Here is a 57,671-nt window from a genome sequence, read left to right on the forward strand (position 1 = left end):
ACATTCCCCTGGATATTTGAGAATAAACTGAGGTGAAAGCGATACCAAGTCATAACCTTGGGCTTTGGCTGTCTGCACCAAACCAGCAACTAAACCAGGATGGGGTACAGTATCAGCATCCATTCCTAAAAACCATTCACTCTCTGGAGAACTCTGCAAAAAGCCATTATGTAAAGCCCAAGGACGACCTACCCAACCAAGGGGTAAAGGATCGTCTGTAAATACACGAAAACGGGGGTCTTGCTGTTGCGCGGCTTTGACTAATTCTGGCGTACCATCTTGCGACCTGCTGTCTACAACGATCGCTTCCCTAACTTCATAACTTTGTTTACTTAAGCCAGTTAATAAAGGGCTAATACGCAAAGCCTCATTAAGTGTTGGCACCACAACGCTGACACTACCCAAAATATCTGGTGTAGGCTGTTGTGGTTGAATCGGCGGATGGCGTGTCGGCCCCTTAAATAATCTTGAAAGAAGAATCGCTGTTGCTGGTATTTGCAGTAATAGTAATAAAAGCGATAGGTTGCTAACTAAAATCAAAGCATCATCTCCTAGGGCATGGGGCATTGGGTATGGGGCATGGGGCATAGGGGAGGCAGTGCGTTGCGGAGGTCTCCTCCGTTGTAGCAACTGCCGTCATAGGGTATAGAGCATATGAGTATTTCTCTCCTCGTCTGCTTTATTCCCTGTTTCCTCACTGTCCTCCAAACACCAAACCCCAATCCCCAAAACTACTTCAAAGCAACTTTGACATTTGCTACTGAAATTTCCTGAGTTGCTGGTTCGATCGCCACAGGTTGTCCATTTGAACCTTGCCACCAAAGTGCTAAAGCTGGAGCTACACCTGTTAACAAGCCAAGCAATACAGGGATAGAGAAGCCAGCAGCCAAACTCATTACAGTCGCAAAGGTGAAATTGCCTAAATAAACTATCAAAGGCAAATTGAGTTGCGATCGCTCTAATTTAATGGGGTTGTTTCTCCAGAGGAATGCTGCCACAGTCATAAATAGTGAACCTGTTCCCAGCCAGCCAGCAAAGTTTTGGTAAGGCATACCAAAGAATGGGCCTGGTTGTTGCCAATACCAGAAGGGGAGAGAGGTTTGGCTCATGGCTGGATCTAAGACAAAATCCCAAGAGGTTAATAATAAAGCACCTAATGCGATCGCACCTATATGACGCAACAAGCTAGGCTTTTTGTCTACTTCTAAGCCAGCACGCGCCAATAGGTAAGAAACACATCCCACATAAAACCACGATAAGGGAATTGTGAAGGGAACTAAACCAGCAATTTTATAGCCCAGTCCACTGAGGTAACTATAGTGCCCAAAAGGAAAGCCAGTGCTGGTTCCCGACAGTTCGCTTCCTAAGGAAATAAACACTGATGGCAGCAAAAATGCCAAAGCGCGACCCAATCCCAACGTCCGGTAGGCATACAAAAAGACAGCCGCTGCGCCCAAAATCATATAAACAACACCGCCTCCAGCCATACTCCACTGCATGGCGGTTTGCCCAACCTCAGTTAGGTTCATAATAATTTCCGCATTCGGCACAACTAGTAGTATGCCTACAAGTCCAAACACCATCGACACGATATGACCAATCAGGCATACGCGCTCAACAATAACAAGTTGTCTCATGATAATTCCTTAACAAGATGTGACACGCGGCTACTCGGCTGCTAACAGTTTACAAATGTTTAAGAAAAAATTTAACTAGTTTGTCTGCAAATTCTCTGTGAACTTGCTGGGATGTTGTGACAACAACATCATCAACAATGGCTGAAAGCCAGAACATACAAGCAATTTTGCAGATTTGGTACCTGCTAACCTTTTATTCAAATCCTGATGATTATATTGTGGACACTACCCAACCTCAAGTTATGGCAATGTTACAAGATGTCAGCCAGAGCATCATCAACGATTGTTAACAGCTAGAAAACATCAGATGATAGAGTTATAGTCTACGGCATGAGATTAACAATCTATACATTTGACTCAAATGTTTCTTGATTGTGGTGTGCGATCGCTCCCAACAACAGACCCATACAGTCCTACTATCAAGGAGCAAGTTCGGGAGCTATATCTGTAAAAACTCCCAAAACCTCATCCTATCAAGTCTTTTGTTATTTCATTTAGTTGAGTAATAATGGTTTAACTTGCTACCAAAAACTTAACCCATGTCGATTTTGCAACGCATACCTTGGGTTTCCCTAACACTATTATTACTAAGTTACAGCACCCTCGGCTGGGTCATATCCGAGACAAAAGCCCCTTTATTTGTCTGGGCAATAACTGTGCTTGCTATCTTGCTGTTTGTAGGAAGCTTAACCGTTCCCTGGACAAATTTGGCACGAGTTTCTAGTACTGTATTTAAATCCAGTACCAGGACTTTTGTATTTTCAGTTTTCGCAGCATTCCTGTTTTTTGTCATGCTTGCTTGGTTTCGGATGTTCCTTGACACTTTGCTAATTATTGCTGCCGCCATCTTAGCGAGAATAGATTTTCAAGCAGCAGGTGTGAAGGAAGGAAAAGCTTTTTGGCTGACATCTCTACTTTCACTGGCGGGTGTCGCTTTAGGTGCAGCAATGCAAATGCTATTTGTGCGTCACGTGTTAATTCGTTAATTTCACAGTTTATTGAGTATAAATTTTTAAGGGTGGGCAATGCCCACCCTTTTTTTAGCTAGCGGTTGCCTCAGCAGCCGCAGCAGGTGCGTAAACACTAACTTTTTTACGGGTTTTACCTTTTCTTTCAAAGGTAACAACGCCATCAATTAAGGCAAACAACGTGTCATCGCTACCAATGCCAACATTGTTACCAGGGTGGAATTTGGTACCGCGCTGGCGCACGAGAATGTTGCCTGCACGAACAACTTGACCACCGTAGCGTTTTACACCAAGACGTTGAGCATTAGAGTCACGACCGTTGCGTGTACTACCTGTTCCTTTCTTATGAGCCATAATTTCCTTTTTTGACCTAACTGTTATTGATTATTCAGCAGCGGTTTCTTCAGCAGAAGTCTCTTCAGCAGCTTTTGCTTCTTCCGCTGCTAGGACTGTACCATTGAGGTTAATAGAATTAATCAACAGTCTAGTGATTTCCTGGCGATGTCCGCGTTTTTTGCGGGTTTTCTTTTTCGGCTTCATTTTGTATACCAGGACTTTACGACCTCTGAGATGTCGTAATACTGTCCCTTCTACAGTCGCCCCTGACACTAGTGGCTGTCCAATGTTGACTTCGCCATCGTGCTGTATGAGTAAAACCTTATCTATTGTAACTTTCTCATCAGGTTGGGCAGTCAGTAACTCGATATCGTAAAAGCGACCAGCCTCAACTTTAAGTTGTTTGCCGCCAGTTTCAATAATTGCGTAAGTCATGAAATTGTCCTTGAGGTTGCCGTACAGGTATCTGGCTAATCTCTGTTGTGGAGATGCGATTTAGCGCTTTTGCCAGCTTTTGTAGGATGTCTACCTGATCCGAGCAGGAATTAGACAGACAATCTAAAATCATATTTGATGAACTGCTATAGAGTCAACACCTTCGACGGATTTTGGATTTTGGATTTTGAATTTTTGATTAAAAGTCTTGTCTGCAAGGACTTTTGACTAATTGCTATGTAGGCGAGTCAAAAAATATCAGATTTTTTGCAAAAATTTTGAGTTAATTGTCGAAATAGAGATTTGTGCTGCTGTAGTTAGATGAGACACAGAACAGCACCGACAAGTCTGAGTAACTGGAGATGTTGCTCAGATTTTCTCTATATATAGCGGCACTTTATTTAATTTTTGAAATTCATGTAGGATGCGTTAGCGATAGCGTAACGCATCTGTAACAATGCTTTGCGTGCGTTACTTTATAGCACCTCTTTTCATTTTTAAATGAATAATAACCTATAAAAATAGAGCATTTTACCTGCCCATTTTATGAAATATTAAATGTATAAAAGATTAATTTAACGATTAGCAAATACTAACAAGAAACAACTACCATTTAATAAAGCTGTAATCACGGCACCAATAATTACACCTTTCATCATTGCTAGGCGCTGTTGTCTTCTGAGCAAAATGCATAAAGGAATGACATATAAAAGCTGCCAAATAAAAAATCCCCAACCGCCAATCAGCCAAATACCTAAATAACTATAATTAGCATAGCCAAATATTTGACCAGCAAGTAAACCTACTCCAAATATGATGCCTACTGCTATCAAATGCAAACCAAATAAAATTAATATTCCTAAAAAAATCTGTAACCCTTCATTCCTTTGAGACATTAACTGAGTCCTATAGATGACACTGGTAAATTAGATTTACGAATTACGATTATTCACTAAATGGTAGCCAGCACTGCCTTCGCGGTAAAACATATTAAATGTATCAAATGGAATAATCCTACCATCTGGATGCACAATGTGAATACAAGAGCGTTTGACAGAACGGACATCAAAGTTAAAAGCATCAAGAAACTGCACAATCATTACCCGAAATACATTGGAGTAGTTAATACCTTCTGGCACAGCAATCATTGGCAAACAACACAAAAGCTGCTTGAGCGATAAAGCCGCAGAATTGGGTGAATGACTTGTTGAAAATAATTCAAATATTTGTTTTTTCAGTTCTTCGTTTTGTTCATAAAGTACGCTATTAGGCATAATTTTTACAAAAACATCTGGATTAATTAACCCAGTTAACGGTATTACTTGACCATTTAGTTTTAATGCATAAGCCATCGCTAAAGAATCAGGATGGCAGGGAACAGGGAGAATATCTTCAGGTTTAAAATAAGGACTCTGTTCTAAAATGGAGCGTCGGACTTCGGTTAAAGTATATCTATCTCGTTTAGGGTCAAATCCTTCTAATCTTCCTGCTGCTTGTATTGGTTGAAATGTCACGCCTCGAATACATTTCTGCTGCAAAGCATACTCAATAATTTTGCCAATCTCACCATCATTCAGACCTTTTTTGAGAGTGACAACCAAAGTTGTAGAAATATTATATTCGTTAAGATGCTCAATTGCTTTTTGCCTAACTGCCCGTAAATCTGCACCGCGTAACTCTTTTAAAGCCTCTAATTCAAAGCTATCAAATTGCAAATATATCTCAATGCCTGGCATATATTGGCTGAGGCGATCGCAAAAAGATTTATCCTTAGCAATCATTACGCCATTGGTATTGATCATTAAATGCTTAATCGGCTTTGTTTTGACAATATCGAGAATTTGAAAAAACTCAGGATGAATCGTAGGTTCTCCACCACTTAACTGCACTATCTGCGGTTCTCCTTCATTGGCGACAACTGCATCAATCATTTTTTCAATTTGCGTTAGACTCCGATGCAGTCTTGGTTGATGGGAGATTTCTGAAAATTCTTCTGCACCAGAATCGGCATAACATATAGGGCAGGAAAGATTACATTTATCTGTAACTTCAATTAATGTTAAACAGCTATGCTGTTCATGATCCGGGCAAAGTCCGCAATCATAAGGACAGCCATATTTTATGGGTGTATTAAACTTTAATGGCATATCTCCAGGTTTAATAAACTCTAGAGATTTTTTATAATATTCAACATCATCCGCGATTAAAACTTCTTCGCGTCCGTGGGTGGGACAATGTTTTACTAAGTAAACACAATCATCCTGAAATATAATTTTTGCTTCTACCTTGACTAAACATTTTGAACAAACGCTATTAGTTAATGCATAAAAGAGATAGTTACGAGTAGGCATGATAAATAAATTTGTAAGTTGTTACCAGGGTAGACGCGATGCTAAACAAGCAAGATTTATGGATTTTATATAGCGTACTGAAGAACTCCTATTATTAAGAGTTTCTAAATTTAAATGTAAATCAGGTTTTAAATTGAAATATCTGAGAGATGGTGTGGCGATAATACACAATAGTTAGTAAACAAGCCACTTGAATTGCACTCAAACCCCAGAAAGGGTGAAAATCAGGTTTAATGAAATCTACCAGAAAACGAAAACTAAAATAAGAAATTAAATAAAATTTAAATAAATCGCCATTTTGATAGTGATAGCGACTACGAAATTGCAAAAATATAATTAGCAAGCCTAAAAATAAGATTTCATACAATTGCGTGGGGTGGCGGAGAATACCATCACCAAAATCTATACTCCAAGGTAATTGTGTGGCGATTCCATAAGTGCGATCGCTCAATCCCGTGAGAAAGCATCCAATTCTACCAATGGCTGTGCCAACAATCAGAGGATACACAAATACATCACCTGTAGACTGATGAATCCCAATAATTTTTTTGGTAAGTTCTACACCAATTAATCCACCTAAAAGTGCACCTACAACTGTTTTACCCTGGAGTAATAGTAATAGAAACTGCTGCTGATTTTGCAAAATAAAATTAATATGTTCCAGCCCTACCAGAAGTTTTGCTCCAATTAAAGCGCCTATCATACCGCCCACAATTACAGAACTGCGCTGGCTAGGTGCGATCGCATCTTTGCGAAGCCGAAATATTAACAACCGAAATGCTATAGCATAAGCTAAAGATTCAAATAAAATATGAGGATGAATTCGCAATGAACCCAACCAAATATAAACAGGGAAAATCATCATAATTTGTAATTATATTTAGCACTTATGCCATAGTTTTTACACTGATAAATATAGCGTTTTTCCATCTCTTGATGTACAAATTTATCTGTATCTATCTGCGGTTAATTTTTGATTGAAAACACTTCTATCTAACAGATTAAATTCTTTGATTCACTTGTAAATGGGGCAAGATGCCCATCTGAGAGTACAACGCCTACTTCAGCAATAACATGATTTCGTCACACCAAGCTAGCCAGCCCATTTCATAGTGAATTCCTTTCAGCAACGTCATGTACTGGAACTTGAAGGTGTTGGACAACTCTTGCGGCTTCTGGAAGTACTGGTTCTGAATTTCTTGATAGATTGCTAATCGCTGCTGATGTTGCCGACGATGCACTTCCAGCTTGGCTACTATCGTTTGCTGAGGTACAAGATACCCAGCATAAAGTTTTAACAGCAATTCATCCTTGAGGGGTGCCATTTCCTCAGATTCAGCAATCCACTCACATAAATGCTGTTTACCTAAAGCCGTCACAGTATAGATACGTTTATCGGGTCGATTTTCTTGCTGTACAGATTCAGCTTGCAGCCATTCCTTTTGTTCTAAGCGGTTCAGTTCTCGATAAATCTGTTGAAAACTGGCACTCCAGAAAAAACCAACCGACCCTTCTACCGAGGGGTTGAAACGCTTGGCAAGGTCATAGCCGCTACTAGGGGCGCTAACTAAGACCGACAGAATGGCATAGGTAAGAGACATGGGTGATGGGTTGACATATTCACTTAGTTGAATATAACTTAGAATAAATATTCAATTAAGTGAATAATATCTTAATTGAATATGTTATCTGCCACAAAGCAACACCATCAACAAGTCTCAAGAGGGTAGTGCCGTGAGTTATTCAATTTACCAAATTAATTTGCCAGAAAGTCCTGAGGCTGTTGTCTTTGTCAACGGCATCATAGCGCGCGATCGCGCTGGGTTTTTCTGGATGTGGAAAAATCTATTTTGGATCGGGAGTTCAACTACCAAAGCTGAAGGCTGCGTGCAGGTAAAAGCAGGAATTTGTGCAGCCAACGAAGTAATTATGGTTAGCTACTGGCGTTCCGCCCATGACTTGAAACAGTTCTTCCGTGGTGAACCCCATCGGCGGATGATGCAGTTTGTCAGCAAAAATCCCAACAGTTTGTGTTTGTATAACGAGACATACCAACCACAGCACAGTGGCAAATACAGCCATGAACCGCAAGCAATGGCAAGGCTGTATCCAAGTTTAGCGAAATGAAAAATAGAAAATGGGATATGGGAAAGAAATTACCAATGCCCAATGCCCCATCCCCAAAGCGGCGGGGCGCACACCTTACGAACCCAAAAGAGAATGGAGTTTCCCGCCGCTTTCAAAAAAAAGAGGTGGTTAAGCCACCTCTATCATCTAACCAGGAAACCCAAACTTTCTAAACTAGAACCTTCGCTAAAATCGGTTCTACACTCTTAGCAATTTCTGGGACGTAAACCTGGGAAACATAGTCAGCAATCATCCTATCGGTGTTAAATAATGGTGCATTGGTTTTAATTGATGTCTTCATCATCTGCACCCAACCCGAGGAAACACCTTGAGCATTTTGGTTATAGTACAAGGGTACAATTTCTTGTTCTAATAGCTGATAAAGCGATTGAGAATCTATGCGATCCTGTAATTCTTGATCGCTAGTGTGAGCATCTTCACCGATAGCCCAACCATTAAGCCCTTTACCATCACTTCCAGCCTTATAGCCTTCGCACCACCAGCCATCAAGGACACTTAAATTTAGTCCACCGTTAAAGCAGACTTTTTGCCCACTGGTACCTGATGCTTCTAGAGGACGACGGGGGTTATTTAGCCATACATCCACACCTTGCACAAGTTTCTGTCCGGTGTAAATGTCGTAATCTTCAATAAAGGCAACACGATTATTCAGCCCAGAATTACGGCACCATTCCATCAATCGTTGGATAATTCGTTTACCTTCTTCATCAGCCGGGTGAGCTTTCCCTGCGAAGATAATTTGAACTGGATGTTGAGCATTACTGAAAATCTTCTTCGCCCGTTCTGCATCTCGTAAAATTAAATCCCCGCGTTTGTACGGGCTAAAGCGACGAGCAAATCCAATCGTTAACACATCGGGATCTAGCAGGGTGTCAGTAGATTGAATAAAGTGGTAATCCTCTCCCCGTTGTTCCCTAGCTTTCCTGATTTTATAACGGGTGTAGGCAATAAGCCTTTCTTTGAGGACACGATGTCGCCACCACAATTCTTCATCAGGAATATCGTCAACTTTCGCCCACATTTCCGGCAACATGGCGCGAGTTTTCCAGTCTTCGCCTAAATACTGATTGTACAAGTCACCTAATAAAGGCGCAGTCCAGGTAGGTGCATGAACACCGTTAGTAATGTAACCAATGGGAACCTTATCTTCTGAATGTTGCGGATAAAGGACAGTCCACATTTTGCGGGAAACTTGACCGTGTAATTCACTTACGCCATTGCAAGCACGAGTCATCCGCAAAGCTAAAACCGTCATTCCGAATGGTTCCCAAGGATCACCCAATCTTCTTGCGCCTAATGCCAAAAATTGTTCGCGGGAAAGTCGCAACTGGGGCCAGTATTGAGCAAAATAGGAGTCAATTAAATCTGGAGAGAAGACATCATGTCCGGCGGGAACGGGGGTATGGGTGGTGAATACACAACGATTCCGCACCGTTGCTTCTATGTCATAGAAAGATTTGCCAGTCTTTTCGATTTCTAAACGGGCAACTTCTAATGTACAGAAAGCAGCGTGTCCTTCGTTGAGGTGATAGACGGAAGGTTGAATACCTAAAGCATTCAAAGCACGGACACCACCAATGCCTAATACTACTTCTTGGGCGATACGGGTTTCTAAGTTACCGCCATAGAGGTGTCCAGTTAGCCAGCGGTCAATGGGATCATTGTCTTCGCGATCGCTATCGAGTAAATATAAAGTTACTCGCCCGACTTGTACCTGCCAAATTTGGACTTTTACTTGCCTTTGACGAACATCTAGGTGAATAATCAACGGTTCCCCATTTTGAGTTTTCACCAACTCAATGGGCATATGTTGGAAAGGGTTATCAATATAATAATCTTCTTGCCAACCTTGACGGTTCAAGCGTTGACGAAAGTAGCCTTGGCGATATAGCAAGCCTATACCCACCATTGGTACACCCAAATCTGAGGATGATTTGAGGTGATCCCCAGCCAGAATTCCTAAGCCACCTGAGTAGACTGGTAAGGATTCATGAATACCAAATTCCGCGCAAAAATAAGCAATGGGATTGTCTTTGCTAAGTTGCGGTGCAACGCCACTTACCCAAGTATCTTTCTGCAGCAGATATTGGTCAAACTCTTTTGCCAAGGCAGAGATTTGCTTCAGATAAAAAGGGTCTTCTGCTAATTGAGTCAGACGTTCATAACTTGCTGACTCTAAAATCGCCACTGGGTTATGCCCACAGCGTTCCCATTCTTGGGGATCGATAGTTTGGAATAGCGCAATGCGATCGCCACTCCAACTCCACCAATAGTTATAAGCCAAATCTGCCAAACGCTTTAACGGAAAAGGTAACTTTTCGCTTAAGCGTAGCGCTGCGGTAACTGCACTACTATTAGCCATAAATTCTCAGTTCTCTGCTATTTTCTCTAGTTCACTTCACATCTGCTTGCGCGTAACTGCTCTTCAGTTCGATTGCAACGGCGACTTCATCGATCAATTCTCCCGGAAGTCGAAGCAGTTACTCAAAAATTAAACACAATTCTAGTGAATAGTTTTTATTGTTTCTACGATTACAAAATTATCTCTGTTTTTGTGATTTTTTTATATCAATTTCAATCACATTTTTTTAAACAAAATATTTGATGCTTAATATTTATTTATAAGCTGCAATAATTCACTACAAAAAATGTTAATTAATTCCGAAAGTCAATATCTGTATATATTCTGTTCTTTACAAAAATAAGTTTGCACAGAGAATAACTGTAATTTCACTGTGATTTATAGCCAACCTAATGGCTTTTCAAGGCGCAATGAATGAACATAATATTCATTTTGTAAAAATACGGAAGGTGAATAGTGGATTTTGATACTGGATTGCAAGCGATCGCACTCAGAACAACATCATTCCCCCTCAGAACAAGAACATTCTCGTTTGGAACAAGAAAGTTCTCACTGGGAACAGAAACGTTCTCATTTGAAATAAGAACATTCTCACTTGAAATAGAAACGTTCTTGTTTGGAACAGGAAACTTTGAGTTCAGAACACGGAACTTGGAGATTAAAGCTTGATTGATGAGGCTGAGAACTTGAATTTTACTTTTCTGAGGCGAGGCGATCGCATATTTACTTATATACAGTGATTCTATTTAGCTGTTATTGGTTGATAGTAGAGAAGATAATGAATGACTTTGCAGCCATACACATAATTTTATATTTGCTGGATGTTTTGGGGTTAATTTAGATTCATCTCTTTGAATTTCTTCTATAGTGCCACCAAACCTTGATTTTTCCTTCATTAGGTCTTCAAACATTCCCAGTGGTAATAGTACTACACTTTCAACCTCTACATCATCTTCACTGAATACAATAGTCTCAAATCTAAACCTATAGCCAGACCATCTGATAGTAGGTAGTCTATCTACTGCACTTTTTAAATTTTCCAGGATGCAATCATACTTTGGATCAGGAGTTTTCTTTCTGCCTTCTATCCACCAATAAACATTGTGCCTAACAAAATGCTTCCCATTTTCGTTAGCGCACACCTCTATTTCCACATCATCCACAAATAAAAATTGACGAGTCATTACTCTAGCTTCACCTTCAGCCATTGGTTCTAATTCCTCCCAAGGTTCAACTTCTACTACACTTTCATTATTAGTATTGCTCTGATATTTTTTATCAACTAGTTCTATGGGAATAGGGTCATCCTCTAAAGCTTCTAAACCGGAAGCTTCTTCCTTAAACTCTGGTGTATTTTCTAGAAGTATTTCTAGTTGCTCACTACTAAAAGCCATAAGTTCAACCCCTGCAATAGTGCGACGAGTCGAATTATCCATAAAGTGAACTAAACTCTGAAATGGCGCTACATCTATTCGTATACCGTTGTAATCAGTCTGCCAATAGCCAAATTTTCCTAACCGCTTAGGGTCTGTATGGTACTCTTTCCACTTCAGTGTGCTAGCTTTTTTATTAATATTTTTCAGCGCAGATCTGATAGTTCCTGATAAACCACGCCTATCGTAAACAGGATAAACCAAATATATTGTTGGTGGTTCTTCATCAGCAATTGGATCGAATCCAAATATCATAGTGTTACAGTTAGCCAATTGCTGGAGACTCTGCTGTAATGCTGTCTCGGCTGGAGTTATTCTTCTAATTGGTGCTACAACTTTCGACCAATTCAATGGCGGCTTATATAAATTGATTAGCTCATTTTCGATAGTTGGAAGAGCATTGATCTGATTACTGCAATTTACCCAACTAATATTAATACGGTCTTTGCGATTAAATCTTTTTAGCTGTTTAAATCTATGATGTTCTCGCCACCGCGCAGCTAAGTTGATTGTTCTGCCAATATAAATAATCTGACCTTTGCTATCAGAAACAAAGTAGATAGCTGCACAATTTGGTAACTTGTCTTTATCTAATAAATAAACCGATGGTAGTTCAGATAGTTTGATATTTTCTAATAACATCTCATGACTTAAGAAAAAATGAGCAATTGAAATTTATCAAACAATTAGCCCTTTAAACTATAGATATAATCACTCCATATTTGCCGATAAAAGAGTGACATAATCTCATTGTCTGGAGGCTACATTTATAGATTTCCCTCAAATTATCTCAAAGTAACATTTTCAAATTATTTTAAAAAGTAAACTGGGAATAGGTGAAAAATTGCGCTTTTGTGAAACATCCAAAAAATTTACCCCTCTCCGCCGCCGGAGAGGGGTTAGGGATGAGATATCACACTTCTCACTGCTGACACTCAGCACTCAACACTGTCTAATAAGCGTCTTGCAACTCGTAGAAATCAGGCGAGATGTAATCCTTCCGCAAAGGCCAACCTACCCAATCTTCAGGCATTAAAATCCGCTTCAGGTTGGGGTGTCCTTCATAGACAATGCCGAACATATCATAAGACTCCCGCTCTTGCCAGTCTGCAGTCTTCCAAATCCAGTAGACTGAAGGCACTGTGGGGTTTTCCCGTGGGAGGAACACTTTCAATCGTACTTCTTCAGGGCGATCGCTATTATCACCTACTTTAATTAAGTGATATACACTCACCAACTCTTGCCCAGGGCCGAGGTCAACACCACCTTGGAACTGGAGACAATTAAACCCGTAAGCATACAAAGCTGTAGCAGTGGGGAGTAAGAAATCTCGTTCCACCTTGAGTATTTCTACTCCGTTTACATCGGGTGCTAAAACTTCATGGTCGAAGCCATTTTCGCTCAACCACTGGGAAACTTTTCCGGCTTTTACCAGAGACTCTTCGGCTGCTGGTACTGGCTTAGATTCTTCATCAGCCACGGTTTGTTTCCTCCTTCTGTTTCTGGGATGTCAATAAAGCAGGTGGAACTGGTAAACCAATCGCTTCCGCCAATTCCTTGGGTGGTGTAAAGCGAGTATCTGACTGCATATACTTACCAGTCAAAATTTCCGCTACAGGCTTCAAGTTGTGAGTTGTGCTGTAATAGCGGTGAGTTTGCTTAATTTGATCCCGTTCTTGGATGGAATCATTGGCTATCTTCTTCCGCAGCTTAATAATTGCGTCAATAATCGCTTCTGGACGCGGCGGACAACCAGGCAAGTACACATCTACAGGAATGAGTTTATCAACTCCACGCACAGCCGTGGGGGAATCAACGCTAAACATCCCGCCTGTAATTGTACAAGCTCCCATTGCAATTACATACTTTGGCTCAGGCATTTGTTCATAAAGACGTACCAATTGAGGTGCCATCTTCATGGTGATTGTGCCAGCCGTAATAATTAAATCGGCTTGGCGGGGGCTGGAACGGGGAATTAGCCCAAAGCGGTCAAAGTCAAACCGAGAGCCAATTAAAGCTGCAAACTCAATAAAGCAGCAAGCCGTACCAAATAGCAACGGCCATAAACTAGAAAGGCGTGCCCAGTTGTAAAGGTCATCAACCGTAGTCAGAATCACGTTTTCTGAAAGGTCTTGAGTGACAGTGGGACGCTCAATTGGGTTGATGATGCGTTCTTTGTCCTGAGTTGGTAAATTAGAATTCAAGACCATTCCAAAGCTCCTTTACGCCATGCGTAAACTAAGGCGATTACAAGAATTGCAATAAAAATTAGCGCTTCAATGAATGCCAATAGCCCTAGACGGTGGAAAGCTACCGCCCAAGGATACAAAAACACAGTCTCCACATCAAAGACGACAAAGACCAGCGCAAACATATAGTAGCGAATGTTGAACTGAATCCAGGCTCCGCCAATGGGTTCCATCCCGGATTCGTATGTGGTGCGCCGTTCCGCACTTTTGCCGCTGGGTCGTAGGAGCTTGGACGCTGAGAGCGCCAGGGCAGGCACTAGGCTACAGATAATGAGAAAGCCTAGAAGGTACTCGTAACCGCTGAGAACAAACACAATGGATATCTACCGCTTATGGTGTAAATAACGCTGTAACTTTCTTTTACATTATATCTTTTAGGCTTTTCTGAAATCTGGGAAACAGAAGCTCTGAAGGTATTTGATTCGTTTTTAGTTGTGATAGAAAAATCTAACAGTTATGTCATAATTTGTAACGTATATTTAATATTTGCCCCTCTGCGAGGCCTAAGCAATGAGCGAACAAAGCGAACCAGCTGTTGAAACTCAAGTATTAGACCGCTATGAGTGTCGCTCCTGCGGTTACATTTATGAACCTGAGAAGGGAGATGACAAATATGAAATTCCCCCTGGAAGACCCTTCGCAGAACTGCCCGTAAATTGGCGCTGTCCTGTATGTAGTGCAAAGAAGCAAGCTTTCACCAACATCGGCCCAGCAGGTCAAGCATCAGGCTTTCGCGAAAATCTTGGTTATGGCTTAGGTGTCAACACCTTGACACCTACCCAAAAAAACCTGCTGATTTTCGGTGCTTTAGCACTAGCTTTCTTATTTTTCCTCAGTCTCTACGGGTTACAATAGATACTATTTGTTGCCCAGTCTCGGTATTTAGCAGCCACCACTCAATTTTGAGGTTGGTAAATCTTTTTCCCAAACCCGTACACAAATTTAGAAACAACTAAGAAATAAAAAATACTGATGCACGCAATTTTGAAAAGTTGGCAACGAATATTTGCCGTATTGATAGTTGTCCTGATGTGTATAGGTTGTAGCAAAGTTCCTTCTACCAGCTATAACCCCTGGGCAGTTATTTCTGTCCCCACAGAAGCAAAGCTGTTTGATATTGCTTTTACAGAAAATCCTCAACATGGCTACATAGTCGGTAGCAATGCCACCATTTTAGAAACCAATGATGGTGGAGATAGTTGGAAACCCTTAAACCTAGCCTTGGATGACACTAGGTATCGCTTTGATGCTGTTAGTTTTGCAGGTAAAGAAGGTTGGATTGCTGGCGAGCCTGGTTTGCTACTGCATACTACAGATGAAGGCCGTTCTTGGTCGCGCATTCCCCTAAGTGAAAAATTACCTGGTAATCCTATTAGTATCAGTGCATTAGGGGCAGATACTGCTGAGATGGCTACGGATGTAGGCGCAATTTATCAAACCAAAGACGGTGGTAAAAACTGGAAAGCTCAAGTAGAAGCAGCTGTGGGTGTGGTACGTAACTTAGAACGTTCTACTGATGGTAAATATGTTGCGGTTTCTGCTAAAGGTAGCTTTTACTCTACTTGGGAACCAGGGCAAAATGCATGGGTACCCCATAACCGCAATAGTTCTCGCCGTGTAGAAAACATGGGCTTTGCTGACAATGGACAAATGTGGATGCTGGCGCGGGGTGGACAAGTGCAATTTAGCGACCCCACCAAACCCGAGGAGTGGCAAGAAGCACAAAATCCCGAATTATCTACGAGTTGGGGTTTACTGGATTTAGCCTATCGCACACCTAATGATATTTGGGTAGGTGGTGGTAGTGGTAATTTACTGCACAGTGCTGATGGTGGTAAAACTTGGGAAAAAGACCGGGATGTTGAAACAGTCGCTGCCAACTTTTACAAAATTGTGTTCTTCCAACCCGACCAAGGATTTATCATTGGCGATCGCGGCGTTTTACTGAAATATAACCCCAACGTGGCCACAACCTCCCCAGCAGAGCCAGCTTAAGGTAACACAAGCCTCTGTAATTATCCAGATTTCTGAGAAGGACGTTGCAAGTTGTAACTCTTTCTAAACTTTGTAGGATAATAAACTCAATAACTGTCTTTGTGAAGGTAGGAAATCAATGTCAGGTACCACTGGAGAACGTCCGTTTTCGGACATTATTACCAGCATTCGTTACTGGGTAATTCACAGCATCACCATCCCAGCATTATTTATTGCTGGTTGGTTATTTGTCAGCACCGGACTGGCTTATGATGTTTTTGGCACACCCCGCCCTAACGAGTACTTCACACAAGTACGCCAAGAAGTACCCATTGTGAATAACCGTTTTGAAGCTAAAAAGCAAGTAGAAACTTATATCGGAAAGTAGTTTGAGATTATGACTAGCGGCAACAACATCAATCAACCAGTTACCTATCCCATCTTTACAGTTAGATGGTTGGCAGTTCACACCCTAGGTGTACCTACTGTCTTCTTCTTGGGCGCGATCGCCGCAATGCAGTTTATTCAACGCTAGGAGCAACTCATGGAAAGAACGCCCAATCCCAATAATCAGCCGGTTGAATTAAACCGGACTTCACTGTACCTGGGACTACTACTGATTTTTGTTCTGGGTATCCTGTTTTCCAGTTACTTCTTTAACTAACTGGCAAAATCTTTGTTAATCATTTGTTTATTCAACTTGTGTTGATTTGTTGTTAAGGGAGGAGAAAAGCTGTGTCAGGAAGTGGGAGAATTCCCCTGTGGGTCGTCGCTACGATCGCAGGATTAGGTGTAATTACAGTTGTAGGCATTTTCTTTTACGGAGCCTATGCCGGAATCGGTTCTTCACTTTAATAGTAGCTGGAGCCGAATAGCATAATAATGTAGATTCTCTAGCAGTTGTTTAGAAATCAACATCATAAAAAAACCGCCCGTCTCATAGAGATAGGCGGTATTAATTATTTGTGATTTGTCATTTGTCCTTGGTCAATAGTTTACCAGTATCGGAGTACTATTGACTAATTGCTGTAGCACAAATTAAGCAATATCTTCGCGTTCAATATAGATAAACAAAAACGCAAATACTGCGATGGGTACACCCCAACCAATAATGGGAACGAACAGAGCAGGCAAGTAAGAAGTACTAGCCAAGATTGAAGGAAAAAGTTCAGTTGTCATAGCTAATTATTCCTGTTGAATTACACTTCAATTCAAGATGAGCTTACTGCAAATTCTGTCCCATTTTTGAAAATCTAAAGATTTTTAACACAGCAGGATTTAGCAAGAATGTCTAAATACCTAAGAGTTCCTCTAGCTGCAAATTCGGCAAATCAGGAGGAATTACAGAGCGTGTTAGGGAGATTTTGTCACTTTCCTGTTGAGTTTCCTGATTAAGTGCGATCGCTTCTACGCGCATTTCTAAGCAGCCAAAAGGTACGTGTAATTGCGTTTTTACTTCCAAGACTCCCGAAGAGTTTGGTAGTAACTCTTTGAGGATATAGGGGCCGTCTATTAACCAACGTGTTTGGCAATCTTTAATCCATAACTTCACCACAACTTCTGGCGGTACCTCAGGTAGTTCTATGCGTACCCGTACAGATGTACCAGCAATTAATTCTCCCTCTGGTAAATACAGTTGCGGAATTGGTAAAGACTCAACAACTGCTACAGCCATCAACGGTAATGGCGATGGTGGTGCTATTAATGGTACTTCCTCTTGTTCTTCTTCTTCTTCAGGAACGCTCGGAACTATCTCTTCTTCCGGCTCAATGTAAGTATCATCTACAATAATTTCTTCTGTAACCCGAACTAGGGGTATCTTCGGATAACGTGGTGGCGGGGGAGGTGGCTCTGGTACTGGTAGCGTTAACTCTACTTCTGATACATTTTCTGCTGTCTCTAGCTCCTGTTGGACAAGCTCCAACTCATCTGCAACTATTCCCATGTCAGCATCTAAGTTGAATGACAAATTGAGTTCAATATCAGTGCTTTCAGGGTTAAAAGCATCACTAATTTGCTCATCGGGTGTTATCTGGTGTGCGACAACATCCATTTCATCATCTTGATCTAGCAGATGGATCGGTTCGGGTAAAGAGAAGCCTTGGCTTTGCAACCACTGTGTAATGAGTGGGGATGAGTAGGGATTTCCCTCTATAACTAATTTGGGACGAGTTGGTGTAGCTGTTTGTGCAACTGCATCATCAATTAATTGCGAATCCGGTGGTGTAGTTGTTTGTGCAGCATCATCAATTAATTCAGGAGGTGGTGGTATAGCAGGTTGTGCAACCGCATCATCAAATTCTGGCAAAGTTGGTGTAGCTACTTCTGCAACTGCATCACTAATTAATTCAGCAGGTGGTGGCGTAGCAGGTTGTGCCACTGTATTATCAAACCCCGGCCGAGTTGGCGTAGATACACCAGCAATATAGGCATCAATTAATTTAGAGCGACGTGGTACAGTTTCTTCAACAACAGGTTGATTTTGAGATTGTGAATAGCTACGTAATAGTTCAGCGTTCAATTCCAGATCAGGTAAATTGACATCTAGCGCTGTTGATGCTTTTGGAGACTGAGAATCTGATGGAACTGCTTCCTCACCACCGGGTAAAGCTGGTAACGGTTTCAAGAATGGAAATGTACCGCTAATCATCGGTAATCGCCGATTTGTAATTACCAGCTCATCCATGTTGATCGCGGCTAACGTATCAACCTTGTCGAGACTTTCTTCTTGTTGCGGCGGCTCTGCTGTCAGTGATTCTGCTACCTTAGCAGGTATAGGAGGTAACGGTGGCATATTCGGCAATTGAATCCCACTATGAGACTCTACAGATTTTTTTGGCGATCGCGTTTTAATTTCTGGGGGAAGAAATTTCGGCACCGACGCACCAAGAGTTAAAGAATCATCTGGTTGGATCGTTTTTACTAAATTCAACAGTGACAAATCAATACCAGGTGATGACTCAGCAGTTGCAGGTGCAGGTATTTCTTCGACAATCTCTGGTTTTTTGGCTGTGAGTTCGGCTTTGATGACCAGTAATTCGCTCACATCTGCTGTAATTGTGAAAGACTGGCTAGCTAATAAAACTACGTCCCCACCCTCATTAACTGCACCATATAAATTCACATCCGCCAAAATTAACTTAGATTCGCAATCAGCAGGAATATCAATTGTGGCTGGGATCTTAAAAGGTACGACTTTGTTAGGCAAAGCTTGCCGTACCTGATGCAAGGTTTCTAAACCAAGAGGTGAGCGTAAATCAATTTCTAATTCTAGAGAATAGAGAGTTTGTTTCTCAGGAATCTCAACTTCTTCATTTTCTGGTTTTAGCTCTAATTGCCCATTAATTGCGAGACTTCCTCCCCAACGAGCAACATAGGTTTCCTGATCGAGCTTCAGCAACAGAGGTGGTAACCCTGGCGTTGCTGGCGGATCTGTCAACATTTCCTCATCGAAAAGCGGCTCAGAGGTAGGTAAGGCAAATTCTATTAAGTTTTGTAAAATCTGCTCTGCCGTTACTCCCTTCACCCAAACTGGGCTGACAGGCTGATCGATAATGGCATCTTCTAAATATTCAATTGGAACTTCGCTTCTGGGAGGGCTAATTTCTATTGTAGTTATTGTGGCTGGGGCAGTATTAACAGTTTCTGGTGGTGCAATGCTAATTTCTGTCTCTTCAGGAACAGCAGGTGCGAGATCATTAACAGGAATATGAGGAGAGTCTGGAGGTGTATCTAATACTGGATTTATCTCATCTGCTTGCTGAGATAAAACCCGCACATAGAGGTTGTATTGCCACGATTGACCGCCGAGAATATCCGACATCAAGTCGCCAGAGCATTGCAGTTCCCAAATTCCGGCTTTGAAGTAGGTATAAGGAATTACCGCCATTAAACCTTCTGCATTAGTGCGACGCGATCGCTTCTGAATTCGCCGCTTGGGCGGGACTTCTTGCGTCGATGAGTGAATGACCCGTACTTCCACATCCGTATTAGGACGGTTAGAACGAGCCAAAACTCTATACCGACCTTCGATAATTTCTACCTTTGGCGATTCCAGGGTATGCCAAGCGCGATCGCCCTGTCTCTGTATCAGAAATTGCCAGTGTTCCATTGTGAGTGATGCCCAGACCGCAGACCAGCTGAGTAATATTTTGCATTACTTGCTTGCAAGTTTACCTCAGCAATTTACAATTGCATAATCTTAGGCCATGTTTTGATAAAGATACTGTTAAAAGGTAACTCTTCACAGTGAAATCATCATCAGTAAAATTTACATTACGGCCAGCAATTAATTGAGACTGTTTTTCCAGTATGACCCTTTAATAATACTCTCTCAGCATATTTAGAGCTAAAACTAATCTGGAAACACTAAAGTATCAGGCTCTTCAAGCTGTCCGTAGTCTCCTAGATTGGAGATAATAATTTCACAGCAGTAATTCTCTATTATCTATGACTCAGTCCATAAGTAAGCTAGTAACCTTTGAGGAATTTGTCGATTGGCTACCTGAAAACTCAGGGTTACGCTACGAATTACATAATGGAAGTATTGTAGAAATGGCACAACCAGTAGGGGAACACGAAGAAGTAAAGGGTTTTATAGCTAGAAAAGTAACAGTTGAGTTTGATCGCTTAGACCTCCCCTATGTTATCCCCAACCAAGCTATAGTCAGACCACCTGAAAAAGATTCTGGTTATTTTCCTGATGTTTTGGTGCTAAACCGTGCCAATTTAGTCAATGAACCATTGTGGAAAAAAGAATCTACTGTGAGTTTAGGCGCATCAATACCTTTGGTAATCGAGGTTGTATCAACCAACTGGCGGGACGATTACTACTTAAAATATGCTGATTATGAGGAGATAGGAATTTCCGAATACTGGATTATAGATTATGCAGCTTTAGGTGGACGCAATTTTATTGGTAACCCCAAAAGACCCACAATCTCTGTCTGTCACTTAGTTGATGGAGAATACCAAATCAGTAAGTTTCAAGATAGCGAGCGGATTATCTGTCAAACATTTCCAGAGTTAAATTTGACTCCAAAGCAAATTTTTCAAGCAAGTTTGCTGTAGCCTTTTCATTCGTCATTAATTCTGAAGCTATACTTTGCTAGCTATAGTTTTTTTATAGCAATTTTCTGCTTTATCTATGGGATAGTTATTTTCAAAAAAACTAATTTAAAAATAAAGACTAGAGACTGGGAACTAGGCAGGAAATAATCTTGCCTAGTCCCTAATCTCTAGTCCATATTTTCTTTTTCATGTGTCCTAATGTACACAGTTACGGAAGACAACTTCTTAGTTGAAATCATCAAACATTATAAAGACTTCGATAGTAAGCCAAAATTTGCTGAACACGGTGCCGACTTGAAGACTTAGGGTTGGAAACCCAAGAAATCCATAAACCTTCAATTTGACTTTGATAATAATCAAACTGTAGAGACGACTGAGGTATCAAACCTACTTCTACCCCTTCAACTTGACGCAAATGAGCCCCTATCTCTCGATAGACAGCTAAAGGCAAACCAGCAAACTCAATTTTTTCCTTCGTCTCCATTGTAATGAAGCTCCGACAGCAACAAGATTGTTAAGATGGCGTTGTCTGCGAACCAGGATTTCCACCGGGATTCGTAGTTGGTGTTGCTGAGTTGGTAGGTGCATCTCCCACCATTCTGGCAACTTCAATTCCATATTGTTCCACAATCACAATAGGATTGGAGCCTTCATTCATTTCAATACGCTTAATTAAAATCCCATTGGCTAGTCGCTGTCCAGCTTGCACATAGCGACTTGATGGCTCATTTGGTACTTTAATAATCGCCTGTAGTTGTTTACCAATTAAAACTACACCCGTTACAAAAACTGACTTTGCTAAATCAGGTTCTGGTGGTTTAGGTAATACAGATACCAGATTTGGGCTAGGAAGTACTGGCGGCAGAACTTTTGGCAAAACAGGAATTAGCTTAGGAATAGCAGCAGTTTTTTGGATTTGTATTTTTCTGGGTTGGATAGTAGCTGCTTTAACTGCACTTCTAGGTGCTGTTGTTACTGGTACTGTTACTGCTGGCGGTTTAGGAATAGGCAGAGGCGGTAAATTAGGAACAGGTCTTCCTTGTCCGTTAGGAAGTATGCTATTACCTCCTTGTGCAATAATTTCCGCAAATGGGTCTGTTCGTCCTTTTGATACCAAAACTAACCGCTCTGTAGCATTAGTAGGTTGAATCAAAGTAGAAGCAGGACTATAAGTTGCGGCGGCAACTTTTGACACCTGTTTTCCAGGGACGAGAGGGTTATTAAAAGTTTGCGTAGCTGGTGGCGATTTGACTGCTGGTTTGGCAACCGGGCTAGGATTAGTAGCTTGTGGTGTTTCTTCTGTGGTACATCCAGCGATCGCCAACGCTAAAATGGCTGCACCTGCGATTGTGAAATTTTTTCTATCCATTAGCCGTTCTCAAAAGCTATAGGAAAATTTGTTTAGGAAAATTAACCAGCCTTAAATTTGTATTAAAGACTAAGTCTGTTCCCGTTATAACCTAATTTTTTACATTTGCCTGGTTATTTTTATACTGTCAGTACAGCATAAATGCGGAGTGAATATTTGCTAGTTACTCGTCTACCACACCCATAAGCTTTTTCAACAAGTCCAGCCCTTTCTTGACTCTCCGGGAAACCGTGACTACACTAATCCCTAAATGTTCTGCAACTTGTTTTTGTGTCAAATCATGTAAAAATACACATTCCAAAACATCACGGGTGCGCTGTTCCAACTGAACCAACGCTTGTTGTAGACGAATTTGATCTTCTTGCGCTAATTGAAAACTGCGATAGTGAGGATCTGGAACTAATTCTCCTAGGCTTGTAGAACCTTCTTCTCCATCTTGTATTGGTACATCCAAGCTCAAAGGCGCACGATTAATCCATGCTAATTTAATTTCCTGCCATTCATTAGGGGAAATTTCTAGTGCAGCTGCTAGTTCAGAGTCAGTAGGTTGGCGATTATATTGTGCACGCAAAGAACGCGAAACTCCTATCGCTTGCTGTTGCAGTGCTAAGTAGCGTCGGGGAATGCGTACAGTTACACCTTTATCTCGGAGGTAATGTTGAATTTCACCGCGAATATAAGGAACAGTAAAGGAACTAAAAGCATGTCCTTTAGAAATTTCAAATTTCTCAATTGCCTTAATTAAACCTAAACAGCCGACTTGGAGTAAGTCTTCATAGTTTTCATGGCATTGATTCATCCAATAGTGAGCTTCTCTTCTCACTAGTCCAAAATTGAGTTTAACTAGCTGATTGCGAACGGTTTCTGAGCGCGATTGCTGATATTCTCGCAACAATTGCCAGGTTTCATGCTTCAGTTCAGTGGTGACAGTGGTAGGCATAGCACCGAGTTTATTGAGCAAAGCAAATAAAGCGTTAAGTAATTGCTTGTAAACTTAGATGCGATTGAGCGATATGAACGTAAATATCAAACTAAATTACCCAATAGATTTACGACACATAACAAATTTGTTATGACATAACCTAAGATGGGTAAACAATCGAGCTAAGTGCAAACAAGCATATTTGGTATTTTGTTTGTTATCTAGCTTTGGTATTACCTAGAGCCAAAAAACTATATAGACACAAAATATAAAACTTTCTATTGTTTTTCAAACCGAGATTGTACCTAACTTTGGTTATTAAGTATCAGGTTAGATGGTAGACAAAAACTTTGATTATCTGATGATGAACTGGGATTTTTTAATCTTGATTGGCTCAGTAAAAATACGACATTAACTAGCAAAAATCATCATTATTTCAAGCTTGCTAAATATATATGCAAAAATATACGTACTTGTTATTAACGATTAATTAGTTAAAATCGATTAGAGTTTTTATCAAAAATGAGATTTTAGATGGATGCAGTTAATTATAAAAATTTAAAAATACACTTTAAAGATTTTAAATTTCCTGTTCAAATTTGAAATAAAAAATTCCAAATATAAAAATTTTACAAGTATGATAAATTTTTGAATAAATTAAGCCTAATGTAATTTAAATTTAAATTAAAAAATGGCAAATAGCGCTGTGATGAATAGAGAGACGGATCACCCAAAAGTAGCTTCTCTAGATAATTTCATCCATCAACCAAATCTCAAAAGCTTTCTTGCGCTATCTTTGCCTACGCCAGTAAATAAAAAATATAGAGATTAGCCGATTTGCAAAAAAAACACATACGCCCTTGATTTAAGAGGGGGTATGTGAATTAAATCTTGCATTCAAGCCTAATGCATACAGAATTGTTGTGACTATCTGAGTGCCCGTAATTTGCGGTACTCAAGCTAACTTAGCCTCTGTTGGGTTCAACTCGAGCATAGAAAAGCCCACGTATCTTCACTTCTTTAGGTTCACCAGCACCTAAATCAGTATCAGATGGCTGTTCACTATCGAAAGTACCTGCAATTTCACCAGTAGAGTTATCAACTTTAGCTACTTGCAAGGAAATTTTGCCGCTCAGACTTTCAGCGCGCTTAACGTTAGTGCGAGTCAGTTCATCATCATCCGCTTGGGCAGGCAGCGCTACAGCGTTATCATAACCAGTAACCACACCCCGTCCTTTGGGATCTAAGAAAGCAGCACCACGATATGAAGGTACTTTGAATGTGCCTTCAAAATCTGTAGAAGTATTCAAGCTGATTGAACCAGGTTGTGTTTGAGCAACTAAGTTCTTGATAGTAAACAGGAAAGGTACTCGCTCACCACCAGGTAGTTGTACGGTGATGGCCTGAAAGTCTAATCCATCTTTTTCTGCAAATGTCAAGCTGCTGTCTGAATTGATTGTCAGATCGCCTTGCACCTGGTCAATAGTGGATGTATACCTAGTTAGGAGCTTACCAGCAACAAATTCTGCTTCTTGGCGTTTATTAGCTGGTTCTTCTTTGACGAAGAAATTAGTTGGTTCTAAGCAAAGTTCTTTAATGGTGTAGGACTGGCTAGAATCCAAGGGAATGGAACCACGGCTTGTTTCTGCCAATTGAGGGCACTTGTTAGCCAAACCAGTGCCGCGAATTTGTTCGTATGTCAGTATGTCTCTACTGCTAGCAGAGGAACCATCACTACAAGCAGTTATTAGCCCTAGGCACAAAGCCAAGAATGCAACAATTAAAGCGCGATACCTCATGATCAACCTCAATTTCAAAAATTAATATCTAACGTTGTAAAACTGCACTTAAGTTTCGATCTCTGGTGAGAAACCGCCCTAATATAGGGACGTTGACTGCAGTTTACCCTTATGCCTTTCCGTTTCCGGTTGGGCACAGTTCCTTCCCTACGGGTAGGGTTGGGTAATTGCCGCTCAAACTTATGTTTGCTAAACGTATTTAAACGTGTCGCTCTTTTGACTCTGGGATAGAAACCCCAGGCTAGCTAGTACACTGCATCCATTACGGATGTTTGGCCCAAACGGTCAAAAACCAGCAGTTTTACTATTGTCGGCATTTGGTAGAGTTTGGGCGCATCAATGATTGTGCCCTGACACAGAGCGGCATCAGCGCTTGCCTCTGAGGACACGAAGAGTAAGATTCTCTTCGTACTTTCCTCTAGCGTATGGCAAAAGTGGCATCGCTTTAATCGTTCTGTATTATGTATGTGTCGCCACTACATACAGCCCATTGTTTAAATAGGGAAATCAGCCAGATCATACGATTTTTTGAAACTCAAAATCAAAGCACTCTCGTATTAACCCAGAATATCAGGAGTAGATTTAGCTCACGTATAGGCTCTAATGGACGTAATTGGGTTGTTTTAAAGGCGAACGCAATTGTGTTCAATGAGGAGATAAATGAGCAGCCTGTAGGAAGCTACCTGTAGCTTGCTTCGCCTAGGGAGTAAGATTTAATGTCAGATGGGTAACGAAGGAGTAGAGGCAGGAAATATAGTTTATTGATTTGGTGAAATCGGATAATTTATGTTTTCCGAGTTTTCCCATCGGAAAGTTTTCAGACACTTAAGGCTGGATAACCAAAAGGCAGCAATCCTCAACAACCGTATAAAAGGCTATTGAGAAGATATAACACTGCTAGCCAATAGAAAGCCAAAAATGTTGGGTAAATTTGATTAGGCCATTTATACGGAAAAGCTGGCATGAGTAACGAGAGAAGCTTGGAAGCAGAAAATCTGTCTTCTAAACTACAAATAATTTCAAATACTGTGTATGAGGCAGCAAAAAGTTGCCAAGGAGATGCGATCGCGCTTTTAGCTTTATTACGGCAGTTAGAACAGTTACACCGCGAGATTCGGGATGGAGCTTTTCAAGCAACTTTACCTGAGAACCGTCAGCAACTCTACTCATTGCTCAAAGATATTGAATCTGAGGGAGGCTGGCCTTATATTGAGCGCATGAGACTACAAGCCTTTTTAGCAAACTTGGTAGAAGGTGCTAATGAGGATAATAGCGGCGGTGTAGTCAACAGCGATCGCTCCTGTGGTTGGTAAATTTTGGTTATTTGCTGTTGGTAATGCCATCGCAAAGCAGGCGATCGCGTGGATCAACATTATGGTTGTGCTGCAGGTAATCATCAACCCAGCTGCAACCACGAACCAGCAGGTCATTAAGATTTAAATTCCACAACATGATCGTGTTGTCATCACTAGCAGAAGCCAATGTTTGACCATCAGGACTAAAGCTGACACTTAATACAGCACTCTGATGTCCAGTGAGGGTTTTTATTAGTTTACCCTCACGGCTCCAGAGTTTGACTGTTTTATCCCAGCTGGCAGCAGCAAGTAATTCTCCATTGGGACTGAAGGTAACAGCGTTAACGCTATCGCTATAACCTTTTAACATGGTTTTCAATAACTTCCCATCTCGCCGCCATAACTTCACAGTATTATCCCAACTAGCAGAAGCTAATAACTGGTCAGTGGGGCTAAAGCTGACACCTAAAACCCAGCTGTCTTGAGGCGAAAAATTTTTCAACAACGTCCCATCCTTGCGCCAGAGTTTGATGGTTTTGTCGTCACTCGCAGTCGCTAACAGCTGACCGTCTGGGCTGAAATTGACACTATTCACCCAACCTTTATGTCCTACTAAAGTTGTCAGCAAGCGGCCATCACGATGCCAAAGTTTCACTGTCTTATCTTTACTCGCTGAGGCTAACAACTGTCCGTCTGGACTAAAACTGACGCTCATGACGCTATCAGTATGCCCTTGCAGTGTCTTGATTAAAGTCCCATCACGCCGCCAAAGTTTGACAGTTTTGTCGTAACTGGCTGATGCTAATATTTCACCTAAGGGATCAAAACTCACACTGGGAACTTTATCTGTGTGACCCAGCAGAGTTTTATAAAGCCTAGTTTCTACCTCTCCATTTCTAGTCTCACGTTTCCAAAGTTTAACTGTATGATCTTTGCTGCCAGAAGCCAACATTTGACCATCTGGACTCCAAACTACGCTTAAAACTCTAGCAGTATGACCTTTGAGAATGGGTATAGTTGAGTCATCTAAACGCCACAACTTGACGCTTTTATCATAACTGGCTGATGCTAGGAGTTTGTTATCTGGGCTGAAAGCGACACTAGCAACAGTATCGCTGTGTCCCTTAAAAGTATTTAGTAGAGTGCCTGTGACACTCCAGAGATTGATGGTGTTATCGTCACTGCCAGAAGCGAATTTTTGACTATCGGAACTAAAATTCAGGCTCCAAATTGTCTTGTGATGCTCCAGTAAGGTTTTGCTGGGGCGAAAATCAAAGCTGTTTTTGTTACTATTACGCTCTCTGCGCCAAAGTTGTATCGTTTGATCTCTACCACCGGACACCAGTACTTGACCATTAGGGCTGAAAGCTACAGCAGTTACACCCTTGCGATGTGCCTGCAAGGTGGTAACTAAACTGCCATCTCGTCGCCAAATTTTGACAGTTTTGTCTTCACTTGCTGAAGCAATAAATTTTCCATCTGGACTGAAGGTTACCCAGTTAACCCATCCCTGATGTCCCTTCAGAATTTTTAATAAAGTACCATCCTTGCGCCAGAGTTTAATTGTGGCATCCTTACTACCAGTAGCTAATGTCTCACCATCTGGGCTGAAACTGACGCTATAAATCGATTCCCCGTGCCCTTGTAGAGTTTTGTATGGCTGTAGGTCAAACAAGCCTGTATCCGCATTTCTCTGCCAAATTTGCACGGTTTTATCCAGACTAGCAGAAGCTAAGGTCTGACCATTTGGACTAAAACTTATGCTAGTAACACCATCACTATGACCTTTGAGAGTTTGTAGTAAAGTTCCGTCAGGTCGCCACAACTTTACCGTCTTATCTGTACTACCGGAAGCCAACAATTGACCATCAGGGCTAAAAGTCACACCCCAGACAATATCTTCGTGCCCCTCTAAGCGATTTTTCTCTTTGATGCCATAAACAGCCTGTTGTAGGGCTGTGACAACTCGCATCTTTGTATCTGCTTGAATGCTATCATCTGCTTGCTTAAGTTTTTTCCAAGCCCGCAAACCCTCTAATAAGGCATCAAACTCTTTATTAGAAGCAAATAAGGCTTCACTAGAAGCTGCGATCGCGCTAATTTTGAAATTTGTTTCGCTGCGTTCAGCTCTTAATGCTTGCCGCTCGGCCACTCTCTTTTGTAAATCTGCTTGCCACCATAAGACTGCTATTGTCCCTGCCATTGCTGCCAAAGCCACACCTGCTAGACGTGCTTCTCGCAGTCGCCGTTGTAAAACTAAATTCAGTTGCTTTTGAGAGAGTTTTTGTGCTACTTCAGCGCGATTTTTTTCCGATCTGACTTTTTCTAACTCGGCAACCATGCCATAGTCGTTTTTTTGACGGATCGGCTCAACTAAATAATCGTGAACTAACTGGTAGCGATCGCCTAATTCTTCTGGCTCTCGTAATACCAATCCTGACCCCACCAAAATTTCTAAAATAAATTCCCACTCTGAATTAAAATTAGATATTGCGTTTTGATTCTTTTCCAGGGCAACCGCTAAATCAGCTTTGGTTTTGAGGGGTCTAGTCCCTTTTTCATCTGTTAATTCAAATAATAATTTCCAACTCAGCGCTTCGTTTTCTTCCCCACAATCTTTGATCACTTCCTCTAGCCAGCGTTCAACTAATTTTGCTGAACCACCACACAGGTTATATTGTGCGAGCGTTGTAATATTTTCTGCTTGCAGTTGAGCGCCAACTATTTGTAATTCAATCGGATGAACTTCGTTAATTTCTCCTGCTAAATCCTTGACTAACTGATGAATTAATTCTTCATTAATTTCATAATGTGAGCGTTGAGTTAGACTTTTAATGATATTAATTGCATCATCACTATCAAAATTTCCTAAGTAATAGCGAATATCTTTATCTAAAATATTTTTATTAATTACACCTAAATCATATAAACCATCACTATTTTCTTTGCTCAATCGCTCAAATTCTAATAAATAATGTAAATAATCTTCGCGAATTGCCAAAATTATTTTGACATAGCCGATATTTAAACATTCACTGAAAAATTTATAAAATTGGATTTTTTTCTCAGGAGATGTACTGATAAAGAAGAATTCTTCAAACTGATCAAAAATAATGACTATCGTATGATTACGTTCAGAAACTAAACGTAGTTTTTCAATAAGTATAGTAGGTGTAATTTCTCCAGCAGTAGATATTTCTGACTGTGCTAGTACTTGATTGAGATTGCGTCCTAATGCTGTCACCCAATCTGTATACACAGATAAAACTATAGGTAAAGCAATACGTTCACCAATAGCTTTTCCCGTTAAAGCTGGTACTAAACCAGCTTTGAGAATAGAACTTTTACCTACACCAGATGGGCCATGAATGACTGTGAGTTTGTAATCAGCACGCGTAATCCGTTCAATTAAACGATTAACATCTTGTTGTCTTCCAGAAGCAGCTATTTCTTGGGCCACTTCTTCAGGAATAAATGGTATTTTCTGTGACGCTAAAACTGGGTTAATTCTATAGCGCTGTGGTTGTAATTGGCTGGCACCAATAAAGGCACGAAAACGATACTGGTGTTCGATTTGAATTTTTTCTTGCTTGAGAATAAAGGCTTCTGTATAGTCATGACGCTCATCAAAGTAGAGCGATCGCAACTCCTCTAAAATTTCTAAATACAGCAATGGCTCATACTGTAGCTCACAAACGACTCTTGCCCATTCCAGGTTATTGATAGCTTCTTGCCATTCACCCAAATGTCGCTGTGTACGTGCTAGCAATAAAAGATACCAACTTTCCTGCCTGCGTGACACTTCTGTCGCTAATTCAGCAATAGAAAGTGCTGTATTGGCTAATTCATGGGCTAATACCCAGTTTGACTCTGAAGCTGCCACATCTGCCAGAAAAGCGTAATCTTGTGCTACTTGTGCTGGATTGGCATAAGTTTCATGCAAGCGCAACGATTTTTTCGCTAATTGCTCTAATTCTTCCCAACTTTGTAAGCGTTGTAGCATTTCACAAGCGGGTAAAATGAATTTAGCAACTAAGTCTTGTCTTTGTGCCTCTTCCAATACCTCCAAGCATTTTGTAAACCACAACAGTGCATCTTGCCAGTACTTACTATCTGCACCTTGGTATAAATCTGCCATGCGTCGATAACACAACCCGATGTGAAATATCACCACAGCCTGTCTTAGAAGTGGTGGGGATGGTAGCATTGGCGGATAAGGAGAATAGACTTCTACATTCTCTTCTAAATCCCTAAATCCACTTTCACCTGAACCCACCTGCTGCCATAGCTCTAAGCTTTTTTGATAGTGAGCTAAAGCATCATCAATTTGATCGTTGGCATATTCATCACGTCCCAAGACAAATTCTAAACTTGCCTCTAATTCAGGATCTAATGTCACACCATATAAACGCAGCAAATCGTTACGAGCTGATTCAATTTCCCGACGATTTTGTGATTTTGGCGCTAAATCAAGAGCATCATTAGATAAAAATCTATCTGCACCTGCTTCTAAAACTTTAGCAAATAGAGAATCTGTTTCCTGACGGATTAGCGCTATTAAATATTCTTGTGCTAGTTCAAACTTGATGGTGGTTGCTGCCCAGCTTTTGAAATCTGGCGCTAATCTTGACAGCATAGAAGCTACTTCATCTTGTAGCCAAAATATTAATGGGAAGGGAAACGTAGCTGCATAAATATCTCGTGCTTGGTTGACACCAGCCAAAAAATTATCGAGAGCAATAATTGATTCTAGTCCAAATACCATCACGGCCGATGGCAAGGTATCTTTGACAACTACAGGATGATCTAAAAATAGCTCTGTAATTATTTGAGTATGTAAAGCATTAGTTGATGGCTGGAGAAATATCTCTCTGATATTGATATCTTTAGTCAGCAAGCGAAGATTACCCAACATTTGCTCACGTAATTGCCCATAATTACACCGGACTAAAATTAGGGCAAATTGACCTTTAGAAAGATTGATTGCCCGAATCATCCTTTGCAGAGCATGTTGATTATCATTAACTATAGCTGCTGTGAATTGCCACTTTGTCATAAATAAAAACCGGGCTTTATAGGAAAAATAAGAAATTACACATCAAGCAGCAGCAAGAAGATTTTTTGATACTGGTTTTGCATTTTGTAAAAAATATGGTGAAGGTGTGATTCCCATAGCCAAATTTTCTAAATTAATTTGGCATAGCTCACTTATTTTGCTGCCAGAGAAGGACTTTTTCGGTTTCTGCTAATGCTGGACTAATTCCAAACCAGCGACCTTGGGGATCGCGGTATTCAAACAAGTACATACTTCTGAGTAAACTTTGATAGTCGGATTCGCCTTTGACGCTTTGTTGCTGCACTACTTCAAATAGTAATTTCCATTGATGTTCATCAATAGCTAATAACAGGTCGTCCCGGTAGTCTTTGATGACAGCTTCTAAACATTCTCTGGAAAATGGGGGATCTTGACGTTGTAAGCAACTATAAAGCAGTCCCAATAAATTACGAATGTGACCACCACTGACACGACAAATTCGATCTAATGTCTCGGGATGATCGAATAAATCTGTGATTAATAAAGGTCTTTCATCCCACTTAACTTCAGGAAAAGCTCGTGCTAGTACTAACTGGCGCAATAGTGACATCCCAGGTTCAAAGTCGCTACCATCTCTTTTCCGCACCAATACCATCGGTAATACTTTGGGTGCAATTCCTCCACCTAAGCGATTTTTGAGAGTTTCGTACTCATTAGAAAAAATTAAAGCTAGGGGAATAGTGTAAACTAAGTGGCATTTGAGTCGGCGTAACTGCTCACCTCGGTCAATAAAAAGATACTCGGGTTGGGTACGTCCAGAAGCAACGGGGCGCATATCAACCCTATCTAAGTTATCAACGATCACGACCAATCCCTTTTGACCGCGTTGCTTGAGCTGTTCTACAGCTTTTTCTAATATCTCCTCGTTAATTGCTTGCAAAATACTGTTAGTACGTGGCTCTAGGTATTGTCTTAATTGATTACGTGTCTGGGCGCTATCTTTGGTTTTGGCAGTAATTTTGGCAATCCCCAAGGATAATTCTGCTTGCCCAGATAACTCTATAGGGGTTTGCAAAAAATCCCCGATTTCTTTAAATAAATTACTAAAGTAACCTGGTCTAAATTTAATTCCAATTCCTTCTAAACTGACACTGACTTGACGAGCTACACTCAACAAAATATCACTAACATCTATATCCGCCATATCTAGGTCTTGGCTGGACTCAAAATAAACCACATGAAATCCTGCGGCTTCTAGCTCTGCTTTGAGGCGCTGTAACTCTGTAGATTTACCGCAACCAATATGACCTGTAAACAATTGGCAAGTCGGCTCATCTGGAGAAATGCGAGTAATAGTACGTTGTAGTTCTTCAACAATTTTGCAACCACGGACATCAGAGAAATCTATATAGTACTGCTTATCCAGTACCTCACCCATATTTAATGTGTAGCTTGGGTTACACGCTTTATAAAAACGTGACAAATTTAATGTTGTTTTCATGTAGATGCAGATCTAGTTTTATTTGTATCTTTTGCTATGCAAAAATCTCGATCAATTTTTAGAGGTACTTAATTGAATACAAGTTAGTATCGGATCACAGACAGCCCTGAAAGGGAGAATCAATGCCGCAAACATCTGTCAGTATAATGGCAGAGATTAAGTTTTTCCTTATACGTTAAGTATCTCTGTCCTTTTTACAGCTGGTGTTGAGCTTTTGACAATCTATAGGCATTACCTGAGGTTGCCAAATCCTGAGCGGCTAATCAAGATGTTAAAAAAAATACTTTCTTAGCTAAATGGAAGGTTTGCTTATGGATGGTACACATATCACTTATTTTTATTTCCGTCAATGTAATACGTAAGATTATTTACAACTAAGTTAACATTTTGTAATTATCTGCAAAAAAAACTCAGATGTCTATATGTTTTCAATGGCACTTACTACTATATATTTAGCTAGCTCGTAAGAGTTGATCAAATAGCACTAAGTTAACCTTCAAGGTAGCCCATATAATGTGACTTTTACAGAAAAATTGTCTGTTTATTTCTTGATTTACCCTAGTAATAATTAAAGCGCTATTTACCTAGAACTGTCAGTCCGATGGAGAATTTTGCCCTAATCAAGGTTAAGAAGAATTTTGATTGTTACTCTCATTTGTAAAGCGTATAAATACTGAGAAGATATTGCAGCCAATATACATATAACATTATATATTTCAATACCAATGATGTAGCTTTTTTGGCAGATAATGGCTATCACCCTACAGTAAAAAATTGACATTGGGTCTAGAATAGACAGCGCCAACTGCTAAATGAAGAGATATTGCCCCACAATCATCCTGTGGTTGCTGTAAAGTGTTACTAAAAAGTGAAAAAATTCTGGAAAAAAGGGGCTAATAACTGCCACCAAAGTTTACTGAAATTAATTAACGATCTAAGTACTAAAGAATTTGGACTGGAACCAGCAAGGGGTTTTAATGGCTGACCTAGTATCACTTTCCCGTGCAGATTTAGCCCAGCGCCGTAAAAGATTACGGCGTAAGCAGCATATGAAAATTATTCAGGCAATTTGGCGAAGCTTTGCCATTACCAGTTTGGCAGGTTGTTTATTGTGGTTGGCAATCCAGCCTGTTTGGGTACTGAATACACCCAAACAAATTGTGATGAAATCAGGTAATGAATTACTCCCAGAAGAGACAGTTAAATCTCTGTTGGTATTATCTTATCCTCAATCTTTATGGCGGATTCAACCGTCAGCGATCGCCGACTCTTTGAGACGGCAACCAACTATTGCACAAGCAAGCGTCAGCCGTCGTCTATTCCCGCCTGGACTGATTGTTGACATCACCGAAAGAGTACCCGTAGCTATAGTTCAAACACCTAGAAGCGGAAATTCTGAAGGTGCGAATAAGCAAGCATCTGTTGGCTTAATAGATGCTAGCGGAGTCTGGATACCTCTAGAAAAATACACATCACTGAATCCCACAAGAAAATTACCTAGTCTCAAGGTAATTGGGTTACCAGAACAATACCTTCCTTATTGGAATCAACTGTATCTATCTATGAACCAAAGTTTGGTGAAAATTCAAGAAATTAATTGCCAAGATCCCACAAATCTAATTTTGAAAACAGAACTAGGCAATGTATATCTCGGCCCACCAAGTCCCCAGCTATCTGAACAAATTAAGATCCTTGCCCAAATGCGCCATTTATCTAGCAAGTTAAATTCAAGTCAAATAGAATACATTGATTTGCAAAATCCTGAAGCCCCATTAGTACAATTGAACCAAAAAAATCAGAAAATTAATGTTCGTAATCCTTAGAAATATTTAACATGTTTAATATATATAAGGCTTTTAGTAAATTAACAAAGTTTTATGATAAAAAATTATTTACTATTTTTTTATATTTCGAGTAATAGTCACAAAATAGGCGTAAACTTCTCTTTAAAATGAGACCATTACTCACAAAGCCTGCTTTAGGACTAAAGGCAACACAATTGTTACCCTAGCATCTCACGATTGAGCGCAATACTTGAGAACGCTAATCATGGCTTTGGCTGTGTCAACCATCTTATGTTCAGGCAATTTTTACATAAAGTAAAATTTTCCCAGCAAAAACCAGTATCTGTCTCTACCCTAACTCTTCTAAGCTACGAAGCTAATTTAGTACACCTAGATATATATGGACGACACCAGTAAGGATTCTATAGGGTAGAATATTTCTCCAACCAATAGTCCGTTAAAACAGAGCAAATAGCTAATCAATTTCAGTTTTCCATAAATTGACCAGCAATTTCTTCTCTGCCCCTAACTTCAAAATAAGTAAGTACAGGGCAAATTTTGTGTCATAAGGTGCAATCATTCCCAATGGTGAAACCTATTAACTATATTATGGAAAGAGATCGGACGCGCTATGGTGCATCCTTACAAGTTGTGCTATCCGAGTGTAATTTTTGGTATAAAAGTATTTATGCTGAGATAAACAGTATCTTTGATTACCATAATTTATATATAGGGGCTAAATTTAACAACAAGAATAATCTCTTTCCTAAGTATTTTTCTTTGGAGAAAAATTATAAAATATACAAAATTAACCTTGTAATAGTGGCGATTAAGGAAAAAAAAATCAATACTGTAAGTTGTAAAATTAATGACTCATCAAAATCATTAGTAGTAATTAAGGAAGAACATATTAAATGCCAAAGAAATCCCCCAACAAATCGGCAGCAGCAAAGTAGAGATCCAAATCTCTGGTTGAAGTTATACAGATCATTTTTAAGTAAATATAGGTATACTTCTTTAGAACTAGTTGTGCGATCGGCTGCGTTCTTGGCTGATGCCGTAGCGAAATTTCGCACTGACAATCCTGTTAGGGTTGGAAGTAGTGAGAACAATAAAGAACACTGCCATATCTGTAGCAGTGTCAAACTATAGTTGACTCTTAGGTGAGTAACACCTGAAAAAGTCGTTTATCTACCTTTCACAAATCCAATGACACTTGATAATAACCAAGGGCTTACCTATAAAAACTCCCAGTCAGTGGGACAGTCAGGGTTCTCACTGGCTGTAAACTCCACCAATCCTTTTAATCACTCTGGGCTAAACTTCAGTCAAAATAATGACGGTAAAAAGATTACTGCTGAAAGCAACCGCATCGGCGAGATCGTTCCTGGTAGGGTTGCTAACATCAAAGTGATTGGTGTAGGAGGCGGTGGTGGTAATGCCGTCAACCGCATGATTGAGTCTGATGTCAGTGGCGTGGAATTTTGGTCAATCAACACTGATGCACAAGCTTTAACATTGGCAGGTGCTCCTAGTCGCTTGCAAATAGGACAAAAACTGACAAGGGGTTTAGGTGCCGGTGGTAATCCTGCTATTGGTCAAAAGGCAGCTGAGGAATCAAGAGACGAAATTGCCACAGCTTTAGAAGGTGCTGACTTAGTATTTATCACTGCTGGTATGGGAGGAGGCACAGGAACAGGTGCTGCACCAATTGTGGCTGAAGTTGCTAAAGAAATGGGCGCGCTTACAGTTGGTGTGGTCACACGTCCCTTTGTCTTTGAGGGTCGCCGTCGTACCAGCCAAGCAGAACAAGGTATTGAAGGTTTAAAAAGCCGGGTAGACACTTTAATTATTATTCCTAACAATAAGTTGTTGGAAGTGATCCCCGAACAAACCCCTGTACAGGAAGCTTTTCGTTATGCCGACGATGTACTGCGTCAAGGGGTACAAGGTATATCCGATATCATCACCATACCTGGTTTAGTCAACGTTGACTTCGCTGATGTGCGAGCTGTGATGGCAGATGCGGGATCGGCATTGATGGGTATAGGCGTAAGTTCAGGAAAATCCAGAGCCAGAGAAGCTGCGATCGCAGCTATTTCTTCTCCATTACTAGAATGTTCAATTGAAGGCGCTAGAGGAGTTGTCTTTAACATTACTGGTGGTAGCGACCTTACCTTACATGAAGTTAATGCGGCCGCAGAAACTATCTATGAAGTGGTTGATCCCAACGCCAATATTATTTTTGGTGCAGTGATTGACGATCGCCTCCAAGGAGAAGTGCGAATTACTGTCATTGCAACTGGCTTTACAGGTGAACCACAAGCAGCGCCACAGCAAAATGCCGCTAACACTAGGGTAACAACGCCTCCACCTAGAAGGCCTGTAGCACAACAACCTACTGCCAATCCTACTCCCCCAACCCCAATTGCAGAACCCAAAGACAAACCAATATTAGATATTCCTGATTTTCTGCAAAGGCGACGTAACCCACCCAAAAATTAAGTGATGCTAACAGTTTGGATTTGAGATGAAATGGGAATTCCGGGTTTACCTGGTTCCTGTATACAATCTGCTAAGTTTTGAGTTTCCTACATGGGGGAATTCGCTAGTTCGTTGTGCATCTCGGAAATATCGCCAATTGATAACTAAACTGCATAACGTTAGCCGCAAACAATTAACTTGGGCAGGAGTCTGTTGACTCTCATGTCCACTAGTATTTTAGGAAAAAGCACAGAAATTTAGAGTGTTGAAGAATCTTGCTGCGTGCTTATCGCTTCATCAGCATCTGTCTGGAAAACGGGAAGACTAGTTCAATTACAGCAATACTTGCTTGTCTAGGTTCGCTAGATTGTCAGGTAAATTACATAAGTGTAAGCTTCCCGTAAAAGATAATTCTAAAAAACAGATAAGGTAAATTATTTTTCTTTTTTACTTTTTAGAGTCTGTTCAATCCATTGAATGACATCTCTTCCTAGGTGAGTGTGATCTAATCTGTCGATTTCACGAATTCCAGTTGGGCTAGTAACGTTAACTTCCGTAAGGTAACCACCAATAACATCAATTCCTACAAAAATTAATCCGTCTTGGCGTAATTTTTCAGCTACTTGGGTACAGATTTCCTGCTCTCTTGGGGTAATTGTGGTTTGAGCAACTGTCCCGCCTGCCGCCATATTATTACGAAAGTCGCTGCCACTAGAAAGGCGATTCAGCGCACCTATTGGTTCTCCATTGAGTAAAATAATTCTCTTATCTCCGTCTTTGGCTTCTGGTAAGTAGGTTTGTACCATCACAGGTACTCGACCTTGAAAAGTACTGAGTTCAACAATTGAGTTGAAATTGCGATCGCCTGATTGTAAAAATAAAATCCCTTCCCCAGCTTTGTTACCCAGTGGTTTGAGAACAGCAGCACCTTTTGCATCCACAAATTCTCGAATGACCTGCTTATCAGCACTCACAATCGTTTCTGGAATAACATCGGTAAATTGAAGAGCATACATTTTTTCGTTTGCTCCTCGAATACCATTAGGACTATTAATTACTAGGGTTTTGTTTTGATCAATATAGTCCAGAACGTAGGTGGCAAAAAGGTAAGCATCATTTACTGGTGGATCTGTCCGCATCAAAACAGCATCCATTGTTTCTAAGCAAGCAAAAGCCCGTTGGCCTGCGCTCAACTTGTACCAAGGATTAGCTGCAAAATAACGTCCTTCTACCAACTCGACTGGTATTAATTCTACCCGTTGTAAAATAGCCCAGGCTTTACCTTCTACGACACTCAACAGATTTGCCTGTGTTATCCACACTTCGTGTCCAAGGATCTGTGCTGCTTCCATCATGGCAACACTGGTGTCATGACATGGATCAAGCTGATGGATGGGATCAATAATAAAAGCTAGTTTCACGCTTTTTGCCTCAAGCACCAGGAAATTTAATGGTGTTCAATTTAAATTATCCCCTGATGTTCTGACTGATTGACACTTGCTGATGTTACCAACAAAGCATAATTGCCAGATTTTCTGCATCTAGAGGCTAGTAGCGGCCAGTAATTCATCTAGCTTTCCTTGCCTGTCTAACGCGTGAATATCATCGCAACCGCCAACATGATTGTCATTGATAAAAATTTGAGGCAAAGAGCGTCTTCCATTTGCTCTTTGTGCCATTTTCTCTCTTGCGTCCTCATCTCCGTCAATGCTGTATTCGACAAAATTCACCCCCTTTGTATTCAGCAAGTTTTTAGCACGGATACAAAATGGACAAGTTCTCCAAGTATAAATTTCTACCTTAGCAGCCATAACATCCTCTATTTATTTGAATATTCTTCATTTTAGAACGTAGACACTAACTCTAGCTGCTTGAGCTAGTTTTACTAATTTCCAAAGTAGCTTCATCAATTTACACAAATAAAGGTTAGTCAAAAGTCGTGAGACTCTTGACTAATTTAATGTTTGCACCAGTTTTCTTCATGAACCGATAATATTACACTTTAAATACCAGCTACCTCAGCAAGCATACGGTGATTGTCGGGCTCTCATAATTTTATGACCGTATAAATAGCTAGAATATTTATACATTAATACTAGTAAAAAACACGGTTTATTGGATTGGACTACTCGTAGTTATCATAAAGTCAACAAATAATCCTGACCTAAAAGATAGATAAATCAGGATTATAGGAGGTCACTTAAGAATATTACAAAATGTACCGGATACTATAACTAAAATTTTTAAGTAGCAATATTTACGTCTATTTTTGGATTTACAGTATCCGGTACATCATCGGCATCAAAAAAAAGAGAGTATTATTTAAACCATAAAGGTTGCTTTTTTTCTCAGTGTTTGGGCTGCAATCACTGCCAATAAACCTAGAGATGCTGTTGTACTGGGTTCAGGCACTTTTTCTGGTGATATCTGGCTGCTTCTGGCCAATAATTTAAAATCGGGGCCGTTAAAACTGGCTTCTGCTGTCAGTTGAATACCACTTAGAGAAGTAACACCTAACTGTTGCAGTTTGACACCCCATGAACCTACTTGTTGATTGCCACCAATTTCCATAGTGTCAATTTGGAAGCCTGCATCGCCAAAAGTGGCTGAATCTAATGTAATTGCTGTACCAATTACTGTGTTATTAGCATCAAGTGCTTGAATTTTTAATTTACTGTTCTTACCTCGTTCCCAAAAGAACAAGTTATCTAGTCCAGTATTGTCTTGGCTGATATTAGAACCGAACTTTAAGTTGATTTTGAACTTACCAGTGTCTTCGGTATCAATAATATTGTTTAAATTGTTGTTACCTAAGAAAGCAGCAACTTTAGCTCCATCACTTGCATTACCCGCTTTCAAGTCTTCTTGAGTAAGAAAAGGAGAATTAGCTTTATCGCCTTTATCTGTACTAGCTGCACCTGTATTACCGCCAGTGTAGGCATCGTTCTCTAAGATGCTAGCACTAGTGACAAAATTGAAGTTGCTAAATGTAATTCCATTCTGAGTAATAGAGTTTAGCAGAATATCACCTTTAGAAGCATCTGCACCTGTGAGGGCTGTAGTGAAATTACTCTGAAAAGTTGCAGCCTTAACAGATGGAGACAAACTTAATAATGTTCCAAAAGATAGGCACAAAAAAGTGGAAATTTGGCGAATTTTCATAGTGTTTACTACGATATTGAATATTTAAACGCTATTACCTTACTTCTATGCATAAGTAAGATAATTTTGAAATTTATTGCCAGCCAGTAATTGCTGTATTTAGATAGCTAAACTTTTAGTCATCCGCTAGTTCACATAGCGATAAATGCACTCGATGATGATTGGATTATCCAAGCTTGTATAGATATAACTTGCCATAAATTATGTCTCTTAGTACATCGGTTATCCACAGACTTGAGAAAATTTAATTGAAGCTAATAGAGTGATTTTTATATGTATTTACATGGGGAATAGTAATTTCACCGATAATAGGATTGGGAATAAATCAGTGATTCAACGGCAATAATTCCAGATTTATTCATATCTATATATGATTTGAGCCACATATCCAGCCGTCACAACCTGTTGGCTCGCTTACAAAAAATCCTGTGGTTGATAATAAGTCTTTAAAATCTGTTTTTTATCTAGTATCTACACTGAATTAGCTGCACGGTTAACCCAGCCATTAATTGTAAAACGGCTATCGGCAAAAACTTGAGAAGGGCAATTAATAGGAAGTACTTCATGCAGATAGCGGCTGAGGAAGAAGACAATACTATTGTTGCGTGGCTCAATCGTTGTGAATGATTCGGAATTTACATAAAAGTTGTTGATGATTTTGCTATCGTATATCAACAACTCGCCACCAGAAAATTGCTTTGGTTCTTGATGAAAGTAGTAAACATAAGTGAGTTCTCGGAGAGATGTTTCTGGACTACCGTTATCATTATGAATTTTGAAATAATTACCATCATTATGTGCAGTGAGTTGGCTTTCAATATAGGTGATGGGAAATGATGGTAAACCCAAGCTATTAATTACATCAGGTATTAGCGATTTTATACGCGTAGTAATTAGCTCAGAAAACTCAGGAAATGAGTAAAGCACTTTTGATTGACGGTAATTCATCTCATTAGTTGAAGTTGTGGTGGCAACAAACTGTGATTCGCGTTCGAGAACATATTTGAATAACAGTTGATGTTCTTCTGCTGTAAGAAAGTCTTCTATTTGAACATAGCTAGAGGTCAAAACTGGCTGTATTTGCGTGATTAAAGTATCTGATTCTGCAGTCATAATTATTTGCTCTGTAATCTAAAAAGCCGTAGTCATTATAACTACGGCTTTTTGCAGCAAAATACAAAATTTACTTGATTTTTAGTATTTACCGAGAGTCAACAGCATATTGAATTAGCTGGGTTAAGCGATGGCGTAGGGTTTCTAATCCCAAACGCTGACTAGCAGAAATAAATACTGCTAGAGGAAATTCTTCCCGTGCTAAAGCGAGAGTTTCGCTACTGACTTGATCGATTTTGTTAAAAGCCACTAATGCTGGGCCTGGAGTCACCGGCATTTGAGCGAGGATTTCTCTAACTGAGCGAATATGGCTCAACCAAGCTGGATGAGACAAATCAACCAAATGCAGTAAAGCATCGGCCTCTGTGACTTCCTCTAAGGTGGCGCGGAAGGCATCCATTAAGGAGGCAGGCAATTCATGTATAAACCCTACTGTATCTGTTAGCAGAATCTCTTGGGTTGCGCCAGTCTCAGCGTCAGAAATCACCAGACGGCGTGTGGTGGGGTCAAGAGTAGCAAATAATTGGTCGGCTGTGTAAACTTCGGCATTAGTGAGGGCATTGAGCAAAGTTGATTTGCCAGCGTTCGTGTAACCAACCAAAGCCACTGAAGGAACTTCCCGATGTTGTCGGCGTTGCCGTAGGCGGGAACGATGTGCTTGCAACTGGTTAACTTCTTGTTGCAGCCGAGAGATGCGCCGTTGAATGGCACGACGTTCAGTTTCTAGTTTGGTTTCACCAGGGCCCCGAGTCCCGATACCACCACCTAACCGAGACATCGCCTGACCTCTACCAGTTAGTCGCGGCAGCATATACTCAAGTTGTGCCAGTTCTACTTGTAACTTACCAGCACCAGACTGAGCGCGTTGAGCAAAAATATCTAAGATGACTTCGGTGCGGTCTACTACCCGGACACCAATTTGGGCTTCTAGGTTGCGGACTTGAGCTGGTGAAAGGTCGCGGTCAAATACAACTAGATTAGCTCCTAAAGTTTGGGCAGTTAAGGCAACTTCTTGAACTTTACCTTCACCAACTACTGTTTGGGGATGAATACGCGATCGCTTTTGTTGTACTGTCTGTAGTACATCGCCCCCGGCTGTATCTACTAACCGTGCCAATTCTGCCAAGGTGTCTTGGAATTGTAGCGGAGTCATTTCATCGGTCATCACTCCCACAATTAGCACGCGATCGTGGTCAACATCTACTTCTTGGGCAACGAATTCGCGCTGAAATTCTGCTTCGAGATTTTCTACTAAATCAATAAAGTCTTGCTGTGCTAATTCATCCAAACTCAGCGGTTGTGACACAGTCCAGTTTGGAGATTGGATATTGTTAGATCCACCCTTTAACATAGCAGGGCTAGTAATGAGTGTACGAGAATCTTGGGGTGTCAAGTGAGCTAAATAAGCTTCTTTGACGTACCCAGTCGCACCGCCGCCTCTACGTGTAAATCCTGCCCCAGTGATATTGAGTACAACTAAGACATCTAACCGTTGCAAAGCCATTGCTGTCAGTGCCGCTTCATTAGGCGGTTCTGGCTTCAAATGAGTAGCTATACAACGAATCCCGCTCAGTCGTTCTGCACCATAACGGGGCAATTCTAGCGGTGGGATTTGCGTTTGACGCGGTGTGCCTACCCCCACACGTATCACTTGTCCGCGACGGTTGAGATAGGCACACACAGGCTGATTAAGTTCTGTACTAATTGCCGCCAGACGCTGAGAAAAATCGGACGTACTAATGCTATCGCCCGGTATGCGCTGATGATACAGCCGCTGTAGTTGCTTTAGCTGGCTGGATTTTAAACCTTGGAGATTTCCGTAGATAGTCTCTATAGGCGTTTATGACCAGTAAATGGCCCCCCGAATCCTTCTTTGTTTATTTTACAACATCCCTAAAACCCAAAACTATATCTTAAGGGGGTTGCGTAGTGATTTAATCACATTTACTTCTTAATGTAACGAGCCTTTAATGTTATAATTCTATCCCTGCTATGGTAAAGAGATACTCTTAGTACTCCTGAATAGAAAACTTGAATTTAGTTTGATGTTTATGACTGACTCAACAGAAAATTGGTATGTTGTCAAGCGTCCGGCTGGTAATTGCGAGATAGTCTCCAACTTAGATGCAGGAACGGTCGAGCCAGAAATTATCGAAAAGTGGGGGCCGTTTAGTTCCCAAGGAGATGCGATCGCACGTCGTATAGGATTAATTAGGGCTGGCAAATGCCAACCCCAATAAAAGGAAACTGGGACTGGGGATTTATTGGGAATTACCCAAATCCTGAGACAATAGCTTCCCAGTTACAGACACTTAAAGTGCTGATTTAATTTTTCTCAGCACTTGTAGTTGTTGTACCTTTAGCCGTAATTTGTTTGCCTAGGACTTCTACTGCTTTAGCAAATTGCGGATCTTCTAAGGTTGCGAGTTTGTCACGTTCGCGTAGCCATAAATCTTGTTTTTGAGCATCAGTCAATTCAACCTTGATATCAGGATCAATGCCGTGCTTGTTAATATCTTTACCGCTGGGGGTGTGATATTTAGCAATTGTTACCGCTAATCCCGAGCCATCTTCTAGAGGGCGTACCGATTGTACCAAGCCCTTGCCAAAGGTCTGCGTACCTACCAACGTAGCGCGCTTGTTGTCTTGTAAGGCACCTGAGAGAATTTCACTAGCGCTGGCTGAACCTTTATCAACTAAAACCACCATCGGCTTATCTGTTAAGGCGCGTCCATTAGCTACTTCTCGCTCTTGTTCACCTTGGCGATCGATAGTAGAAACAATTGTTCCTTTATCCAGCCACATCCGGGCAATTTCGACGCTGGAGAAGAGTAGACCACCAGGATTACCACGCAAATCTAAAACGTAACCAACAACTTTTTTGGTTTCTAAATCCTTGATGGCTTGTTGCATTTCCTTGCCAGCATTAGCACTGAACTGGTTCAGGCGAATGTAACCCAGGTTACCTGCAGGGCTAGTTTTTTGTGAATATTTAACGGGATGAATTTCTATTCTTGCCCGTGTAATTTCAAAATCTTTAGTTTGACCGCTACGCCTAATAGTTAATTTTACTTTTGTACCAGCCGTACCCCGAATTAGAGATACAGCTTGGTTAGTATCCATTCCTTGAGTACTTTTACCATCAATTTTGAGAATCTCATCTTTAGATAAAATCCCCGCTTTAAAAGCTGGAGTATCTTCTATAGGCGCAATCACCACTAACTGTTTAGTTTTTTCGTCTTGACTAATTGTGATACCAATACCTGTGAGTTCCCCAGAGGTATCAACTTGCATATTTTTAAATTCATCTGGATCCATAAACCGGGTGTAGGGGTCATCTAGCTTTTTGAGCATTTCCCGGATGGACTTATATGCTTCTTTTTTACTACTGTAGGACTTACTTAAATATTCTTTCCTTACAGCCTGCCAATCTACCTGATTAAAAGTACCGTCTACGTATTGGCGCTGAACAACTTGCCAAACTTCGTCTATCAATTCCTTGGGACTGTTATTTAAAGCCTGACCTCGTGAGTGAATCCCAAGACTTGTAACAGCAATAGTTGAGAGCGTCACTGCCGTAGCACCCAAAACCAGCTTACTTTTTGTAATCACCATAATGACAGCTGCGCCAGAGGAAAATTTGTATAGTCAGTATGCCCAATCTAACACAGGGTATCACTGTAACAGACGAGCATGTATTCTTATTACAGCAAAATACTTGGCAATCCGGCGACCTTTGTGGTCGCCGTTACGCAAATCTTAAGGATCTACCCAACGCCCATCGGATTTGATGAGGTTAATTAATTCCTCTACTCCATTATCTTCTGGGACTTTTTTGATTTCTTCTCTGCCACGATATAAAGAAATATAACCAGGAGTCTTGCCTACATAGCCATAGTCTGCATCTGCCATTTCACCGGGGCCATTTACAATACAACCCATCACTGCGATGTCTAAACCGGTTAAGTGTTTGGTGGCTTCTCGAACTTTGTGCAGGACTTCTTCCAAGTTAAATAAGGTACGTCCGCAAGAAGGGCAAGCTACGTACTCTACCATAGTTTTTCGTAAGCCTAAGGCTTGCAGAATGCTATAGCAGACCGGAATTTCCTTCTCTGGTGATTCTGTGAGTGAGGCTCGAATTGTGTCGCCAATGCCATCAGCCAGTAATGTGGCAATACCTGCTGTAGACTTGATTCGTCCGTATTCACCATCCCCAGCTTCGGTGACACCTAAATGCAAGGGATAATCCATACCCAGCTCATCCATGCGCTTGGCCATGAGACGATAGGCAGCTACCATGACTGGTACGCGCGAAGCCTTCATGGAAATTACTAAATTGTGGAAGTTGAGAGATTCACAAATGCGAATGAATTCTAAAGCTGATTCCACCATCCCCTCTGGGGTATCGCCATAGGTAAATAGCATTCTCTCAGCGAGAGAACCATGATTTACCCCTATTCGCATCGCTTTCCCTTGATCTCTTAAAGAAACAACCAAAGGTTCTAGGGTTTCGCGGATTTTGTCGCCAATTTCATCAAACTCTGTTTTGGTGTATTCGCTTCTATTACCATTTGGCTTTTCAAACACATATAAACCGGGATTAATCCGTACTTTTTCTATGTGCTTGGCAACTTCCAAAGCGATTTTCATACCGTTGTGATGTACATCAGCAACTATGGGTACATCTCGGTATGTTTTAATAAGTTTTTGCTTAATTTCCGCTAAAGCTTTGGCATGAGCCATACTAGGCACAGTAACGCGGACTATTTCGCAACCAATTTCGTGCAAACGACGAATAGCTGCTACAGAACCATCGATATCTAGGGTATCTTCGTTGATCATCGACTGTACTACCACAGGGTAGCCACCCCCAATGATGACATCCCCCACTTTTACCGGACGAGTTTTACGCCGCTTAATTGTGGTATCAAAGTTAGGTTCGCTAGATGTGGTGTTTACAGTTGTAACTGTGGGCAGAGTTTGCATAACCTCATTAGGTAAATTTGCTGTAGCGAAAATATCAAATTTCAAAATCTCTGTTTCTCAGATTGCCATAGGTGGGGCGCTTTTGGTCAATTACTGTGCAAAAAAAAAAGAATGTGAGATAAGACTAGAAATAAAGAAGATTTATCGATTTTTTTTGTCAGGGAAAATAGCCTATTTACTAGCCTTTGCCAGTTGATAGGAATCACTTTATTACTGAGTTATAAATGATAGCACTAATGCTAATTAGTTTATTAAATCAGCTTGCATAATTTTTATCTATGAGATGCATCAAGCAGCAGCTTTCATTACTACGGCATTTTACGAGTATATAATTAACTCATTCCCCTTCAGAGGATGACATAAATCAACAAATTATCATTACTTAATAGTTCAAATATTTATATCTATCTCATATAGATTTTTCTGCTTTTTAGATGAAATCCAATTTTTCTTCATCTCAATTTTTATATTGCACAATATATTCAACTTTATTTTCTAGCATTTTGGTATTACAGAAGATAGCATCAGCCAAATCTGTATATATCGAATAAGTCTCTCATAAGTCGGTATGGGAGAAATTACCATATTTATTAATACAAATATACTATTAAAGCTATGGGCGAGCAAAAGATGAAACGCGATCGCAATACTACAAGGGATAGCGTTGTGAACTCAAAATTGGTTTTGGGGAAAAGGTTAAAGGTTTTTTCTTTACCTTTTCCCATTCCCCTTTTACCCTTAACCGACGAGTATTGAAACGCGATCGCTCTCGGTTAAGTTAATTACAATCATCTACTGCTGAAGTTGTGTAAGTCGGATAAGCTAGGGAGTTACAGAGGCGATCGCTCTCACAAATTGTTACATTAAACTTAATTTAACTTCAATATGAATACTCAAAGCACAACCCAACTGCCAATTCCTTCATACTTTCAACCGGAAAAAGTGGGTGAAGTTTGGCGTGTACCCTATCAAGAACGCGCAGCACAGGCTGAAGCATGGGCGCAACAAAATAATATCCAGCCAGCAGCTTCCGATAAGCGTCGTATTTGTTTGCTATTAATTGATGTACAAAATACTTTCTGTATCCCAGAGTTTGAATTATTTGTAGGCGGAAAATCTGGTATGGGAGCAGTAGAAGATAATCAGCGATTATGTGAATTTATTTATCGCAATTTAGGATTTATTACTAAAATTACTCCTACCTTAGATACTCATACAGCTACCCAAATTTTTCACCCGATTTTCTGGATAAATTCGGCTGGCGAACATCCCATACCAGCAGCAACAAATATTACTCTCCAAGATGTAGAGCAAGGTATTTGGCAAGTTAACCCCGCAGTTGCTCACAGTATTACTAGAGGTAATTACGAATTATTAGAAAAGCAGGCTTATCACTATGTGAAACAGCTAAGTCAAAATGGGAAATATCCCCTGACAGTTTGGCCGTATCACTCAATGTTAGGCGGGATTGGTCATGCTTTAGTTTCATCTGTAGAAGAAGCAATTTTTTTCCATTGCATTGCACGTCAGAGTCAAACGCAATTTGAAATTAAAGGCGAGAATCCTTTAACCGAGAATTATTCGATTTTACGTCCAGAAGTGTTAATAGGGTTTGATCAAAATCCGCTAGCGCAAAAGAATACGAAATTAATTCAGCAACTTTTAGAATTTGATGCTGTAATTATTGGTGGTCAAGCTAAAAGCCACTGCGTTGCCTGGACAATTGACGATTTATTAACAGAAATTAAGCAGGTAGATGCTAACCTCAGTAAAAAAGTTTATTTGCTAGAAGATTGTACTTCTCCTGTTGTGGTTCCTGGGATTGTTGATTACACAGAACAAGCTGATGCCGCTTTTAGTAGGTTTGCAGCAGCAGGAATGCATATTGTTAAATCTACCGACTCGATCCAATCCTGGTTTTAAAGTACTACTCTATTTTTTTAAATAAGCTTTTGGATCTTGAGCTGTCCAACCGAGAGATGAGCTAGAACGTACTTCAAAATGCAGGTGGGGTTGTTTAGCTGCTGGTTGTCCCGTCGTTCCCACAGTTCCCAGGACATCGCCTTTTTTCACTTGCTGACCAGCAGTAACCTTGATGGTGTCAAGATGGGCGTAGCGGCTTTGCAACCCACCACTGTGATTAATAATTACCAACTTGCCATAACTACCTTGTTCCTTTGCAAAGGCGACAACTCCAGATGCGATCGCTTCTACGGGTGTACCAACGGCGGCTACCAAGTCTACCCCACTATGGAAAAAGACTTCGCCGGAATGAGGATTAATTTGCCAGCCATAAGGTAACGCCACAGTAGTTGCTGCTGATAAAGGATAGCCACTTAGTTGGGTAGGCGGCTGATTAGTCTGCGGAGGCGTAGCGACAACGCGATTTGATCCACCATTCACCCCAGGAACAAACACAATTCTAGGGTCTTTTTGACAACCATTGATTTCAAACATGGCATCAGCACGCACTTTGTATTGTGCTGCTACTTGTCGCCAAGTTTGACCTTGAGGCACTTCGACCACAATTCCATTGTAGGGAGGAATTTGAAGTTCACTACCAACCGTCACTGCGCCGTTTTTCACAGATGGGTTCATCACGGCGATAGTTGTTGGAACTAGGTTATAGAGTTGCGCTATACTCTCTAAGGTTTCGCCATGAGCAACTGTATGGCGCTGGAAACGAGACAAGGCTGGAGTTGGACAACTCTCTGCAGCAGATGTGGAGCTTTGTGATGAGAGTATAGATCCTAGCCCCAAAGTGCTGACTAAACTACAGATAAACACTAAACGGTAAGGACGAGTCATGCCTACTAGTAAAGAGAGTTTTAATTTTTAATTTTAAACTTGGGTATTGGTGAGTAGAAGCTGATGGGAAGCTAGTAGTTCCCTGAAAATGTTGTAGAAGGTAGAAGAATTACTGAAGCTTCTCCGATTTTTTATTGACTGTTCTGTCAAATTGCTCTGTCCACTCGCTGTTTGCTTGACTAAACTTATAAATTAGTAGCCGCATTGCTATCTTTAGAGCGAAATTATTATGAAGTTATCTTTAAAGCAACTGGCCGTCTACATATCTTTACTGGTAATTGGCGGTGGTGCAGGTTTGTTAGGTAGTGGTTATCTCCTACCAAAGCGTTATTCGTTTCAAGAACTAAAAAATGTTACCGCAGCTTTACCTTCAGAATCAGTAAACCCTCCTGCTTATAGCGGGCCGATTGGGAATACTGGTGGGGATAATGTGAATTTTATTGCTACTGCTGTACAAAAAGTTGGGCCGGCTGTGGTGCGAATTAATGCTACCCGCAAAGTCGCAAATCCGATTTCTGACGCTTTAAAAAATCCTTTACTGCGCCGCTTTTTTGGTGAGGATGAGCAACCAATGCCAGAAGAAAGAATTGAGCGCGGTACGGGTTCAGGATTTATTTTGACAGACAATGGTTTATTGCTGACTAATGCTCATGTAGTAGCAGATACCGATACTGTACAAGTAACCCTCAAGGATGGGCGAACTTTTGAGGGTAAAGTGCAAGGCGTAGATGCAGTTACAGATGTGGCTGTTGTGAAAATCCAAGCAAAAAAATTACCTACAGTCAAGCTAGGTAATTCACAAAATTTGATACCTGGGCAGTGGGCGATCGCAATTGGTAATCCTTTAGGTTTAGATAATACTGTCACCATTGGCATTATCAGCGCTACCGATCGCACTAGCGCTCAAGTTGGCGTACCAGAAAAGCGCGTCAGCTTTATCCAAACTGATGCTGCAATTAATCCTGGTAATTCTGGCGGCCCTTTATTAAACGCCCAAGGTGAAGTTATTGGTGTCAATACAGCAATTCGCGCTGATGCTCAAGGTTTGGGTTTTGCGATTCCTATTGAAACAGCTGCCCGCATCGCTAATGAACTGTTTACGAAAGGGCGTGTAGATCATCCTTTTTTGGGAGTAGAAATGACAGATTTGACTCCCACCAAAAAAGAACAAATTAATCAAGAAAATAAGCTGAATATTCAACAAGATGCTGGTGTGGTCATTAAAAGCACCCTAGAAAATTCACCAGCAAAACGCGCCGGACTGCTTCCTGGTGACGTGATTCAAAAAATCAATCGTAAACCAGTTAAGACAGCAGCCCAAGTTCAAAGACTAGTCGAGTCTAGTTCTGTAGGAGACACGCTAGAAATTGAAGTTAGCCGCGAAGGTAAAAATCACATCTTCAAAGTACAACCAGGGGCTTATCCGCAAAAGAAGTAGCTAGAGGTAAGGGCTAGGGGCTAGAGGTAAGGACTAGGGGCTAGAAAGTTAGAGAAAAATAATTTAATAACTGATGATTCTAGCGGCCGACTCTTGACCCTTGACTTTTACCTATTGACTAGACAAATGGTCTAACTGCATCCTCTGTTCCATCTGACGCAGGAAATAACCAGTCATCATTGCTGACGCTAACAGGCCTGCAAGGTTTTCCCTATCTGTTGTGATTTGCACGTTAAAATTTTCCGGGGGTAGCATTCCCACCAGCCCTTGAACATTCTGCGAAATTATTTGTTTAATTTCAGGACTAACGGACTGGGCAACGCGGGCCATAACTTCCGGCGACTGATGCTGTAGATATTTGAGCAACTGATTGGGATTTTCCTCAAAGTAGTCGTTTAGAAGCTGGTTTGGGTTTTCCTCAGAGTTGTCATTCAAAAAGTCAGGATTAAACTCCATTGGCAGTTTTTTGTAGCTTAGTTGCTGATTCTACTCTAAACCATAGTCAAAGGGTAATGCATTCACCACGGGTATAACCTGTTGATTCTACCCTAGGGAAGGCGGTTACCTGATTTCTAGCAGAGCAAGTCCCTGTAATAAGGATTTACAACTATTTTACGCTGAACTTTACTGGCTAGTGGTGGTTTTGATATTGGTAAATATTTCAGTATCAGTACCATCTATTCTGCTACTGCTTCTGCTTTCAGTTCTAAATCTAACTCTAATTGTTGTTCCTGTTGATTTTGGGAAAGTATTTGCGGGAGTTGCTCAATTTGAAAATACTGATGAAATTTTGGTGTTATTTGTAGCGAATACGAGCGAGAATCACTATCTCGGCGCTTGCGAACAAAACCAAGTTCCACAAGTTCCGGAACATGTTGATATACTCCCGAACCCCGTAAGTTAATTAAGTCGCTTTGGAGTATGGGGCTATTTAGGGCGATCGCAGCTAAAGTTCTTAGTGCACCTAAACCTAATTCAACCGGAATTAGCGTTTGCACTAAGTCATGAAAATCAGACCTCAGTTGCAAACTATAACCATTGGGTGTCTCTACGACTTCTAGGGCGCTGTCTCGGCGGGCATAATCGTCAATTAGTTCCATCATGCCTTCTTCAACCGTAGCGCGATCGCACGCGGCATACTCGGCGATTTCACCGAGCGACAAGGGCTTACCCTTCAAATAGAGAATTGCTTCTATCTTCGTCGCTGTGGCTGTATTCATTAGTCGTTAGTCATTAGTCATTAGTCATTAGTCATTAGTCATATTTGACAACTGACACCTGACGCAAGACGAGTTCCAAGTGAGTGGGATATTATCATACATAATATGATTTGTCAATGAAGATTGGGCATGGGGCATGGGGCATGGGGCAATGGGTAATGGGTAATGGGTGTTTGTTTTTTCTCCCCTGCTCCCTGCTCCCTGCCCCCTTGCTTTTCCGAGTCCCCAATCCCTATTCCCTACTCTTAAGAATAAATTCTGCGATCGCCAAATCTTGAGGAGTGGTGACTTTGAGATTTGTCTCTTCACCTTGGACAATTCGGACTTCGATGCCACATTTTTCAAACAAAGCGGCATCGTCTGTGACTTCCCAACCTTGACGTACACCTTCGGCGTGGCACTGTTTCAAGAGCTTGACATCAAAGCCTTGAGGTGTTTGTGCCGCCCACAATTGACTTCGGTCAGGTGTACTTTGGATGATGCCATTCTCATCGACAACTTTAATCGTGTCTTTGACTGGTATAGCGGCAATTAACCCAGGACAGTGACGAATAGCTTCCGCACAGGCATTGAGTAAATCTGGCGTAGCTAAACATCTCGCTCCATCGTGAATTAAAACTTGCTCTGCGGCTTCTGGAAGCGCCAGCAAGCCATTGTAAACAGATTCCTGCCTGGTTGAGCCACCAGCAATTAATTCCACTGGTTTATTGAGCTTTAAGTCAGCAAGGATGGCTTTTAAATCATCCCAATCAGTGGGTTGAGAAATAATTCCAATCCAACTGATGCTACTAGCTGCATCTGCAGCTTTGAGAGTCCAAGCAATAATGGGTTGCGATCGCACCGTCAAGAGGAGTTTATTGCGGTCACTCCCCATTCTTTTTCCTAAACCTGCTGCTGGAATTAGTAAATACACAGAACTTCTTAAATCGTAAAACTGGAGCTTGGGGATCAGGGATTGGGGATTGAGGATTGGTAACTGGGGAGGAGATGAAGGAGATGAGGAAGTAGGGGAGAAATTCCTATTACCAATTACCAATTACCCATTACCCATTACCTATTACCCCATGCCCAATTCCCAATCCCCGATTCCCTAATACCTATATTCCCCTAAAATAGGGAGCGAGTAAGCGTAAATAAATATTATGCGAGTAGTAGCCCTTGTACCTGGCGGAATTGGCAACCAAATTCTTATGTTTCCGGCTCTAGATGAACTGAAGCGCTATTACCCAAACGCTCAGATAGATGTCGTGGTGGAACCCCGCTCAAAGGCAGCTTACCGGGTTAGTAAGTCGGTGAATGAGGTATTGACCTTTGATTTTAAAGACCGTAACAGTTTGGCGGATTGGGGTAACTTAGTGGGCATTATTCGCGATCGCGAATACGATGTGGCCATTACAGTAGGACAAAGCTGGTTAGTAGGCCTGTTTCTGTGGTTAACAGGAATTCCTACCCGGATTGGCTATCAAGGTAAGGGTGCAGTTTTTCTCACTAATACTTTACCTTTCCAGTCATCTCAGTATTTAGCAGTGGGTTATCATAATTTACTGCAACCGTTAAACATTCAAACTCCTTGTCCAGAATTGTCATTAAATGTGCCAAAACCCGATATTGAGTGGGCACAACAGGAACAGAAACGCTTAGGTGTGAATGAAACGGGCTACATCTTGATTTATGCTGGCTCTAGTCTGTCAGCTTCAGCTAAAAGCCGAAATCCCATTTATCCTGTAGAAAACTGGCAGCAAATTATACAAGAGTGCCAACGCAAGCAGCCTGATTTGCCTATAGTGATTTTTAAAGGCCCTGAAGATGAACAAATAGTGCGATCGCTTTTGGATTCCTGCCCAGATATTAAGGTAACTTCCCCTGATAATATTGGTAAGCTAGCCGCGATCGTTACTGGAGCAAGTTTGATGTTGGCTACGGACAGCGCACCTCTGCAACTAAGCGTGGCAGTTCAGACTTATACAATTGCGCTGTTTGGCTCTACAGATCCAGCACAAGTGTTACCAAAAAGTGAGAAATTCCTGGCTATTAAGTCTCCTACGGACAAAATGGGCGATATTTCACCCAAAGTAGTGTTAGAGAAAATCTGGAACGGTTAAACCAGCAGTTTTCTTAGACGGCGATGGTATATGAGATCCAATTAAGGCAATTCTGTTAATCATGAATCCCTGTAATTGAAGCCTTTTTGTTCGTTATCCACATCTTTTCAAGATTTCCCTACGTTGGCTAATCGCCTGGAAAATTGTCTTCCTAGGCGATTAGCTCCATTAATCTCGCGCTGATTGCGTAAATGGTGTTATTCCTAATTAATTTAGATTTTTACGCTTAAGCGAGTTGTGAAATACTAGCTAATATTTAGCTAATTATGACAGTTGCTGCCAAGAAAATATGTGGTAGCGCTAAAGGTTTCAATGTTAATAAATTTCAATAAATTACTTTTTTTAAAAAATAACTTTATTTTTCTCAAAATCGTTAGTTTCAATGTAGTTTTGGGCAAAATAAAAATTAGATGACTCCAATCATCTGTTTTTACCTAGGCTAGAGCAAATCGAGATTGAATCAATTTCCTTGCTATTAAAGAGGATAAGGAGCAATTAATCGTTGAGGCTGAAGTTTTTACCAAGTCTCTATTGCTCATAAAGTTTTACTCAATTCCCAATGCCTAGAAAATAAATAGTAACTTTAGGCATTTTGCTTTAACCAAGGAATTTGCAGTTGTGTTACGAAATAAATTACCCACAGTCCAAGATTTACATGAAAACTGAAAAGATTCAGCCACTCAGCAACTAGAACTGAGAATACTCAACTGATCTCCGAATTTAGTGAGTTAGCGATCGCACGGCTGTATGATCACTTAGTCTTTTCAGCATGAAGTAAATCTCATTCCCTATTTCCTATATTAGTGTTCCCTAGTGACCGTATTGTCTTGAGGCAGGTGCATTTTCCGTGACTTACGTTGAGTTATAAAAAGGAAAAATCAATGGCGATTCGATTACATGGGTTTCTTAATAGTTCCAAGCGTTACTTTCAAGTAGAAAGTCAGCCGCATCATATCACTGGAATTTTTAAGAAAATCATGCACTCTCAAAGCTTACATAGCTGCGAATTTACGGATGTCCATAGAGTTTATTATGAAGATGAAGCGGACGGAACTATAACTTTCTACCAAGCAAATCAAGATAACAACAGTCAGCCTGGTATTTGGACTTATCTTGTATATGAATGTTTGGAAAGTGAAGAAAAAGTATTTAGTGATGCTGTAATTGATACCAATATCAGCCCTTTACTGGCACTATTAGCTGGTCAAAAGCTACCGCAAGTTCCTGTTAATATTTGTGAATATCTTAATTATAAAAATTATGAATGTGAATATTTAGATGTGCAGCTGCCTTCTGAGTTGAATAATCAAACAGGGAGAGAAATTGCTCATCTGTTGTTAGATGAAATGAAAGCTTTCAAAACATCAGCTATTTTTACAGAAGATGTAGGAAAAAAATACCAGAAAGCAGTGTTAGAAGGATTTATCCAAGCTGCACGGGAGATTTTAGCTAAAAATGGTACAGCTAAAGATTTTGAAACGGCTCAATATGATGTGCTAAATAAAATTCCCATTGATGATGTAGCCAACTTAATTATTGCTTATAACGATTATCGAATATGGCAGGCGGCTTTACCCAGTAAATCTAAAGCAGTCGAATTTGCTTTTAAGACAGCATTAAATTTAATTTGTCAGATTAAGTGATCTCAAATTTATGTAATTGATAATTTTTAGGGACGTTATGCATAACGTCCCTAAAGCTAATGCGTTGATATGTTTAAAATGCCTCAAAGAAAGCATCATCTAATTCATAACCTAGCATTTGCGCTAAGGATTTGAGGCGTGATTGGCTTGGTAAACCCTGCTGTTTTAACCAATCACTTAAAATAAATATTTTGTGCATCAGAAAGATTTCTAAGGCTTCGGGATTAAACTGAATCCCTTCTTTAGGACTAAACTGGTGTGGCACCAGCATGGCGGTGTAACGAGCAAATTCTCCAGCTTTCCAATCTAAGAGAAATGGTAGCCAGGGATATTTAGCATCCAGACGAACAAACCACAGCCGCACTTCAGGAATCTCCGAAAGTTCGCGGGGATCGCTTGGTTCTAAGGCATATTTGATATCGAAGCGTAGTTGCTGTTCTTGGGATACAATTGCTTGCTCTTGGAATATTTTTTCAATTACCGTTGAGACGGGCGATAGATCCAGATTGTTAATGGAATCAGTATTAATTGCGATCGTGATTGTCATTGACTCAGCAGCCACTCTATTTATGCTCAACTGTAGGCTTGAGAATACACAGTAGCAGCTTTCAGGTATAGTTGGTATATTTACGGCGAATTTATCAGGATTTTCAATTGCAAAATTAAAGACGCGAATAATATCGCGTCCCATAACGTCTTTGTCTATTTGCCGAAATTTAAAGGAATATCATCTTTCTAAGAGTTATTGGCATCCGTTTCCCTGCTAGACCTCCTGTTGCAAAGATTAGGTAGTCTGTGGCTAAGAATGACATATTGCCATTTGCACTTTGTGTTTGCCTAAAGTTTATACCTATTAACATTAATGCATTCATAGTTAATACCTGAAGGTATAAATTATATGATTTGCATATTCTCATCCTTGAAATTTTTATTTGCTCTAGTTACTTACTCCATGAAAATTACACATTAAATACTGAATACTGAAAGTGAAGAAAATCTTAATTTTGATTTGCGCGATATCAATATTAATTTTCGGATTTCTGTATTCACCTGTTAGACATTATGTAAATTTGCGGACGTTATGTTAATACGTGGATATGCTGAAATTTTAGGGTCTGGGACAATGATTTCCGTGTTAATTACATTACGATTTTTGCTTGGCGATGCTAAAAGAAAATCTCTTGCTTTTTCTGTAGTCAAACCACTCGACTGAGGTTTTGCGCTAGAGCGTTTATTAGCAAGGATTTAGGGAATTTAAGCTCTTAGTGATAAATTCCCTGTTTCTCAAATATTAAAAAAAGTTGAAAATAAAACCTATTTCTAAAGTAAATATTAAATTATCTCAGGTAAGTTAAGCTCACTATGATGTTTCATTTTTGAAAGATTCAAATATTTTTTGCATGATGATACATGAATCAATCGTTCACGATTTCTAGCAATCCTGATAAATTGAGTTGATTGGTGGCAACTTACTGAAAAAACTATTTTAAATTAGGGCAAGTTGCTACTCTTACTTATCGTATTTTTATCATATTCAATGTAGCAAATAAAACTTTTGTACTGAAAATATTTTTACTAAAAAAGTCAATATACAATCAATATTTCTTGACCTTGCAGGCAAACAAGAGACGAAAAAGCTTGCCCTTAGTGGACATTACTCACTATTTTAAGCTAAAGTTGTAATGAGTTTGCTTTAGACTAGGATGTGACAAAACAACAGTCAACAAACAAAAAAATTCTTGCCCTAGCGTGTGATTTTCGCAGCGTTAAAAAGCAATCGCCCAGGTAGAGGTGCAAAGTAATAGGAATATCCTCGCATATACGAACAACCCATTAACCTTGAAATGGGAAAATTAGCCCAATAGTTAACAAACTTATAATATGCAAAAACAAACAATATCTACCAAACCAATTCGTTCTCTAGAAGATGCGCTTGAGCAGTGTCAACTGCTAGGAATGCGGGTTAGTCGCCAGCGGCGCTTTATTCTAGAACTGCTTTGGCAAGCTAAGGAACATCTATCTGCTAGAGAGATTTACGATCGCTTAA

Annotated in this window: 54 protein-coding genes (2 of these 54 cut by a window edge); 20 read left to right on the plus strand and 34 right to left on the minus strand. The window is 40.5% G+C overall.

What is annotated here, in order from left to right; genetic code table 11:
* Both cruG and cruF read right to left on the minus strand, forming a co-directional pair.
* On the minus strand, positions 1-567 hold the 5' end (the start) of the coding sequence (gene cruG, locus AACU25_RS06905) for a 2'-O-glycosyltransferase CruG (protein WP_096583551.1). 642 nt of this gene lie to the left of the window's left edge; only the first 567 of its 1,209 coding nucleotides appear in the window; the start codon lies at positions 565-567; its stop codon lies off the left edge, out of view.
* 164 nt (positions 568-731) lie between these two features.
* A complete protein-coding gene (cruF, locus tag AACU25_RS06910; protein ID WP_096574501.1) occupies positions 732-1,637 on the minus strand; it encodes a gamma-carotene 1'-hydroxylase CruF in 906 nt (301 codons plus the stop codon).
* A 116-nt stretch (positions 1,638-1,753) separates the two neighbouring features.
* On the opposite strand from cruF, the gene AACU25_RS06915 reads away from it, so the two are divergent.
* Together AACU25_RS06915 and AACU25_RS06920 are read left to right on the plus strand one after the other, a co-directional pair.
* Positions 1,754-1,927 (plus strand): hypothetical protein, encoded by a 174-nt coding sequence (locus AACU25_RS06915; RefSeq protein WP_190445616.1) that lies wholly within the window; start codon positions 1,754-1,756, stop codon positions 1,925-1,927.
* A 249-nt stretch (positions 1,928-2,176) separates the two neighbouring features.
* Positions 2,177-2,623, plus strand: a complete 447-nt coding sequence (locus tag AACU25_RS06920; RefSeq protein ID WP_096574502.1) for a hypothetical protein — start codon at positions 2,177-2,179, stop codon at positions 2,621-2,623.
* 54 nt (positions 2,624-2,677) lie between these two features.
* On the opposite strand, the gene rpmA is transcribed toward AACU25_RS06920, so the two are convergent.
* The 7 genes from rpmA to AACU25_RS06955 form a co-directional block, all read right to left on the minus strand.
* Positions 2,678-2,959: a 50S ribosomal protein L27 gene (rpmA, locus tag AACU25_RS06925; RefSeq protein WP_045872971.1), complete on the minus strand. Its 282-nt coding sequence runs from the start codon at positions 2,957-2,959 to the stop codon at positions 2,678-2,680.
* 30 nt (positions 2,960-2,989) lie between these two features.
* Complete coding sequence (rplU, locus tag AACU25_RS06930) at positions 2,990-3,376, minus strand: 50S ribosomal protein L21 (protein WP_045872970.1); 387 nt, start codon at positions 3,374-3,376, stop codon at positions 2,990-2,992.
* Complete coding sequence (locus AACU25_RS06935) at positions 3,357-3,509, minus strand: hypothetical protein (RefSeq protein WP_155539512.1); 153 nt, start codon at positions 3,507-3,509, stop codon at positions 3,357-3,359. Before AACU25_RS06935 ends, rplU begins: the two co-directional genes overlap by 20 nt.
* Before the next feature lie 442 nt (positions 3,510-3,951).
* Entirely contained in the window at positions 3,952-4,272 is a 321-nt protein-coding gene (locus tag AACU25_RS06940) for a hypothetical protein (protein ID WP_096574503.1), read from the minus strand.
* A 36-nt stretch (positions 4,273-4,308) separates the two neighbouring features.
* Complete coding sequence (locus AACU25_RS06945; RefSeq protein ID WP_096574504.1) at positions 4,309-5,727, minus strand: radical SAM protein; 1,419 nt, start codon at positions 5,725-5,727, stop codon at positions 4,309-4,311.
* A 121-nt stretch (positions 5,728-5,848) separates the two neighbouring features.
* Positions 5,849-6,589, minus strand: coding sequence for a prolipoprotein diacylglyceryl transferase family protein (locus tag AACU25_RS06950; protein WP_096574505.1), 741 nt, complete (start codon positions 6,587-6,589; stop codon positions 5,849-5,851).
* A gap of 196 nt (positions 6,590-6,785) precedes the next feature.
* Positions 6,786-7,328, minus strand: a complete 543-nt coding sequence (locus AACU25_RS06955; protein WP_096574506.1) for a PadR family transcriptional regulator — start codon at positions 7,326-7,328, stop codon at positions 6,786-6,788.
* 133 nt (positions 7,329-7,461) lie between these two features.
* Between AACU25_RS06955 and AACU25_RS06960 the strand changes: the two genes are divergently transcribed.
* Complete coding sequence (locus AACU25_RS06960; protein WP_096574507.1) at positions 7,462-7,854, plus strand: monooxygenase family protein; 393 nt, start codon at positions 7,462-7,464, stop codon at positions 7,852-7,854.
* A 169-nt stretch (positions 7,855-8,023) separates the two neighbouring features.
* On the opposite strand, the gene glgP is transcribed toward AACU25_RS06960, so the two are convergent.
* The 5 genes from glgP to ndhC all read right to left on the minus strand — a co-directional run bounded on the left by glgP (position 8,024) and on the right by ndhC (position 14,233).
* Positions 8,024-10,237: an alpha-glucan family phosphorylase gene (glgP, locus tag AACU25_RS06965; protein ID WP_096574508.1), complete on the minus strand. Its 2,214-nt coding sequence runs from the start codon at positions 10,235-10,237 to the stop codon at positions 8,024-8,026.
* A gap of 746 nt (positions 10,238-10,983) precedes the next feature.
* Positions 10,984-12,312 carry a GIY-YIG nuclease family protein gene (locus AACU25_RS06970; RefSeq protein WP_096574509.1) on the minus strand — a complete coding sequence of 443 codons (1,329 nt, stop codon included), beginning with the start codon at positions 12,310-12,312 and terminating at the stop codon, positions 10,984-10,986.
* 310 nt (positions 12,313-12,622) lie between these two features.
* Positions 12,623-13,150: an NAD(P)H-quinone oxidoreductase subunit J gene (locus AACU25_RS06975; protein WP_096574510.1), complete on the minus strand. Its 528-nt coding sequence runs from the start codon at positions 13,148-13,150 to the stop codon at positions 12,623-12,625.
* Positions 13,143-13,880 (minus strand): photosynthetic/respiratory NAD(P)H-quinone oxidoreductase subunit K, encoded by a 738-nt coding sequence (gene ndhK, locus AACU25_RS06980; RefSeq protein ID WP_045872961.1) that lies wholly within the window; start codon positions 13,878-13,880, stop codon positions 13,143-13,145. The genes AACU25_RS06975 and ndhK overlap by 8 nt, the downstream gene beginning before the upstream one ends.
* Positions 13,871-14,233 carry a photosynthetic/respiratory NAD(P)H-quinone oxidoreductase subunit C gene (gene ndhC / locus AACU25_RS06985; RefSeq protein WP_045872960.1) on the minus strand — a complete coding sequence of 121 codons (363 nt, stop codon included), beginning with the start codon at positions 14,231-14,233 and terminating at the stop codon, positions 13,871-13,873. The genes ndhK and ndhC overlap by 10 nt, the downstream gene beginning before the upstream one ends.
* A 196-nt stretch (positions 14,234-14,429) precedes the next feature.
* Between ndhC and AACU25_RS06990 the strand changes: the two genes are divergently transcribed.
* The 6 genes from AACU25_RS06990 (at position 14,430) to AACU25_RS07015 (ending at position 16,748) form a co-directional block, all read left to right on the plus strand.
* Positions 14,430-14,774 carry a rubredoxin gene (locus tag AACU25_RS06990; protein WP_096574511.1) on the plus strand — a complete coding sequence of 115 codons (345 nt, stop codon included), beginning with the start codon at positions 14,430-14,432 and terminating at the stop codon, positions 14,772-14,774.
* A 117-nt stretch (positions 14,775-14,891) separates the two neighbouring features.
* Positions 14,892-15,914 (plus strand): photosynthesis system II assembly factor Ycf48, encoded by a 1,023-nt coding sequence (locus AACU25_RS06995; protein ID WP_096574512.1) that lies wholly within the window; start codon positions 14,892-14,894, stop codon positions 15,912-15,914.
* Between the two features lie 118 nt (positions 15,915-16,032).
* Positions 16,033-16,281: a cytochrome b559 subunit alpha gene (psbE, locus tag AACU25_RS07000; RefSeq protein WP_045872957.1), complete on the plus strand. Its 249-nt coding sequence runs from the start codon at positions 16,033-16,035 to the stop codon at positions 16,279-16,281.
* Between the two features lie 9 nt (positions 16,282-16,290).
* A complete protein-coding gene (gene psbF / locus AACU25_RS07005) occupies positions 16,291-16,428 on the plus strand; it encodes a cytochrome b559 subunit beta (RefSeq protein ID WP_015115279.1) in 138 nt (45 codons plus the stop codon).
* Positions 16,429-16,437: 9 nt separating this feature from the next.
* Complete coding sequence (locus AACU25_RS07010) at positions 16,438-16,557, plus strand: photosystem II reaction center protein PsbL (RefSeq protein WP_071989460.1); 120 nt, start codon at positions 16,438-16,440, stop codon at positions 16,555-16,557.
* A gap of 71 nt (positions 16,558-16,628) precedes the next feature.
* The gene (locus tag AACU25_RS07015) at positions 16,629-16,748 is read left to right on the plus strand and encodes a photosystem II reaction center protein J (protein ID WP_013190555.1); all 120 of its coding nucleotides are present in this window, start codon (positions 16,629-16,631) and stop codon (positions 16,746-16,748) included.
* A gap of 183 nt (positions 16,749-16,931) precedes the next feature.
* Here AACU25_RS07015 and AACU25_RS07020 read toward each other — a convergent pair whose 3' ends face one another.
* Positions 16,932-17,072 (minus strand): photosystem I reaction center subunit VIII, encoded by a 141-nt coding sequence (locus tag AACU25_RS07020; RefSeq protein WP_045872956.1) that lies wholly within the window; start codon positions 17,070-17,072, stop codon positions 16,932-16,934.
* A gap of 112 nt (positions 17,073-17,184) precedes the next feature.
* Entirely contained in the window at positions 17,185-20,004 is a 2,820-nt protein-coding gene (locus AACU25_RS07025; protein ID WP_096574513.1) for a hypothetical protein, read from the minus strand.
* Between the two features lie 338 nt (positions 20,005-20,342).
* Between AACU25_RS07025 and AACU25_RS07030 the strand changes: the two genes are divergently transcribed.
* Positions 20,343-20,963: a Uma2 family endonuclease gene (locus AACU25_RS07030; RefSeq protein WP_096574514.1), complete on the plus strand. Its 621-nt coding sequence runs from the start codon at positions 20,343-20,345 to the stop codon at positions 20,961-20,963.
* A gap of 238 nt (positions 20,964-21,201) precedes the next feature.
* On the opposite strand, the gene AACU25_RS07035 is transcribed toward AACU25_RS07030, so the two are convergent.
* The 4 genes from AACU25_RS07035 to psbO form a co-directional block, all read right to left on the minus strand.
* A complete protein-coding gene (locus AACU25_RS07035) occupies positions 21,202-21,447 on the minus strand; it encodes a hypothetical protein (RefSeq protein ID WP_096574515.1) in 246 nt (81 codons plus the stop codon).
* A 30-nt stretch (positions 21,448-21,477) separates the two neighbouring features.
* Positions 21,478-22,332 (minus strand): hypothetical protein, encoded by an 855-nt coding sequence (locus AACU25_RS07040; protein ID WP_096574516.1) that lies wholly within the window; start codon positions 22,330-22,332, stop codon positions 21,478-21,480.
* Positions 22,333-22,495: 163 nt separating this feature from the next.
* Positions 22,496-23,272 carry an RNA polymerase sigma factor SigF gene (locus AACU25_RS07045; RefSeq protein WP_045872951.1) on the minus strand — a complete coding sequence of 259 codons (777 nt, stop codon included), beginning with the start codon at positions 23,270-23,272 and terminating at the stop codon, positions 22,496-22,498.
* Between the two features lie 947 nt (positions 23,273-24,219).
* Positions 24,220-25,053 carry a photosystem II manganese-stabilizing polypeptide gene (gene psbO, locus AACU25_RS07050; RefSeq protein ID WP_096574517.1) on the minus strand — a complete coding sequence of 278 codons (834 nt, stop codon included), beginning with the start codon at positions 25,051-25,053 and terminating at the stop codon, positions 24,220-24,222.
* 962 nt (positions 25,054-26,015) lie between these two features.
* Here psbO and AACU25_RS07055 point away from each other — a divergent pair.
* Positions 26,016-26,366, plus strand: coding sequence for a hypothetical protein (locus tag AACU25_RS07055; RefSeq protein WP_096574518.1), 351 nt, complete (start codon positions 26,016-26,018; stop codon positions 26,364-26,366).
* Between the two features lie 7 nt (positions 26,367-26,373).
* Here the strand turns inward: AACU25_RS07055 and AACU25_RS07060 are convergent, their stop codons facing one another.
* Complete coding sequence (locus AACU25_RS07060; protein WP_096574519.1) at positions 26,374-31,404, minus strand: WD40 domain-containing protein; 5,031 nt, start codon at positions 31,402-31,404, stop codon at positions 26,374-26,376.
* A gap of 148 nt (positions 31,405-31,552) precedes the next feature.
* Positions 31,553-32,884, minus strand: a complete 1,332-nt coding sequence (locus AACU25_RS07065) for an ATP-binding protein (RefSeq protein ID WP_096574520.1) — start codon at positions 32,882-32,884, stop codon at positions 31,553-31,555.
* 977 nt (positions 32,885-33,861) lie between these two features.
* On the opposite strand from AACU25_RS07065, the gene AACU25_RS07070 reads away from it, so the two are divergent.
* From AACU25_RS07070 to ftsZ, 3 genes are all read left to right on the plus strand, one after another.
* The gene (locus tag AACU25_RS07070) at positions 33,862-34,707 is read left to right on the plus strand and encodes a cell division protein FtsQ/DivIB (RefSeq protein WP_096574521.1); all 846 of its coding nucleotides are present in this window, start codon (positions 33,862-33,864) and stop codon (positions 34,705-34,707) included.
* A gap of 546 nt (positions 34,708-35,253) precedes the next feature.
* Entirely contained in the window at positions 35,254-35,820 is a 567-nt protein-coding gene (locus tag AACU25_RS07075) for a hypothetical protein (RefSeq protein ID WP_199347170.1), read from the plus strand.
* Between the two features lie 57 nt (positions 35,821-35,877).
* A complete protein-coding gene (gene ftsZ / locus AACU25_RS07080) occupies positions 35,878-37,173 on the plus strand; it encodes a cell division protein FtsZ (protein WP_096574522.1) in 1,296 nt (431 codons plus the stop codon).
* Positions 37,174-37,586: 413 nt separating this feature from the next.
* Here ftsZ and gshB read toward each other — a convergent pair whose 3' ends face one another.
* The 5 genes from gshB to hflX form a co-directional block, all read right to left on the minus strand.
* Positions 37,587-38,573, minus strand: a complete 987-nt coding sequence (gene gshB / locus AACU25_RS07085) for a glutathione synthase (RefSeq protein ID WP_096574523.1) — start codon at positions 38,571-38,573, stop codon at positions 37,587-37,589.
* Positions 38,574-38,693: 120 nt separating this feature from the next.
* Positions 38,694-38,963 (minus strand): glutaredoxin 3, encoded by a 270-nt coding sequence (gene grxC / locus AACU25_RS07090; RefSeq protein ID WP_096574524.1) that lies wholly within the window; start codon positions 38,961-38,963, stop codon positions 38,694-38,696.
* A 511-nt stretch (positions 38,964-39,474) separates the two neighbouring features.
* On the minus strand, positions 39,475-40,314 hold the full coding sequence (locus tag AACU25_RS07095) for an exosortase-dependent surface protein XDP2 (protein WP_096574525.1): 840 nt from the start codon (positions 40,312-40,314) through the stop codon (positions 39,475-39,477).
* A gap of 471 nt (positions 40,315-40,785) precedes the next feature.
* Positions 40,786-41,427, minus strand: a complete 642-nt coding sequence (locus tag AACU25_RS07100; protein WP_096574526.1) for a 2OG-Fe(II) oxygenase — start codon at positions 41,425-41,427, stop codon at positions 40,786-40,788.
* A gap of 88 nt (positions 41,428-41,515) precedes the next feature.
* Positions 41,516-43,261 carry a GTPase HflX gene (gene hflX, locus AACU25_RS07105; protein WP_096574527.1) on the minus strand — a complete coding sequence of 582 codons (1,746 nt, stop codon included), beginning with the start codon at positions 43,259-43,261 and terminating at the stop codon, positions 41,516-41,518.
* A gap of 217 nt (positions 43,262-43,478) precedes the next feature.
* On the opposite strand from hflX, the gene AACU25_RS07110 reads away from it, so the two are divergent.
* On the plus strand, positions 43,479-43,667 hold the full coding sequence (locus AACU25_RS07110) for a DDE transposase family protein (protein WP_096583553.1): 189 nt from the start codon (positions 43,479-43,481) through the stop codon (positions 43,665-43,667).
* A gap of 85 nt (positions 43,668-43,752) precedes the next feature.
* On the opposite strand, the gene ctpC is transcribed toward AACU25_RS07110, so the two are convergent.
* On the minus strand, positions 43,753-45,042 hold the full coding sequence (gene ctpC, locus AACU25_RS07115; RefSeq protein ID WP_096574528.1) for a carboxyl-terminal processing protease CtpC: 1,290 nt from the start codon (positions 45,040-45,042) through the stop codon (positions 43,753-43,755).
* Between the two features lie 144 nt (positions 45,043-45,186).
* Positions 45,187-46,413: a (E)-4-hydroxy-3-methylbut-2-enyl-diphosphate synthase gene (gene ispG, locus AACU25_RS07120; RefSeq protein ID WP_096574529.1), complete on the minus strand. Its 1,227-nt coding sequence runs from the start codon at positions 46,411-46,413 to the stop codon at positions 45,187-45,189.
* Positions 46,414-47,298: 885 nt separating this feature from the next.
* Here ispG and AACU25_RS07125 point away from each other — a divergent pair.
* Complete coding sequence (locus tag AACU25_RS07125) at positions 47,299-48,336, plus strand: cysteine hydrolase family protein (protein ID WP_096574530.1); 1,038 nt, start codon at positions 47,299-47,301, stop codon at positions 48,334-48,336.
* A 9-nt stretch (positions 48,337-48,345) separates the two neighbouring features.
* On the opposite strand, the gene AACU25_RS07130 is transcribed toward AACU25_RS07125, so the two are convergent.
* Positions 48,346-49,221 (minus strand): LysM peptidoglycan-binding domain-containing M23 family metallopeptidase, encoded by an 876-nt coding sequence (locus AACU25_RS07130; protein ID WP_096574531.1) that lies wholly within the window; start codon positions 49,219-49,221, stop codon positions 48,346-48,348.
* A gap of 229 nt (positions 49,222-49,450) precedes the next feature.
* Between AACU25_RS07130 and AACU25_RS07135 the strand changes: the two genes are divergently transcribed.
* Positions 49,451-50,659, plus strand: a complete 1,209-nt coding sequence (locus AACU25_RS07135) for an HhoA/HhoB/HtrA family serine endopeptidase (protein ID WP_096574532.1) — start codon at positions 49,451-49,453, stop codon at positions 50,657-50,659.
* Positions 50,660-50,770: 111 nt separating this feature from the next.
* Here AACU25_RS07135 and AACU25_RS07140 read toward each other — a convergent pair whose 3' ends face one another.
* From AACU25_RS07140 to ispD, 3 genes are all read right to left on the minus strand, one after another.
* A complete protein-coding gene (locus AACU25_RS07140; RefSeq protein WP_096574533.1) occupies positions 50,771-51,115 on the minus strand; it encodes a DUF760 domain-containing protein in 345 nt (114 codons plus the stop codon).
* A gap of 221 nt (positions 51,116-51,336) precedes the next feature.
* Positions 51,337-51,879, minus strand: coding sequence for an SMC-Scp complex subunit ScpB (scpB, locus tag AACU25_RS07145; protein ID WP_096574534.1), 543 nt, complete (start codon positions 51,877-51,879; stop codon positions 51,337-51,339).
* 232 nt (positions 51,880-52,111) lie between these two features.
* On the minus strand, positions 52,112-52,792 hold the full coding sequence (ispD, locus tag AACU25_RS07150; RefSeq protein ID WP_096583555.1) for a 2-C-methyl-D-erythritol 4-phosphate cytidylyltransferase: 681 nt from the start codon (positions 52,790-52,792) through the stop codon (positions 52,112-52,114).
* A 229-nt stretch (positions 52,793-53,021) separates the two neighbouring features.
* On the opposite strand from ispD, the gene AACU25_RS07155 reads away from it, so the two are divergent.
* Both AACU25_RS07155 and AACU25_RS07160 read left to right on the plus strand, forming a co-directional pair.
* Positions 53,022-53,981, plus strand: a complete 960-nt coding sequence (locus AACU25_RS07155; RefSeq protein ID WP_096574535.1) for a glycosyltransferase family 9 protein — start codon at positions 53,022-53,024, stop codon at positions 53,979-53,981.
* Between the two features lie 881 nt (positions 53,982-54,862).
* On the plus strand, positions 54,863-55,624 hold the full coding sequence (locus AACU25_RS07160) for a hypothetical protein (RefSeq protein WP_096574536.1): 762 nt from the start codon (positions 54,863-54,865) through the stop codon (positions 55,622-55,624).
* A 73-nt stretch (positions 55,625-55,697) separates the two neighbouring features.
* Here the strand turns inward: AACU25_RS07160 and AACU25_RS07165 are convergent, their stop codons facing one another.
* Complete coding sequence (locus AACU25_RS07165; protein ID WP_096583557.1) at positions 55,698-56,171, minus strand: CRR6 family NdhI maturation factor; 474 nt, start codon at positions 56,169-56,171, stop codon at positions 55,698-55,700.
* A gap of 1,334 nt (positions 56,172-57,505) precedes the next feature.
* Between AACU25_RS07165 and AACU25_RS07170 the strand changes: the two genes are divergently transcribed.
* Positions 57,506-57,671, plus strand: the start of a protein-coding gene (locus tag AACU25_RS07170; protein ID WP_045872930.1) for a Fur family transcriptional regulator. The gene runs 281 nt beyond the window's last position; the window shows 166 of its 447 coding nt (coding positions 1-166); the start codon lies at positions 57,506-57,508; the stop codon falls past the right edge of the window.

It is taken from the genome of Tolypothrix tenuis PCC 7101 (genome assembly GCF_963874875.1).
Taxonomy (GTDB): domain Bacteria; phylum Cyanobacteriota; class Cyanobacteriia; order Cyanobacteriales; family Nostocaceae; genus Aulosira; species Aulosira tenue.

Coding starts and splice junctions, on each gene's coding strand:
- AACU25_RS07040 (WP_096574516.1), bottom strand. CDS start 22,332: ATGGATAGAAAAAATTTCACAATCGCAGGTGCAGCCATTTTAGCGTTG.
- AACU25_RS07010 (WP_071989460.1), top strand. CDS start 16,438: ATGGAAAGAACGCCCAATCCCAATAATCAGCCGGTTGAATTAAACCGG.
- AACU25_RS07020 (WP_045872956.1), bottom strand. CDS start 17,072: ATGACAACTGAACTTTTTCCTTCAATCTTGGCTAGTACTTCTTACTTG.
- AACU25_RS07135 (WP_096574532.1), top strand. CDS start 49,451: ATGAAGTTATCTTTAAAGCAACTGGCCGTCTACATATCTTTACTGGTA.
- AACU25_RS07025 (WP_096574513.1), bottom strand. CDS start 20,004: ATGGAACACTGGCAATTTCTGATACAGAGACAGGGCGATCGCGCTTGG.
- cruF (WP_096574501.1), bottom strand. CDS start 1,637: ATGAGACAACTTGTTATTGTTGAGCGCGTATGCCTGATTGGTCATATC.
- AACU25_RS07110 (WP_096583553.1), top strand. CDS start 43,479: ATGACTGACTCAACAGAAAATTGGTATGTTGTCAAGCGTCCGGCTGGT.
- ispG (WP_096574529.1), bottom strand. CDS start 46,413: ATGCAAACTCTGCCCACAGTTACAACTGTAAACACCACATCTAGCGAA.
- AACU25_RS06950 (WP_096574505.1), bottom strand. CDS start 6,589: ATGATTTTCCCTGTTTATATTTGGTTGGGTTCATTGCGAATTCATCCT.
- AACU25_RS06940 (WP_096574503.1), bottom strand. CDS start 4,272: ATGTCTCAAAGGAATGAAGGGTTACAGATTTTTTTAGGAATATTAATT.
- AACU25_RS07155 (WP_096574535.1), top strand. CDS start 53,022: ATGCGAGTAGTAGCCCTTGTACCTGGCGGAATTGGCAACCAAATTCTT.
- ndhK (WP_045872961.1), bottom strand. CDS start 13,880: ATGGTCTTGAATTCTAATTTACCAACTCAGGACAAAGAACGCATCATC.
- AACU25_RS07035 (WP_096574515.1), bottom strand. CDS start 21,447: ATGGAGACGAAGGAAAAAATTGAGTTTGCTGGTTTGCCTTTAGCTGTC.
- psbO (WP_096574517.1), bottom strand. CDS start 25,053: ATGAGGTATCGCGCTTTAATTGTTGCATTCTTGGCTTTGTGCCTAGGG.
- psbF (WP_015115279.1), top strand. CDS start 16,291: ATGACTAGCGGCAACAACATCAATCAACCAGTTACCTATCCCATCTTT.
- AACU25_RS06920 (WP_096574502.1), top strand. CDS start 2,177: ATGTCGATTTTGCAACGCATACCTTGGGTTTCCCTAACACTATTATTA.
- grxC (WP_096574524.1), bottom strand. CDS start 38,963: ATGGCTGCTAAGGTAGAAATTTATACTTGGAGAACTTGTCCATTTTGT.
- AACU25_RS06935 (WP_155539512.1), bottom strand. CDS start 3,509: ATGATTTTAGATTGTCTGTCTAATTCCTGCTCGGATCAGGTAGACATC.
- ctpC (WP_096574528.1), bottom strand. CDS start 45,042: ATGGTGATTACAAAAAGTAAGCTGGTTTTGGGTGCTACGGCAGTGACG.
- AACU25_RS07055 (WP_096574518.1), top strand. CDS start 26,016: ATGAGTAACGAGAGAAGCTTGGAAGCAGAAAATCTGTCTTCTAAACTA.
- AACU25_RS06990 (WP_096574511.1), top strand. CDS start 14,430: ATGAGCGAACAAAGCGAACCAGCTGTTGAAACTCAAGTATTAGACCGC.
- AACU25_RS07100 (WP_096574526.1), bottom strand. CDS start 41,427: ATGACTGCAGAATCAGATACTTTAATCACGCAAATACAGCCAGTTTTG.
- scpB (WP_096574534.1), bottom strand. CDS start 51,879: ATGAATACAGCCACAGCGACGAAGATAGAAGCAATTCTCTATTTGAAG.
- rplU (WP_045872970.1), bottom strand. CDS start 3,376: ATGACTTACGCAATTATTGAAACTGGCGGCAAACAACTTAAAGTTGAG.
- AACU25_RS07130 (WP_096574531.1), bottom strand. CDS start 49,221: ATGACTCGTCCTTACCGTTTAGTGTTTATCTGTAGTTTAGTCAGCACT.
- AACU25_RS06945 (WP_096574504.1), bottom strand. CDS start 5,727: ATGCCTACTCGTAACTATCTCTTTTATGCATTAACTAATAGCGTTTGT.
- AACU25_RS06995 (WP_096574512.1), top strand. CDS start 14,892: ATGCACGCAATTTTGAAAAGTTGGCAACGAATATTTGCCGTATTGATA.
- AACU25_RS07065 (WP_096574520.1), bottom strand. CDS start 32,884: ATGAAAACAACATTAAATTTGTCACGTTTTTATAAAGCGTGTAACCCA.
- AACU25_RS06970 (WP_096574509.1), bottom strand. CDS start 12,312: ATGTTATTAGAAAATATCAAACTATCTGAACTACCATCGGTTTATTTA.
- AACU25_RS07075 (WP_199347170.1), top strand. CDS start 35,254: ATGGTGAAACCTATTAACTATATTATGGAAAGAGATCGGACGCGCTAT.
- glgP (WP_096574508.1), bottom strand. CDS start 10,237: ATGGCTAATAGTAGTGCAGTTACCGCAGCGCTACGCTTAAGCGAAAAG.
- AACU25_RS07095 (WP_096574525.1), bottom strand. CDS start 40,314: ATGAAAATTCGCCAAATTTCCACTTTTTTGTGCCTATCTTTTGGAACA.
- AACU25_RS07045 (WP_045872951.1), bottom strand. CDS start 23,272: ATGCCTACCACTGTCACCACTGAACTGAAGCATGAAACCTGGCAATTG.
- AACU25_RS07125 (WP_096574530.1), top strand. CDS start 47,299: ATGAATACTCAAAGCACAACCCAACTGCCAATTCCTTCATACTTTCAA.
- AACU25_RS07030 (WP_096574514.1), top strand. CDS start 20,343: ATGACTCAGTCCATAAGTAAGCTAGTAACCTTTGAGGAATTTGTCGAT.
- AACU25_RS07140 (WP_096574533.1), bottom strand. CDS start 51,115: ATGGAGTTTAATCCTGACTTTTTGAATGACAACTCTGAGGAAAACCCA.
- psbE (WP_045872957.1), top strand. CDS start 16,033: ATGTCAGGTACCACTGGAGAACGTCCGTTTTCGGACATTATTACCAGC.
- ftsZ (WP_096574522.1), top strand. CDS start 35,878: ATGACACTTGATAATAACCAAGGGCTTACCTATAAAAACTCCCAGTCA.
- rpmA (WP_045872971.1), bottom strand. CDS start 2,959: ATGGCTCATAAGAAAGGAACAGGTAGTACACGCAACGGTCGTGACTCT.
- AACU25_RS07060 (WP_096574519.1), bottom strand. CDS start 31,404: ATGACAAAGTGGCAATTCACAGCAGCTATAGTTAATGATAATCAACAT.
- AACU25_RS07160 (WP_096574536.1), top strand. CDS start 54,863: ATGGCGATTCGATTACATGGGTTTCTTAATAGTTCCAAGCGTTACTTT.
- AACU25_RS06955 (WP_096574506.1), bottom strand. CDS start 7,328: ATGTCTCTTACCTATGCCATTCTGTCGGTCTTAGTTAGCGCCCCTAGT.
- AACU25_RS07070 (WP_096574521.1), top strand. CDS start 33,862: ATGGCTGACCTAGTATCACTTTCCCGTGCAGATTTAGCCCAGCGCCGT.
- AACU25_RS07165 (WP_096583557.1), bottom strand. CDS start 56,171: ATGACAATCACGATCGCAATTAATACTGATTCCATTAACAATCTGGAT.